General features: G+C 67.7%; 40 protein-coding genes (2 of these 40 cut by a window edge). 16 read left to right on the top strand and 24 right to left on the bottom strand.

What is annotated here, in order from left to right; genetic code table 11:
* Window positions 1-64, bottom strand: partial view of an alpha-E domain-containing protein gene (locus tag MKCMC460_RS19575; RefSeq protein WP_236982122.1) — the beginning only. Its footprint begins 923 nt before the window's first position; the window shows 64 of its 987 coding nt (coding positions 1-64); it begins with the start codon at window positions 62-64; its stop codon lies off the left edge, out of view.
* A complete protein-coding gene (locus MKCMC460_RS19580) occupies window positions 64-1,743 on the bottom strand; it encodes a circularly permuted type 2 ATP-grasp protein (RefSeq protein ID WP_236982120.1) in 1,680 nt (559 codons plus the stop codon). Before MKCMC460_RS19580 ends, MKCMC460_RS19575 begins: the two co-directional genes overlap by 1 nt.
* A 144-nt stretch (window positions 1,744-1,887) precedes the next feature.
* Between MKCMC460_RS19580 and rpsT the strand changes: the two genes are divergently transcribed.
* Complete coding sequence (rpsT, locus tag MKCMC460_RS19585; protein ID WP_236982118.1) at window positions 1,888-2,151, top strand: 30S ribosomal protein S20; 264 nt, start codon at window positions 1,888-1,890, stop codon at window positions 2,149-2,151.
* Window positions 2,152-2,199: 48 nt separating this feature from the next.
* Here the strand turns inward: rpsT and holA are convergent, their stop codons facing one another.
* The 3 genes from holA to MKCMC460_RS19600 are packed head-to-tail and all read right to left on the bottom strand — an operon-like array spanning window position 2,200 to window position 5,643.
* The gene (gene holA, locus MKCMC460_RS19590) at window positions 2,200-3,183 is read right to left on the bottom strand and encodes a DNA polymerase III subunit delta (RefSeq protein ID WP_255731158.1); all 984 of its coding nucleotides are present in this window, start codon (window positions 3,181-3,183) and stop codon (window positions 2,200-2,202) included.
* A gap of 49 nt (window positions 3,184-3,232) precedes the next feature.
* Window positions 3,233-4,747: a ComEC/Rec2 family competence protein gene (locus MKCMC460_RS19595; protein ID WP_236983977.1), complete on the bottom strand. Its 1,515-nt coding sequence runs from the start codon at window positions 4,745-4,747 to the stop codon at window positions 3,233-3,235.
* A 44-nt stretch (window positions 4,748-4,791) separates the two neighbouring features.
* A complete protein-coding gene (locus MKCMC460_RS19600; RefSeq protein WP_238304718.1) occupies window positions 4,792-5,643 on the bottom strand; it encodes a ComEA family DNA-binding protein in 852 nt (283 codons plus the stop codon).
* Between the two features lie 146 nt (window positions 5,644-5,789).
* Here MKCMC460_RS19600 and MKCMC460_RS19605 point away from each other — a divergent pair, with 146 nt between their 5' ends.
* Genes MKCMC460_RS19605 through MKCMC460_RS19615 form a run of 3 tightly spaced genes read left to right on the top strand, consistent with a single transcriptional unit; the run spans window position 5,790 to window position 8,493 of the window.
* Window positions 5,790-6,947: an acyl-CoA dehydrogenase family protein gene (locus tag MKCMC460_RS19605; RefSeq protein WP_236982116.1), complete on the top strand. Its 1,158-nt coding sequence runs from the start codon at window positions 5,790-5,792 to the stop codon at window positions 6,945-6,947.
* A 7-nt stretch (window positions 6,948-6,954) separates the two neighbouring features.
* Window positions 6,955-8,064, top strand: a complete 1,110-nt coding sequence (locus MKCMC460_RS19610) for an acyl-CoA dehydrogenase family protein (protein ID WP_236982114.1) — start codon at window positions 6,955-6,957, stop codon at window positions 8,062-8,064.
* A gap of 6 nt (window positions 8,065-8,070) precedes the next feature.
* The gene (locus MKCMC460_RS19615; protein WP_236982112.1) at window positions 8,071-8,493 is read left to right on the top strand and encodes a PPOX class F420-dependent oxidoreductase; all 423 of its coding nucleotides are present in this window, start codon (window positions 8,071-8,073) and stop codon (window positions 8,491-8,493) included.
* Between the two features lie 12 nt (window positions 8,494-8,505).
* Here MKCMC460_RS19615 and MKCMC460_RS19620 read toward each other — a convergent pair whose 3' ends face one another.
* Window positions 8,506-19,656: a type I polyketide synthase gene (locus MKCMC460_RS19620; RefSeq protein WP_238304719.1), complete on the bottom strand. Its 11,151-nt coding sequence runs from the start codon at window positions 19,654-19,656 to the stop codon at window positions 8,506-8,508.
* Between the two features lie 242 nt (window positions 19,657-19,898).
* On the opposite strand from MKCMC460_RS19620, the gene MKCMC460_RS19625 reads away from it, so the two are divergent.
* The 8 genes from MKCMC460_RS19625 to MKCMC460_RS19660 all read left to right on the top strand — a co-directional run bounded on the left by MKCMC460_RS19625 (window position 19,899) and on the right by MKCMC460_RS19660 (window position 33,456).
* Complete coding sequence (locus MKCMC460_RS19625) at window positions 19,899-21,317, top strand: condensation domain-containing protein (protein WP_236983975.1); 1,419 nt, start codon at window positions 19,899-19,901, stop codon at window positions 21,315-21,317.
* A 139-nt stretch (window positions 21,318-21,456) separates the two neighbouring features.
* On the top strand, window positions 21,457-24,444 hold the full coding sequence (locus tag MKCMC460_RS19630; RefSeq protein WP_255731156.1) for an RND family transporter: 2,988 nt from the start codon (window positions 21,457-21,459) through the stop codon (window positions 24,442-24,444).
* Window positions 24,445-24,495: 51 nt separating this feature from the next.
* On the top strand, window positions 24,496-25,602 hold the full coding sequence (gene pe / locus MKCMC460_RS19635; protein WP_236982110.1) for an acyltransferase PE: 1,107 nt from the start codon (window positions 24,496-24,498) through the stop codon (window positions 25,600-25,602).
* 36 nt (window positions 25,603-25,638) lie between these two features.
* The gene (locus tag MKCMC460_RS19640; protein WP_236982108.1) at window positions 25,639-26,697 is read left to right on the top strand and encodes a dihydrodipicolinate reductase; all 1,059 of its coding nucleotides are present in this window, start codon (window positions 25,639-25,641) and stop codon (window positions 26,695-26,697) included.
* A 175-nt stretch (window positions 26,698-26,872) separates the two neighbouring features.
* Window positions 26,873-27,334, top strand: a complete 462-nt coding sequence (locus MKCMC460_RS19645; RefSeq protein WP_236982106.1) for an MmpS family transport accessory protein — start codon at window positions 26,873-26,875, stop codon at window positions 27,332-27,334.
* The gene (locus MKCMC460_RS19650) at window positions 27,331-30,237 is read left to right on the top strand and encodes an RND family transporter (protein WP_236982104.1); all 2,907 of its coding nucleotides are present in this window, start codon (window positions 27,331-27,333) and stop codon (window positions 30,235-30,237) included. Before MKCMC460_RS19645 ends, MKCMC460_RS19650 begins: the two co-directional genes overlap by 4 nt.
* Window positions 30,238-30,314: 77 nt before the next feature.
* Window positions 30,315-31,790, top strand: coding sequence for an FAD-dependent oxidoreductase (locus MKCMC460_RS19655; protein ID WP_236982102.1), 1,476 nt, complete (start codon window positions 30,315-30,317; stop codon window positions 31,788-31,790).
* A gap of 142 nt (window positions 31,791-31,932) precedes the next feature.
* Entirely contained in the window at window positions 31,933-33,456 is a 1,524-nt protein-coding gene (locus MKCMC460_RS19660) for a PecA family PE domain-processing aspartic protease (protein ID WP_236982100.1), read from the top strand.
* An 8-nt stretch (window positions 33,457-33,464) separates the two neighbouring features.
* Here the strand turns inward: MKCMC460_RS19660 and MKCMC460_RS19665 are convergent, their stop codons facing one another.
* Genes MKCMC460_RS19665 through nadD form a run of 5 tightly spaced genes read right to left on the bottom strand, consistent with a single transcriptional unit; the run spans window position 33,465 to window position 36,729 of the window.
* Window positions 33,465-34,295 (bottom strand): DegV family protein, encoded by an 831-nt coding sequence (locus MKCMC460_RS19665; protein ID WP_236982092.1) that lies wholly within the window; start codon window positions 34,293-34,295, stop codon window positions 33,465-33,467.
* Window positions 34,292-35,023 (bottom strand): diglucosylglycerate octanoyltransferase, encoded by a 732-nt coding sequence (gene octT / locus MKCMC460_RS19670; RefSeq protein WP_236982090.1) that lies wholly within the window; start codon window positions 35,021-35,023, stop codon window positions 34,292-34,294. The genes MKCMC460_RS19665 and octT overlap by 4 nt, the downstream gene beginning before the upstream one ends.
* Window positions 35,010-35,681 (bottom strand): glucosyl-3-phosphoglycerate phosphatase, encoded by a 672-nt coding sequence (gene gpgP, locus MKCMC460_RS19675; protein WP_236982089.1) that lies wholly within the window; start codon window positions 35,679-35,681, stop codon window positions 35,010-35,012. Before gpgP ends, octT begins: the two co-directional genes overlap by 14 nt.
* Complete coding sequence (gene rsfS / locus MKCMC460_RS19680; protein WP_236982087.1) at window positions 35,678-36,067, bottom strand: ribosome silencing factor; 390 nt, start codon at window positions 36,065-36,067, stop codon at window positions 35,678-35,680. The genes gpgP and rsfS overlap by 4 nt, the downstream gene beginning before the upstream one ends.
* Window positions 36,064-36,729 (bottom strand): nicotinate-nucleotide adenylyltransferase, encoded by a 666-nt coding sequence (nadD, locus tag MKCMC460_RS19685; RefSeq protein WP_255731155.1) that lies wholly within the window; start codon window positions 36,727-36,729, stop codon window positions 36,064-36,066. The genes rsfS and nadD overlap by 4 nt, the downstream gene beginning before the upstream one ends.
* A 267-nt stretch (window positions 36,730-36,996) precedes the next feature.
* Here nadD and MKCMC460_RS19690 point away from each other — a divergent pair, with 267 nt between their 5' ends.
* Entirely contained in the window at window positions 36,997-37,989 is a 993-nt protein-coding gene (locus MKCMC460_RS19690) for a bifunctional 2-polyprenyl-6-hydroxyphenol methylase/3-demethylubiquinol 3-O-methyltransferase UbiG (protein ID WP_236983969.1), read from the top strand.
* A gap of 219 nt (window positions 37,990-38,208) precedes the next feature.
* Here MKCMC460_RS19690 and MKCMC460_RS19695 read toward each other — a convergent pair whose 3' ends face one another.
* From MKCMC460_RS19695 to MKCMC460_RS19715, 5 genes are all read right to left on the bottom strand, one after another.
* The gene (locus tag MKCMC460_RS19695) at window positions 38,209-39,654 is read right to left on the bottom strand and encodes a VWA domain-containing protein (RefSeq protein ID WP_236982085.1); all 1,446 of its coding nucleotides are present in this window, start codon (window positions 39,652-39,654) and stop codon (window positions 38,209-38,211) included.
* On the bottom strand, window positions 39,654-40,529 hold the full coding sequence (locus MKCMC460_RS19700; RefSeq protein WP_236982083.1) for a MoxR family ATPase: 876 nt from the start codon (window positions 40,527-40,529) through the stop codon (window positions 39,654-39,656). The genes MKCMC460_RS19695 and MKCMC460_RS19700 overlap by 1 nt, the downstream gene beginning before the upstream one ends.
* A gap of 26 nt (window positions 40,530-40,555) precedes the next feature.
* Window positions 40,556-41,803: a glutamate-5-semialdehyde dehydrogenase gene (locus tag MKCMC460_RS19705; RefSeq protein WP_238304720.1), complete on the bottom strand. Its 1,248-nt coding sequence runs from the start codon at window positions 41,801-41,803 to the stop codon at window positions 40,556-40,558.
* 70 nt (window positions 41,804-41,873) lie between these two features.
* Window positions 41,874-43,277 carry a mechanosensitive ion channel family protein gene (locus tag MKCMC460_RS19710; protein ID WP_236982079.1) on the bottom strand — a complete coding sequence of 468 codons (1,404 nt, stop codon included), beginning with the start codon at window positions 43,275-43,277 and terminating at the stop codon, window positions 41,874-41,876.
* The gene (locus MKCMC460_RS19715) at window positions 43,277-45,460 is read right to left on the bottom strand and encodes an adenylate/guanylate cyclase domain-containing protein (protein ID WP_370652903.1); all 2,184 of its coding nucleotides are present in this window, start codon (window positions 45,458-45,460) and stop codon (window positions 43,277-43,279) included. Before MKCMC460_RS19715 ends, MKCMC460_RS19710 begins: the two co-directional genes overlap by 1 nt.
* 163 nt (window positions 45,461-45,623) lie before the next feature.
* On the opposite strand from MKCMC460_RS19715, the gene MKCMC460_RS19720 reads away from it, so the two are divergent.
* Window positions 45,624-46,481 (top strand): ribokinase, encoded by an 858-nt coding sequence (locus tag MKCMC460_RS19720; protein WP_236982077.1) that lies wholly within the window; start codon window positions 45,624-45,626, stop codon window positions 46,479-46,481.
* A gap of 14 nt (window positions 46,482-46,495) precedes the next feature.
* On the opposite strand, the gene MKCMC460_RS19725 is transcribed toward MKCMC460_RS19720, so the two are convergent.
* On the bottom strand, window positions 46,496-48,538 hold the full coding sequence (locus MKCMC460_RS19725; RefSeq protein WP_238304721.1) for an NAD(+) synthase: 2,043 nt from the start codon (window positions 48,536-48,538) through the stop codon (window positions 46,496-46,498).
* 72 nt (window positions 48,539-48,610) lie between these two features.
* On the opposite strand from MKCMC460_RS19725, the gene MKCMC460_RS19730 reads away from it, so the two are divergent.
* Window positions 48,611-49,444 (top strand): NAD-dependent protein deacetylase, encoded by an 834-nt coding sequence (locus tag MKCMC460_RS19730; RefSeq protein ID WP_236982073.1) that lies wholly within the window; start codon window positions 48,611-48,613, stop codon window positions 49,442-49,444.
* Here the strand turns inward: MKCMC460_RS19730 and MKCMC460_RS19735 are convergent.
* Entirely contained in the window at window positions 49,428-49,592 is a 165-nt protein-coding gene (locus MKCMC460_RS19735) for a hypothetical protein (protein ID WP_236982071.1), read from the bottom strand. The genes MKCMC460_RS19730 and MKCMC460_RS19735 overlap by 17 nt on opposite strands.
* A gap of 176 nt (window positions 49,593-49,768) precedes the next feature.
* Entirely contained in the window at window positions 49,769-51,049 is a 1,281-nt protein-coding gene (locus MKCMC460_RS19740; RefSeq protein WP_236982063.1) for a cytochrome P450, read from the bottom strand.
* 110 nt (window positions 51,050-51,159) lie between these two features.
* Here MKCMC460_RS19740 and MKCMC460_RS19745 point away from each other — a divergent pair, with 110 nt between their 5' ends.
* Window positions 51,160-51,804 carry a TetR/AcrR family transcriptional regulator gene (locus MKCMC460_RS19745; protein ID WP_236982053.1) on the top strand — a complete coding sequence of 215 codons (645 nt, stop codon included), beginning with the start codon at window positions 51,160-51,162 and terminating at the stop codon, window positions 51,802-51,804.
* A gap of 16 nt (window positions 51,805-51,820) precedes the next feature.
* Here the strand turns inward: MKCMC460_RS19745 and proB are convergent, their stop codons facing one another.
* The 5 genes from proB to MKCMC460_RS19770 form a co-directional block, all read right to left on the bottom strand.
* Window positions 51,821-52,927: a glutamate 5-kinase gene (gene proB, locus MKCMC460_RS19750; protein ID WP_236982051.1), complete on the bottom strand. Its 1,107-nt coding sequence runs from the start codon at window positions 52,925-52,927 to the stop codon at window positions 51,821-51,823.
* The gene (obgE, locus tag MKCMC460_RS19755) at window positions 52,924-54,378 is read right to left on the bottom strand and encodes a GTPase ObgE (protein WP_236982049.1); all 1,455 of its coding nucleotides are present in this window, start codon (window positions 54,376-54,378) and stop codon (window positions 52,924-52,926) included. The genes proB and obgE overlap by 4 nt, the downstream gene beginning before the upstream one ends.
* 52 nt (window positions 54,379-54,430) lie before the next feature.
* Window positions 54,431-54,691, bottom strand: coding sequence for a 50S ribosomal protein L27 (gene rpmA / locus MKCMC460_RS19760; protein ID WP_236982047.1), 261 nt, complete (start codon window positions 54,689-54,691; stop codon window positions 54,431-54,433).
* An 18-nt stretch (window positions 54,692-54,709) separates the two neighbouring features.
* Entirely contained in the window at window positions 54,710-55,021 is a 312-nt protein-coding gene (gene rplU / locus MKCMC460_RS19765) for a 50S ribosomal protein L21 (RefSeq protein ID WP_180914469.1), read from the bottom strand.
* Between the two features lie 215 nt (window positions 55,022-55,236).
* A protein-coding gene (locus MKCMC460_RS19770; protein WP_236982045.1) for an Rne/Rng family ribonuclease crosses the window boundary here: on the bottom strand, window positions 55,237-57,671 show its 3' portion. Its footprint extends 517 nt past the window's final position; the window shows 2,435 of its 2,952 coding nt (coding positions 518-2,952); the start codon falls outside the window, past its right edge; its stop codon occupies window positions 55,237-55,239.

Genomic DNA, 57,671 nt, shown 5'->3' on the forward strand with positions numbered 1-57,671 from the left:
TGTCGTCGGCACGCTCGACGTAACGGCCGATCCAGAACAGCGCCTCGGCGTTACGGGCCAGCATCAGTCGCTCGCTTTCTGCTGTTGTTGCTGCTGCGGCTGTTCGTCCTGGGGCGGGTTGATCGGCTGAGCGTGGGTGGTAGCCGGACGAACAGCCTCGGGAGCCTGCTCGGGCACGGCCCGCGGCAGCGACCGCACCACCTGGGCGCGACCCAGCTCACGACCGGCCCCCGAGGCCCGCGACGCCAGCACCCAGGTGTCCTTGGAGCCGCCGCCCTGGCTGGAGTTCACCACCCGCGAGCCCTCGACCAGCGCGGTTCGGGTCAATCCGCCGGGCAGCACCCACACCTCGTTGCCGTCGTTGACCGCGAACGGCCGCAGGTCCACGTAACGCGGCGCCAGCGAGTCGCCGATCCGGGTCGGCACCGTCGAGAGCTCCATGACCGGTTGGGCGATCCACGATCGCGGATCTTCGCGGATCTTCTTGGCCAGCGCGGTCAATTCCTTCTCCGAGGCCTCCGGGCCGAACACGATGCCGTACCCGCCGGAGCCTTCCACCGGCTTGATCACCAATTCGTGGATCCGGTCGAGCACCTCCTCGCGCTCGTCGTCCAGCCAACAGCGGTACGTTTCCACATTGGCCAGCAGCGGCTTTTCGCCCAGGTAGTACTCGATGATGGTGGGCACGTAGGTGTAGACCAGCTTGTCGTCGCCCACGCCGTTGCCGATCGAGCTGGAGATCACCACGTTGCCGGCGCGGGCGGCGTTGACCAGCCCGGCCACCCCCAGCACCGAGTCGGCGCGGAACTGCAGCGGATCCAGGAACGTGTCGTCGATGCGCCGGTAGATGACGTCGACCTGCCGCTCCCCCGCGGTGGTGCGCATGTAGACCTGGTTGTCCCGGCAGAACAGGTCGCGGCCCTCGACCAGCTCCACACCCATCTGCCGGGCCAGCAGCGAGTGCTCGAAATACGCCGAGTTGTAGACGCCGGGAGTCAGCACCACCACGGTCGGGTCGGCTTCGTTGGTGGCCGCCGAGTTGCGCAGCGCCCGCAGCAGGTGGGCGGCGTAGTCGTCGACGGTGCGCACCCGGTGGGTGGCGAACAGGTTCGGGAAGACCCGGGCCATGGTGCGCCGGTTCTCCATGACGTAGGACACACCCGACGGCGACCGCAGGTTGTCTTCCAGGACCCGGAAGTCGCCTTTCTCGTCGCGGATCAGGTCGATGCCGGCGACGTGGATGCGTACTCCGTTGGGCGGGACGATCCCGACAGCCTCGCGGTGGAAGTGCTCGCACGAGGTGATCAGCCGGCGCGGGATGACGCCGTCGCGCAGGATCTCCTGGTCACCGTAGATGTCGTCGAGGTACATCTCGAGGGCCTTGACCCGCTGGGTGATGCCGCGCTCCAGACGCGTCCATTCGGCGGCCGAGATCACCCGCGGCACCAGATCCAGCGGGAACGGCCGCTCCTGGCCCGACAGCGAGAACGTGATGCCCTGGTCGATGAACGCCCGGCCCAGTGCGTCGGCCCGGGCCTTCAGCTCCGAGGCGTCGGTGGGCGCCAGCTCGGCGTAGATGCCCTTGTAGGGGCCGCGCACGTTGCCCTGGGCGTCGAACATCTCGTCGAAAGCCAACGAATAGACCGGATCACAGGTGTTATAGCCCTCGAAAATGCGCTCGGAACGGGCGCGTGACCGGTGCGGGGTTGCTTCGATCTGATTCGAAAGGCTCACCTGTGTCACTCTGCCTCAAATCCCCTATTCCAGCAGGCCCAGAGTTCGTCTTTTGGGCGAAAACGTAACCGACTGCTAACCTGAGCAGTCGCTGTCGGGTTGCAGGCATACCCCGGGCAAAGCCAAATCGAAACGGACTAAGGAACTACACGCGTGGCCAACATCAAGTCGCAGCAGAAGCGCAACCGGACTAACGAGCGCGCCCGGCTGCGCAACAAGTCGGTGAAGTCTTCGCTCCGTACCGCCATTCGCGCGTTCCGGGAAGCCACCCACGCCGGTGAGAAGGACAAGGCCGCTGAGCTGCTGGTGTCGACCAGCCGCAAGCTGGACAAGGCCGCGAGCAAGGGCGTGATCCATAAGAACCAGGCCGCCAACAAGAAGTCGGCGCTGGCGCAGGCGTTCAACAAGCTCGGCTGAGCTTTCCGCCCCTTTTTAGACCATTCGTTCCCAAAGCCGATCCGACGGTCAATCCGAGACCAGTTCGGCCACCTGTCGCACCGCCGCTTCCAGCGCGTAGTCGGCGTCCGCCACGGCACCTTTGACGTTGGCGTTGAGTGTTGCGACCACTCGCATCGCGGTCGCCAGCCGCTCCCGTGACCAGCGACGGGCCTGCCGCTGCGCCTTCTGCACCCGCCAGGGCGGCAACTTGAGCTGACCGGCCAGCCGGTACGGGTCACCCGACTGCGCCTGCACCAGGCCGATGGTGTGGATGGCTTCGGCGAGGGCATCGGCCAGCACCACCAACGGTTCGCCGCGCATCATCGCCCAGCGCAGTGCTTCGGCCGCGCCCGAGACGTCCCCGGCCACCGCCTTGTCGGCGATGTCGAAGCCCTTCACCTCGGCTTTGCCGCTGTGGTAGCGCCGGACCGCCGGTTCGTCGACGTCGCCGCCGGTGTCGGCGACCAGCTGCGAGCAGGCCGACGCCAGCTCCCGGATGTCGGAGCCGACGGCGTCGAGCAAGGCCGTCACGGTGTCGTCGTCGACCCTGACCTTCAACGAGCGAAACTCGGCCCGGACGAAGTCGGCGCGCTCGCCGGCTTTGGTGATCCGGGCGCACGGATGCACTTGGGCGCCCAGCGACTTCAGCTCCGCCGCCAGCGCCTTGGCGCGTCCACCCCCGGAGTGCACGACGACCAGCACAGTGCCCGGCGGCAGATCCGCGGCGGCCGCGGCGATCAACGTGGCCGCGTCTTTACCGGCTTCGGCGGCGGCTTCGAGTACCACGATCCGCTCCTCGGCGAACAGCGAGGGGCTCAGCAACTCGGTCAGCTCGTAGGTGCTGACGTCGCCGGCGCGCATCCGGTTGACCGGGATGTCCGCTATTCCCGATTCGGCACCCAATGCCGTGCCCGTGCGCTGGCGGGCCGACCGCAGAATCTGCGCGACGGCCCGCTCGATCAGCAGGTCCTCTTCCCCCAGGACCAGGTGCAAAGACGAAACCTCGCTCACGACACGATGGTGTCACGGCGCCACGACGGCCCGGCTCCGGAGGTGACGCTCACCGCCCCGCCAATCCGGACAGCGACCACGCCGCCAGGCAGATCACGCCGGTGACCGCCGCCGAGCCCAAGGCGACGCGGAACCAGTGCCATCGCCACATCGCCGCGGCCAGCACGGTGGTGCAGCCGACTGTGAGCAGGCCGGCGACCCCGGAGGGCACCGGCACACTGGCCGCGGGCACCCCGGCTGCCCACCGTGCGATCCGCAAGACCCACCACACCTCCGGCCCGGTGAATCGGATCAGTAGCTGCGCGCCGGCCGGCCAGCACCCGGCCAACACCGCCGCCGCGGTGCCCAGCACGGTGATCGGGGCGATGGCCGGCGCCGCCAGTAGGTTGGCGGCGACGGCCACCAGACTGAACCGTCCCGAGATGGCGGCGACCAGCGGCGCCGTCACCAGCTGGGCGGCCCCGGCGACCGCGACCGCGTCCGCGAGTGGCTTGGGCCAGCCCCGATCGGCCAGGCGGCGCGACCATCCGGGCGCGACGACCACCAGCGCGGCCGTCGCGACCACCGACAGGGCGAAACCCAGGTCGACCGCCAGCTGCGGCGCCGCGACCAGCAGCACCAACACCGTTGCCGCCAGTGCCGGTATCGCCTGACGGCGCCGCGAGGTCAGCATCGCCAGCAGCGTGATCGCGGCCATCACCGCCGCCCGCAACACGCTGGCCGTCGGCTGCACCACGATCACGAACCCCACCAGCGCCAAGCCGGCCAGCGCTACGGCGGCCCGCGGTCCGACCAGCCGCGCCGAGAACAGCACCGCCGCGCACACGATCGTCACGTTGGCGCCCGAGACCGCGGTCAGGTGCGTCATCCCGGCGGTGCGGAACTCGGCGCTGGTCCCCGCGGGGACCAGCGTGCTGTCGCCGAGTACCAGCGCGGGCAGCATCGCCGCCTGGTCGGCCGGCAGCACCGTACGAACCGCCGCGGCGAATCGGCTACGCACGGCGTGCGCGGCACGCTGTACCGACCCGGCCTCACCCAGGGCCGGCGGACCTGTCGCGGTCAGCACCGCGACGGTGAGGTCGTGGCGGGTCGGGCGGGTGATGCGTGCGGTGAAGCGGACCGGCCGGCCCACGGCGAGCTCCCCGTATCCCTGCTCAGCGGCGCGGGCGAAAACCACGACCCGGCCCGATATTTCGTCGTCACGCAGCCGCAGCAACGTCGCCCGGAACATCAGCCGGCCGCTGCCCAGCGTCAGCGGGCTTTCGCTGGGCATGACCGTCACCGGAGCGACGGTGCCGAAAGTCGCGGTGATCGGGTGGTGCGCGACCGCATCCGCCCGCAATGCGACCGCCAGGCCGTAGCCCGCACCCACCACGCCGATCGCCAGCAGACCGGCGCCGACCGCGGCCAGCCGAGCGCCCGGACGGCCCCGCGCCCGCCACCACAGCAGGCCCGACCCGACGGCCAGCACCGCGCAGCACCCGGCCAATACGGCGCCGATCGGCCAGACGATCCCCGCCGCGGTGACCGCCCAGCAGGCCAGCGCGGCCGGGACCAGGCGCACGTCCAGGTCCACCACCGGACTGGTCTCCGGGCCGGCCACCGGGGTCAGACACGGACCAGGGCGCGCAGCTTGTCCAGCCGCGCCGGGCCGATACCCTCGACCTCCCCCAGCTGGTCGACGGTGGTGAATCGGCCGTTGGCCTGTCGCCACGCCACGATCGCGGCCGCGGTGACCGGGCCCACGCCGGGCAGGGCGTCGAGCTGCTCGACGGTCGCGGTGTTCAGGTCCAGCGGCTCCTTGGGCGCCGGCCTCGGCCTACCCGAAGTGGGCGCCGCGGTCGCCGGCGCGGTGGGCGCGCCGGTGCCCACCGAACTGCCCAACACCGGCGGTTTGCCCGACGGCGACGCCAGACCGACCACGATCTGCTCACCATCACCGACCGGGCGGGCCATATTCAGCCCCACCATGTCCGCACCGTCGACCGCCCCACCGGCCGCCTGCACCGCATCGGCGACGCGTGCGCCCGGCGCCAGCGTCACCACCCCGGGTTTGTGCACCAGACCCACCACGCTGACCACCACCGGACCGGCCGGCGGGGCGACAGTCGTGGACGATCTGGCGGACGAAACCCGTTCTACCGGTGGCAGTTTGGCCGAGCTGACCGGGGCCGGGCGGTCGCGCACCAGGGTGAACACGGTGATCAGCACCGCCAGCGCGGCGATCACCGCCAGTGCGAAGGCCCCGGCCCGGCCCGGATCGGCGCGCACCCGGTCGACCAGACCGCGCCCGCGTGAGCTCTCGGGCAGCCAGCGCGGCAGCAGGGAGTTCGGGTCGTCCTGCTCCTCGTCCCGGCCGTCGCCCGCGACCGGGTCGTCGGGCCCGGAGTCCGGGCCGTCGCTGTCTGGTTCGGCACCCAACCGGCGGTGCAGTCTCTCGGCAGGAAGTTCCGTTCGCATGAGCCGACGGTAGGCGCGCGGACCGTCGCAGCGACCCGCCGAAGGCGCCGCTCACCGCCCCGCTGTGGATTAACCCGAGGCTGTGCACGAGCGCTCGGTCGGATCAGTCAAGATGGAACCGGCGCGCACGACCACAGGAGGCTGCAATGAAGCTGGCGCTCACCCCCGACGAAGCCGCGTTCCGCGACGAACTTCGTACCTTTTTCACCACCAAGGTCCCCGCCGACGTCCGCGAGCGGGTACGCAACGGCCAATCGCTGACCCGCGAGCAGATCGTCGACAATCACAAGTTGCTGCACGAGAACGGGCTGGCCGTACCCGGTTGGCCCGTCGAATGGGGCGGCAAGGATTGGACACCCACCCAGTCGCAGATCTACAACGACGAGATGCAGCTGGCCAGTGTGCCCGAGCCGCTGAACTTCAACACCAAGATGGTCGGGCCGGTGATCGCCGAGTTCGGGTCGCAGGAGATCAAGGAGCGGTTCCTACCGCCGACCGCCGCCCTGGACATCTGGTGGTGCCAGGGCTTCTCCGAGCCCGAAGCCGGCTCGGACCTGGCCTCGTTGCGCACCACCGCGGTCCGCGACGGCGACAGCTATGTGGTCAACGGGCAGAAGACGTGGACGACGCTGGGCCAGTACGCGGACTGGATCTTCTGCCTGGTGCGCACCGACCCGCAGGCGCCCAAGCGTCAGGCCGGCATCTCGTTCCTGCTGATGGAGATGGACACCCCGGGCATCACGTGGCGACCGATCAAGCTGATCGACGGCGGCGTCGAGGTCAACGAAGTCTTCTTCTCCGACGTCCGAGTGCCCGCCAATCAGCTTGTCGGAGAAGAGAATCAGGGCTGGACGTATGCGAAGTTCCTGTTGGGCAACGAACGCACCGGCATCGCGCAGGTCGGCCGCACCAAGGTGCGGCTGGCCGAGGTGAAGCGGCACGCGAAAGCGAACGGGCTGATCGACGACCCGCTTTTCGCCGCCCGGCTGGCTGAGGCCGAGAACGAGATCCTGGCACTGGAACTCACTCAGGCCCGGGTGGTTTCGGGGTCCTCGGGCGGTAAACCGAACCCGGCGTCCTCAGTGCTCAAACTGCGCGGCAGCCAGCTGCAGCAGCTTTCCACCGAGTTGATGGTCGAGGTCGCCGGCGCCGACGCGCTACCGGTCAACGGTGACGGGATCGCCTCACCGGCCTGGGCGCAAAGCAGTGCCCCGCACTACCTCAACTACCGCAAAACCTCAATCTACGGCGGCAGCAACGAGGTTCAGCGCAACATCATCGCGTCCACCATTCTCGGATTGTGAGGCAGTCATGGACTTTCAGTTGAGCGAAGAGCAGACGCTGCTGCGCGACACCACCCGCGAATTGCTGTCGCGCAGCTACGACCCGGAGAGCCGCAATAAGGTGATCGACACCGAACTCGGCTGGAGCCGCGAGGTGTGGAATCAGTTGGCCGAGACCGGGATTCTGGGCCTCGGCTTCGACCCCGACGAGGCCGGGCAGATCGAGATCATGGTGGTGCTCACCGAATTCGGCCGCCGGCTGGCGCCCGAGCCCATCGTGCATGCTGCGTTGGCGCCCGGCGCGCTGATCGCCGAGCTGGGCAACGACCGGCAGCGGGAAATCCTCGACGAGGTGTCCGCGGGGCAACGGTTGCTGGCGTTCGCCCACCTAGAGCCCGGCCAGCGTGGCGCCGCCGCTGAGATCACCACTAAAGCTGTGCAACAAGGCGATTCGTGGGCCATCAGCGGACGCAAGAACCCGGTACCGGCGGGCGACAGCGCCCAGACGCTGGTGGTCAGCGCGGCGCTGCCCGACGGCGGCACCGGCCTGTTCCTGGTCGACGCGGGCGCGGCGACGCGCAAATCCTATGCCACCTTCGACGGTCAGCGCGGCGCCCAAATCGACTTCGACGCAACCGCCGCCGAGCCGCTCGGGTCGGCGGGACAGGACGCTTCCGAAGCCGTCCGCAACGCCGTCATCCGCATCCAGTCGGCGCTGTGCGCCGAGGCGCTGGGTGCAATGGAGGAAGCGCTGCGGCTGACCACCGAATACCTCAAGACCCGCAAGCAGTTCGGGGTGACTCTCAACAAATTCCAGGCGCTGACCCAACGCGCCGCTGACATGTACGTGTCGCTGGAACTGGCGCGCAGCATGACCCTCTACGCCGCCATGTCGATCGCCGACGGCAACTACGATCCGCTGATCGCCGCGCGCGCCAAGCTGCAGATCGGCCGCTCCGGCCGGCACATCGGCCAGGAGGCCATCCAACTACACGGCGGCATCGGCATGACCGCGGAGTACCCGGTGGGCCATTACACCGCGCGTCTCACCGCGATCGACAACACGCTCGGTACCGCCGGAGATCAGCTGCGGGTGCTCATCGACCACGTCGGCGATTACGACCTGGCCAAGCTGTAGGCGGCCGTGGCCGAGCTGTCCGACCGAGTGGTCGCCTTCCTGTCGGAGGGCACCCGCACCGGGATGCTGGGCTTCGCAGCCTCGGACGGACGCCCGCTGGTGGCGCCGGTGTGGTTCGTCGTCGACGACGGGGCCCTGGTGTTCACCACCGACAGCCGGACCGCGAAAGGCCGTGCACTGCAACGTGATCCGCGGACCACGATCTGCGTCGACGACCCGCACCCGCCCTACTCGTTCGTGCAGGTGCAGGGCCTGGCCTCGCTGAGCGAGGACCCCGGGCAGCTGTTGGACATCGCGACCCGGACCGGCGCCCGGTACATGGGCGCCGACCGGGCCGAGGAGTTCGGCCGCCGCAATGCCGTGCCCGGCGAGCTGGTGGTGCGGCTGCGGCCCACCAAGGTGATCGCCGGTTTCGACATCAGCGACTGACGCGCGCCCGCCTCAGTCAACCGGCGCCGGTTCGGGCTCCGGTTCGGCCGCACCGACGGGTTCGGCCTGGCCGGCGGCTTCCGGTGCCCCGTCCTGCTGAACAGGAACGGCCTCGCCGTCGGCCTCCGGCAACTGCTCGGCCAGATACTCCGCCAGCGACCTGATCGTCGGGTAGTCGAAGACCGCGGTGGCGCTGATCGTGAACGCGCCACCGAACTGGGCGTGCAGCCGGTTGCGCAGCTCCACCGCCATCAGCGAGTCGGTGCCCAGGTCCAGGAACCGGCTGGTGGCTGCGGGCGGCTGAGCCAGTCGCAGGAACTGTTGCACCTCCTGCTGCAGATACTCGGTGATGAAGTCGGCGCGCTGGGCCTCGGGCACCTCGTAGAGCTGCCGCAGCAGCTCGCTGTCGCCCGTCGTCACGGTGGCGTCGCTGGGCAGCAGGTGGTCCAGAATCGGTGGGCGTGAACCCCCGAGCATCTTCGCCGCCCGCTGCCAGTTGGCCTTGATGACGGTGACCTGCCCGGTCCCGTGCGCGACGATTTCGCCGAGCGCGCTGAGCGCTGCCGAGGGTTCCAGCGGAAGCAGGCCCTGCGCACCGAGATTGGCGCGCGCGGCCTGCGAGGCCGCCATCCCGCCCTTGCCCCAGGGACCCCAGTTGACCGCGGCCACCGGCAGCCCGCGCGCCTTGCGGTAGGCGGCGAGCCCGTCGAGCACGGCGTTGGCGGCCGCGTAGTTGGCCTGGCCAGGTGAACCCAGCACGCTGGACGCCGAGGAATACAGCAGGAAGAAGTCCAGCTCGTCGGCCGCGGTCAACCGGTGTAAATGCCACGCCGCCAAAGCTTTCGGCTGCAACGTCGTCTGGAAGTGTGCCCAGTCCTGCGTAGTCAGCAGCGCGTCGTCGAGCACGCCCGCCAAATGCGCCACCCCCGCCAGCGGAGGCAATTCCGCCCGGATCCGCTCCAGCAGTTCCGCGGCCGCCGACTCCTCGCCGACATCGGCGGCGAAGATGTGGACCCGGCACCGGTAGCGCTCACTGATGTCGGCGATGGCCCGCTGCGCGTCGGCATCGGGTGCGCGCCGACTGGTCAGCACGATGTCACCGGCCCCGAGTTGGGCGAAGTGGGCGGCCGTGTGCAGACCGAGGGCACCCAGACCACCGGTGATCAGGTAGGTCCGATCACCGTGCAGCTGCAGCGGTTTGGGCATCTGCAACACGATCTTGCCGATGTGCCGTGCCTGCTGCATGCGGCGGAACGCGGTCTTGGCCTCGGTCAGCGGGTAGATCTCCACCGGCAGCGGTGACCACTCGCCGCGGGCCAGCCCGTCGGACACCTCGACCAGCAGCCGCTGGATGTGCGCGGGGTCGGACATGATGGTGCCGTCCAGCGCGACGATCTCGTAGCCGATGTCGGGACGTTCGGCCGCCATCTGCTCCGGCGACCAGATGTCGCGCTTGGCGATCTCGGCGAACCGGCCGTTGCGGGCGGTGGCCCGCACGGTCGCCGCGACGAAGCCCTCATTCGTCAAGCTGTTGAGCACCACGTCGACACCGGCGCCGTCGGTATCGGCCAGGATCTGATCGGCGAAATCCGTACTGCGCGAATCGTAGACGTACTTCACACCCAACTTGCGCAGCATCGCGCGCTTGTAGGTGCTGGCGGTGGCGAAGACCGTGGCGCCGTGCTGCTGTGCCAACTGGACCGCGGCCAGTCCCACGCCACCGCTGGCCGCGTGCACCAGCACCCGGTCACCGGGACGCAGCTGGGCCCAGTCGAACGCCAGCCGCGCGGTCAGGGCGGCGGCCGGGATACTGGCCGCGTCGACCGCGCTCAGCCCGTCGGGCACCGGCGCCAGCAACTGCGCCGGCACGTTCACCCGGCTGGCGAACGCGCCCTGCATGAAGCCCATGACGCGCTGCCCGACCTCGAATCCTGTTACCCCGCTGCCCAACTCGGTGACGATGCCGGAGAAGTCGCCGCCGATCAGCCCCGGGTCGCCTGGATAGAGGCCGAGCACGTTGAGCACATCGCGGAAGTTCAGGCCGGCGGCCTCCACCCGGATCTGCACCTGACCCCCGCTGGGCGGCGAGACCTCAGACTCGACCAGGCGCAAGTTGTCGATCGCGCCGCGTTCGGTCGGCGCCAGCACGTAGTCGGTCGCGCGCGGCACCGCGAGTTGGCCGCTGCGGGCCCACGGCATCAGTCGCGACACCAGGTATTTGCCCTGCCGCAGCGCAAGTTCGGGCTCCTCGACCGGTGCGCCGAGCAGCCCCGCCAGCGCGCGCACGGCCTCGTCGGATCCGTCGTGGTCGACGAGCCGGCAGCGCAGGATCGGTTGTTCGGCGATGATGGTGCGGCCCAGCCCCCACAGCGCCGACTGCACCGGATCGACGGGTTCGCCGGGTTCGGCGGCCACGGCCCGTTCGGTGACGATCCACAGTCCGTTGACCAGCTTGACCGTGTCGTCGGCGAGTAAGGGTTGCACGACGTCGAGCACGTTGCCGATCTGGGTCTGCAGCCGGGCGGCGAACTCGGCGCTGGACTCCTCGGTGGCCGGACTTCCGCTGGCGCGCAGCACGATACCGGTGATCGGCATGCCACGCTCCTGCGCCTGGGCGATCAGCTCACTCCACTGCTGGGCGTCGGCATCCCGGTCGACGCGCAGACAGCCCGGCAGCTCGGCCGCCAGCTCGTCGAACCCGGCGACAACCCAAGTGCCGCTTGTGCTCTGGGCACCGTCGGCGGCCGGCGGGGGGATCTCGTGCCAGCCGAGGGTGTAGAGCAGCCGGGTCGCGTCGCCACCCAGCCCGCGCAACAGCGCCTCGCGCGGCGCGCGCTTGACCGTGAAGTCGCGGATGCCGCCCAACAGTCGACCGTCCCGGTCGACGAAATCGAGGTCGAACACCTGCGTTTCGCTGTCGAGTGCGCCCGGGGCCTGAGCGTCGCCGTGCCACTTCGCGCGGCAGAAGAACCGCCGTGGCATCCGCTCGCGCAGCATCACCCGGCCGTACCGCAACGGCAGGAACAGGTCGGCCACTCCGTGTTCGGCGGCCAGCAGCGCCGGGAACGCAGGGAAGGCGACCCCGGTGCACAGGTCCAGCAACACCGGGTGGATCGGCTCGATGCCGAGTTGCTCGGAGAGCTCGTCGCCCACCACGACGTCGCCGATCGCTTCGCCCTCACCGACCCACAGTGATTTCAACGACGTCGACCAGGTGGGCCCCCAGGCCAGTTCCATGTCGGCGAAGGTCTCGAACAGCTGTTGCGGTCGAGTGCGGTTCAACCGCTCGGTTGCCGCGTCGACGGAATCCTCGGGATCCAGCGCCGTCTCGTCGTCCAGGCCGGTGACCACGGTGCCGTCGGCGTTGAGCGACCAGTCGGCATCGCGCACCCCGTAGGGGCGACTGTGCACCCGGAAGGTGAACCCGCTGCCATCCTCGGTCGGACTCAGCGTCAGCTGTACCTCTCGAGAACTCTTCTCCGGCAGGATGATCGGTTCATAGAAGAAAACGTCTTGCACCCGAGCCGGCGGTCCGACGGCGGCAAGCGCCATGGCCGCGTACGTCGCGCCCGGCACGACCACGGTGCCGTAGATGACGTGATCGGACAGCCAGGGCTGGGACTTGACCGACAGCTTGCTGGTGTAGACGGCATCTCCGGAAGCGAGATCCTTTGCGCTACCGAGGATTCCGGAAACCGCCCCACCGTCGCCGCCGCCGATGATGCCCGATGCCTTGGGCCAGAAGTGACGGCGCTGGAACGGATAGGTCGGCAGTTCGAGCCGGTTGCGGGCACCGTGATGCAGCTTGCCGAAATCGGGACGATGCCCCGAAACATATGCGGCGGCAACTGCTTCGGCGATCTGGCGGCGCGCGTCGGCGCCTTTGCGCAGGGAGACGATCGCACGCGGAGCCGGCGAGTGCTCGGGCCAGACCTGCACCGCAGCCGCGGTCAGGATGGGTTGCGGACCGAGTTCCATCAGCACCGTGCAGCCCAGCTGCGCGACGGTGCGCACACTTTCGGCGAACTGCACCGGCTGCCGGGAATGGCGCCGCCAGTATTGGGCGTTGAGCGGCGTCTCCGCGGTGAGCACCGCGCCGGTGCGGTTGCAGACCAGCGGCCGGGTGGGGATCCCGAACTGGAACCCTGCGGCGTACGACTCGAATTCGTCCAGCGCCGGTTCCAGCAGCTCGGAGTGGAAAGCGTGACTGGTTTCCAGCCAGTTGCAGCGGATCCCTTCGTCGCTGAAGGCGGCGACGACCTGCTCGAGATCCTCGCCCGGACCCGAGAGCACCGTGTTGGGCCCGTTGTAGGCGGCGACCGAGACCCGCGGGTACTTGTCGGCGACGGACTCCACGTGCCCGGGGTCGGCGAAGACGGCGACCATCCGGCCGCCCGCGGGCAGCTCGCCGAACAGCCGGCCGCGTTCGGCGATCAGCCGGGCACCGTCCTCGAGGCTGAACACCTCGGCCACGCACGCGGCCGCGTACTGGCCCACGCTGTGCCCGAGCACCACGTCGGGCTCGATCCCCCAGGACTGCCACAACCGCGCCAGGCCCATCTCCACGGCGAACAGCGCCGGCTGCGCAAAAGAGGTGTGCCGCAAGGTTTCTGCGCTGTCCCGATCGGTGGCGAACACGGTCTCCAGCAACGGACGCGGCAGCAGCCCGTCGACCGCCGCCGCGCAGCGCCGCAGCACGTCGGCGAAGACCGGTTCGGCGTCGAACAATTCGCGCGCCATCCCCGGGTACTGGCTGCCCTGGCCGGTGAACAACCATGCCGTGGTCGGCGGATCGCCGCACTCACCGCGCAGCACGCCCGGCCGCAGCCGGTTCTCGGTCAGCTCGACCAGCAGGTCGCGGGCGTTCTGCACCGTTGCGGCACCCGGTTCGAAGACCAGGGCGGCCCGGTGCTCGAACTGCGAGCGGCCGACCCCGGCGGTGAAGCAGACGTCGGCGACGTCGACGTCGGGGTGGGCGTCCAGCCATTCCAGGTACCGGTGCGCCAGCGCTGTGAGCGCCTGCGGCGAACGCGCCGACAGCGGCAGAATGTTGACCGTCTCGACGACGTCCTGGGGCGCTGCGAGATCGGCTGACTCGCCGGCCGAGATGTCCGACTCGACCTCCTCGGTGACCGGCGCCGGCGCCTCCTCGATCAGCACGTGCGCATTCGTCCCGGTGAACCCGAAGGAACTCACTCCGGCGCGGCGCGGCCTGCCGTTGGTGTGCCACGGGGTGGGCGTGTCCACCACCCGCACCGGCAACGAGTTCCACGGAATGTGCGGCGACGGCTTCTCGAAATGCAGTATCTGCGGCAGCATTTCGTGCTGCAACGACAGCACGACCTTGATCAGCCCGGCGATCCCCGCGGCGGATTCCAGGTGGCCGATGTTGGTCTTGACCGATCCCAGCAGCAGCGGGCGATCCGGGTCGCGGCCGTCACCGTAGACCGCGGCGGCGGCCTGCACTTCGATCGGGTCGCCCAGCGCGGTGCCGGTGCCGTGCGCCTCGAGGTAGTCGACGTCGCCGCCGACGAATCCGGCACGTGCCAGCGCCGCGGCGATCAGGCGTTGCTGCGCGCCACCGTTGGGCACCGTCAGACCGCTGGAGGCACCGTCCTGGTTGACCGCGCTGCCCCGGATGACGGCACAGACCCGGTCGCCGTCACGCTGGGCATCGCTGAGCCTCTTGAGCACCAGGATGCCGCAGCCTTCGCTGCGCACGTAGCCGTCGGCTGCGGCGTCGAAGGTCTTGCAGCGCCCGTCCGGCGAGAGCATGCGCGCCCGGGAAGCCGCCACGATGGAGGCCGGACTCAGCAGGACGTTGACCCCACCGGCGAGCGCCAGATCGCAGTCGTTGGAGTGCAGCGCCTGACAGGCCTGGTGCACGGCCACCAACGACGAACTGCAGGCGGTGTCCACCGCGACCGCCGGCCCCTCCAGACCGAGCGCGAAAGCGACCCGACCGGCGATGGCGTTGAGCGCATTGCCGGTGATGAAGTGGGCTTCGATGCTCTCGACGGAGTCCCGGGACAGCAGGTGTGAGTACTCGTTGGCGGCTACGCCCACGAAGATGCCGCTGCGGCTGCCGCGCAGTGCCGCCGGCGAATATCCGGCGCGTTCCAGGCCCTCCCAGACGATCTCCAGCATCAACCGCTGCTGGGGATCTATCCATACGGCTTCGCGCGGTGAGATGCCGAAGAACTCGGGGTCGAATCCGTCGATGCCTTCCAGGTATCCGCCGTTGCGGCTGTAGATCTTGCCCGGTGCCTCCGGATCCGGGTCGTAGAACTCGTCGATGTCGAAGCGGTCGTCGGGGATCTCGCGGATCGCGTCGACGGCGCCGGACAGCAGATCCCAATAAGCGTCGGGGTCCGGTGATCCCGGGAATCGGCAGGCCACCGCGACGATCGCGATCGGCTCGTCGGTGGCGCCGGGCCGCACCGAGGCCGGCCGGGCCGGGGCCGCGGTGGCCGACGCCTGAACGCCCAGCTTCAACACGTCACCGAGCAGGTAGTCGGCCACGTCGACGAGGCGCGGATGATCCATCGCCAGGGTGGCGGGCAGTTCGCGGCCGACGGCCTGCTCGACGCGGCGCCGTAGCTCGACGGCCATCAGCGAGTCCATGCCGAGGTCGAAGAACCCGGCCTCTTCCCGGATCTCCGCCCCGTCGGTGCGGGTCACCTCTGCGACGACGTCGCGCAGGAACTCCACCAGGATCTTCTTGCGCTGCTGCACCGGGGCGGCGGTCAGCTGCTCCACCAATCGGGTAGTCCCCGACGACCCGAACGTCGCCGGCGCCACCGCCGACTCGGGCACCTCGCGCTCCAGGTCGGCGAGGAACGAACGTTTGCCGCCCAGCTGGTACAGCGGCAGGAAGCGGGCCCAATCGATGCGGGCCACCACGCCGTTGGCGCCGTTGGCGCCGTTGCCGCCGGATGCCGCCATGACCTCGGCCATCCCGGCCAATGCGTCCGCGGGCGAGAGGGCCTTGACCCCGCGCTGCTCCAGCCGGGTCCGGGCGTCCTCGTCCGCCATCCCGGTCGTGCCGGCCAGCCAAGGACCGAAGTTCACACTGATCGCGGGCACGCCCTGCTCGCGCAGCCGGTACACCAGCCCGTCGAGGAAGGCGTTGGCCGCGCTGTAGGCGGTCTGCCCGAAACTTCCCCAGACCGCGGCGATCGAGGAGGTGCACAGGAAGAAGTCCAGCTGCAAATCAGCGGTGGCTTCGCTCAAATGCCATGCGCCCCAGACCTTTCCAGCGAACACCCGTTCCACTTCGGCGTCGTCGAGGGTTTGCAGCGGGGTGGTGCCCATCTCGCCTGCGGCATGCACGATGCCGGCCAGCGGCGGCAACTCGGCCGCCACCGTGGCCAGCAGCCGGGCCACGTCGTGCGGATTGGCGACATCGGCTGCGACGACCCGGGTTTGGCAGCCGTGCTGCTGCAGAATCGCGTCGATGCGCGCGCGGGCCGCTTCGCTCGGTGCGCGCCGGCTGGTCAGCACCAGCTGTCGCGCACCTTGGGCAGCCAGGTAGCCGGCGATCTCCAGTCCGACCGCGCCCAGCCCGCCGGTCACCAGATACGTTGCCTCCGAACGCAATTGAAGCGGAATCGCGGTGGGCAGACCGGGCCGGCGCTGCAATCGGGGAACGTAGACGGCCTGCCCCCGCAGCGCGATCTGGTCTTCGCGGGCGCCCGAGTCACGCGGCGCTGCAACGAGTTGGCCGATCAGCCGGGACCATTCGTCGGCACCGCAGTCGGACAGGTCCACCAGTCCGCCCCACACTTGCGGATGCTCCAGTGCGGCGGCGCGACCGAAACCCCACAGGCAGCTCTGCACCGGCGAGACCGCGTCGGTGTCGGTGACCCGTTGTGCGCCACGGGTTATCAGCCAGATGGGGGCACGCAACTCGGCGGCGGCGGCCGCGCGGAACAGGTGCTTGGCGCCGCTCATGACCCGGTGCTGCATGTGCAGCAGCGAGCGCATCGACGGTGCGGTGGACGGCGGCGATGCGGCGCCACCGCCACGTTCGAGAGCCGCGAGGCACAGGATGCGCAGCGACGGCTCCTCGGCGACCGCGGCGCGCAGGGCCACCTCGAGCCGCTCGCAGTCCGCGTCGGACGTGGGCAGACCGAGGACCCGGTAGCGGTGGCCGCGCGCGGTCAGCGCGTCGGTCAGCGGCTGGGACAGATCGGCGTCGTCACCGATCAGCAGCCACGCCGAGCCCTCGCCGGAGTCGGCGCCGGAAACCGCGGACTTCTCCCATCGAATCTCGTACCGGGCATCGGCGATGGACTGCACCGAGCGTTGCCGGTTATGTTGCGCGGCAAGCTTTTTCAAGACATCGGCGGTCTGCTGGTTGGCGGTGTCTCCGTCGAGCAGCGCGACGAGTTCGTCGATCCGGCCGTCTTCGAGCAACCGGACGGCCTCGGTGCGCGCGGCGAGGTCGGCCTGATCACCGTGGTGGCCGGCCGGAGCCCGGTTGTCCCGGAACCAGTAGGAGCGGTGCTGGAACGGATAGGTGGGCAGGTCGAGTTTGTCGGCGGGCCGGTGCTGCAGCGCACCGAAGTCGGGCAGATGCCCGACGGTGTACGCGGTGGCGAGGGCTTCGGTGATCTGGCGGTGATCGGCACCGTTGCGGCGCAACGACGCGATCGCGCGCGGCGCGGTCGCCGGGTCCGGCCAGGCCCGCAGGGCTGCCGCGGTCAACACCGGTTGCGGCCCGACCTCCAGCAGTGCCGCGCAGCCGAGACCGGCAAGCGTGGCAACGCTCTTGGCGAACTCGATCGGCTGGCGGGCATGGCGCCGCCAGTAGCGGGCGTCCAGCTTCACCGTTCTGCCCAGGGCGGCACCGGTGCGGTTGCACACCAAAATCCGTTGCGGCGACCGATATTCGAACCGGCCCGCGTACGACTCGAATTCGTCGAGGGCCGGATCCAGCAGCGCCGAATGGAACGCGTGGCTGGTGTCCAGCCACTCACACCGGACCGCGTCGGCGGTCAACGCGGCCACCGCCCGGTCCAGATCCTCCGCCGGCCCCGACAGCACGGTGTTGGCCCCGTTGTAGGCAGCCACCGACAGCCGCGGGAACTCGTCGGTGAAGCTCTCCACCCGCTCGGCGGCGGCGAAGACGGCGACCATCCGGCCACCGGCCGGCAGGTTGCCGAACAGGCGGCCACGTTCGGCGAGCAGCAACGCGCCGTCCTCGAGGCCGAAGACTCCGGCGACGCAGGCCGCCGAGTACTGGCCGACGCTGTGCCCGAGCACCACGTCGGGTTGCAGTCCCCACGACTGCCAGAGCCGCGCCAGGCCCATCTCGACGGCGAACAGGGCGGGCTGGGCGAAACTGGTCTGCCGCAGCGTCTCGTCGCCGTCGGCGTCGAAGATGACGTCGAGCATCGGCTTGCCGAGCACGTCGTCGACCACCGCCGCGCAACGGGTCATCGTCTCGGCGAACACCGGTTCGGTGTCGAACAACTCGCGGGCCATCCCGGCGAACTGGCTGCCCTGGCCGGGGAACAGCCACGCCGTTTTCGGGACGTCGGCGGACTCGCCGCGCACCAGCCCGGGCGCCGGGCGGTCGTCGGCGAGCGCGGCGAGCAGCTCACTGGCGGACTCGGTGGAATTGACCACCAGCGCCGCACGGTGCTCGAAGTGGGTTCGACCGACGCCGGCGGTGAAACACAGGTCCGCCAAATCGGTTTCGGGATGCGCGCCCAACCACTCGCGGTACCGCTGCGCGAGCTGCACCAACGCCGCCGGCGTGCGCGCTGACAGCGGCAGCAAGCTGTACCGCCGGTCCTCGCGCACCTCGGCCCGAGCAGTGCCGGCCCGGGCCGGTGCCACGGGGGCTTCCTCGATGATCACGTGGGCGTTGGTCCCGGAGAACCCGAACGAGCTGACCCCGGCGATGCGGGGTCTGCCGTTGCGCTCCCACGCGGTGGGTTCCTGCACCACCTTCACCGCGAAGCGGTCCCAGGGAATGTGCGGTGAGGGGGTCCGGAAATTCAGGTGCTGGGGCAGCGCCTCGTGTTCCAGGGCGAGGATGACCTTCATCACGCCCGCGATTCCCGCGGCGGCCTCCAAGTGTCCGATGTTCGTCTTCACCGAACCGATCAGCAGCGGCCGGCCCGGGTCGCGGCCCTGGCCGAGAACGGCCCCGGCGGCCTGCACTTCGATCGGGTCTCCCAGCGAGGTCCCGGTGCCGTGCGCCTCGAGGTAGCCGACATCGCCGGCCGCGACGCCGGCCCGCTGCAGCGCCTCGGTGATCACCCGCTGCTGGGCCACCCCGTTGGGCACCGTCAAACCGCCGGACGCGCCGTCCTGGTTGATCGCGCTGCCACGGATCACCGCCCGAATCCGGTCGCCGTCGCGGATGGCGTCGTCGAGTCGCTTGATGACGATGACGCCGCAGCCCTCGCCGCGCACGTAGCCGTCCGCGGCGGCGTCGAACGTCTTGCACCGGCCGTCCGGCGCGAGCATGTGCGCGTGCGAGAACGTGATCATGGTCGCGGGACTGAGCAGCGCGTTCGCGCCGCCGGCCAGCGCCAGGTCGCACTCGCCGAACCGCAACGCCTGGCATGCCTGGTGGATGGCCACCAGTGAGGAACTGCACGCGGTGTCGACGGTGACCGCCGGGCCCTGCAATCCGAGCCGGTAACTGATCCGGCCGGCCGCCGCGGCGGCCGCCGTCCCGATCGCCATGTACGCCTCGATCTCGGCGTAGTCCAGCTCGTCCGAGGCCATGCCCAGGTAGTCGTGTGTCGACAGGCCGACGAACACACCGGTATTGGAGTTCGCCAGGGTCATCGGCGCGATGCCGGAATGCTCCACCGCCTGCCAGGCCGTCTCCAACAGGAGGCGGTGCTGGGGATCCATCAACCTGACCTCGCGGGCAGACATCCCGAAGAACGGCGCGTCGAACCCCGTCACGTCGTCGACGAAGCCGGCCCGGCGGGCGACCATCTTGCCGGGCGCGTCCGGGTCCGGGTCGAAGAACTCCTCGACGTCCCACCGGTCGCGGGGAATGTCCGACACCGCGTCGCGGCCCTGCCGCAGCATGTCCCAGAACTCGTTCGCGTCGGCAGCGCCCGGGAATCGTGCGGCGTAACCGACGATCGCGAATCCCGATGTCGGAGCCGTCAGATCCTCGACGTCTGCCATGCATTGCCCTCCCTGGTCGGCCGGCCCGGTTGCGCCGCAGTGTGAATCTCCCCCGGCACAGTATGGCAAGCGACACCGACGGCGACAGGGACGCCAAGGATTGTCACAGGATGCCGGTACCGTTCCGGGCGACCGGGACCGGCGGCTGCCTCGCCCACGACAACGGCCACAGCCGGAGCGGTTATCTTGATCTGGGTCGCAGCGCGGCCGCACCGCGGCAGCGCGAACCCCGGGAGGAAATATTGCGCATCGGGAAGATCACGATCGGCACAATCGACCAATGGACCCTTCGGCCGGGCACGGTTATCTCCTGGCATCCGACCGATGCGTCCCGGGAGAAGGCGCGGCAGGCTCCCGTCAGCTCCGTGCCGGTCAGCTACATGCAGGCACAACATCTTCGGAATTATCACGAACGAACGGCTTCAGGTCTCGATTTTTCGCGTCTTATTCTCGCGGGCTGCGAAGTGGCCGGTCACTGCGATATCGACGTGATGGATCGCGCACTCAACGCATACCTGCGCCGCCACGACACTTACCGCAGCTGGTTTGCCCACCACGACGGCGAGTTCGTTCGGCACACCTTGCTCGATCCCGCCGATATCGAATTCATGCCGATAAACCACGGCGAGATGAGCGCCGAGGAAATTCGCGACCACGTAATCGGGACACCCAATCCGCTGGAATGGGGTTGCTTCAGCTTCGGCATCATTCAAAGCCAGGACCACTTCACGTTCTACGCCAGCATCGACCACGTTCACGGCGACGCGACGTTGATCGGCATCACGATGCTGGAATCCCACGCCATGTATCAGTCGCTGACGGCCGGGCACGGCCCGCTCGCCCTGCCCGACACCGGCAGCTATGACGAGTACTGCGTCCAGCAACGCGAGCTCACCTCGCAGTTGACCGTCGACTCGCCGCAGGTGCGGGCCTGGATCGAATTCGCCGAGAACAACGGGGGCAGCTTCCCGGAGTTCCCGCTGCCGCTCGGCAACCCGCTCAAGCCGTCCGGCAGCGACATGCTGACCGAGGTCCTGATGAATCCGGACCAGACGGCCCGGTTCGAAGCGGCCTGCGAGGGTGCCGGCGCCCGCTTCATCGGCGGCCTGTTCGCCTGTATGGCGCTGGTGGAACACGAATTCACCGGTGCCCTGACGTACTACGGCTTGACGCCCCGCGACACCCGCCGCACCTCGGAGAATTTCATGACCCAGGGCTGGTTCACCGGCCTGGTTCCGATCACCGTTCCTATCGTCGCAGCGTCATTCGGTGACGCCGCGTGGGCAGCGCAGAATTCTTTCGACACGGGACTCGAGCTGGCCAAAGTGCCGTACTACCGCGTCCTGGAATTGGCGCCGTGGCTGAACTGGCCCCGACCGAACTTTCCGGTGTCGAATTTCTTGCACGGCGACGCCGCCCCACTCAACGCGGTCCTCGGGGCCGCCGAGATGGGTTATGCGGACAACATCGGCATCTATTCCGACGGCCGGTTCTCATATCAGTTGACTATCTATATCTTCCGGTACGGCGAAGGCACCTCGATGGCGGTGATGTACCCCGACAACCCGGTTGCGCAGAAATCTGTCACTCGTTACGTGGAGGCGATGAAGTCCGTGTGCACCCGCGTCGCGGAGAGCGGCGACTGGGGGCGCGTTGCGTAGTGTGGGGTAGTTCGATGGCTGCTGTACCGACATGCTCGACTTCCGATCAGGCCTCGGCTTTGGCACGGACCGGATCTCCGCGCCACGCAGCACACGGTGTCGCCGGGGGGCGCACGCTGGGACCGGAGGTGGGGACGCTGTGCGACGCCTAGCCGATTTCGTGGTGCGGTGGCCGTGGGTGGTGATCGGGTTCTGGGTCGCGATCGCGGTCGCCCTGCCGCTGACGATGCCGTCGCTGAACGAGATGTCGCAGCAGCACCCGCTTTCCATCCTGCCCAGCGACGCACCGTCGGCCGTCACCGCCCGCAAGATGACCGAGGCGTTTCACGAGTCGAGTTCGGAAAATCTGCTGCTGGTGGTCCTGACCAACGACAAGGGGCTGGGACCGGCCGACGAGGGCGTCTACCGCAAGCTGGCGACTGCGCTGCACGACGACACCCGCGACGTGGTGATGGTGCAGGACTTCATCGCCACGCCGCCCCTTCGACCGGTGTTGACCAGCAAGGACAACAGGTCCTGGGTGCTGCCGGTCGGATTGACCGGTGAGCTGGGGACCCCTCGGTCCTACGCCGCGTTCGGCCGGGTCTCCGAAATTGTCAAACACCACGTCGCCGGAACACCGTTGACCGCCAACCTGACCGGCCCCGCGGCCACCGTCGCCGATCTCACCGCCGCCGGGGAGCACGACCGGATGCCGATCGAGATCGCAATCGCAGTCCTGGTGCTTGCCGTGCTGCTGATGGTCTACCGCAATCCGATCACCATGTTGTTGCCGCTGACCGCGATCGGGATGTCGCTGCTGGTCGCGCAGGCGTTGGTGGCCGGCTTCTCAAAATTGACCGGCTTCGGGGTCTCGAATCAGTCGATTGTGTTCCTCAGCGCCATGATCGCCGGCGCCGGGACGGACTATGCCGTGTTCCTGATCAGCAGATATCACGACTATCTGCGCGACGGAACCGATTTCGACGACGCGGTGCGGCGCGCTTTGATCTCGATCGGAAAAGTGATCGCCGCTTCCGCCGCCACGGTGGGCGTCACTTTCCTGGGCATCAGTTTCGCCCGGATGGGTGTGTTCTCGACGGTCGGCGCGTCGTCGGCGATCGGAATCGGTGTCGCGTTCCTGGCCGCGGTGACGCTGCTGCCGGCCATCCTGGTGATCGCCGGGCCCCGCGGGTGGGTTAAGCCACGGCGCGAACTCACCGCCCGGTTCTGGCGGCGGTCGGGAATCCGGATCGTGCGCCGCCCGAAATCTCATCTGGTGGCCAGCGTGCTGGTGTTGGCCGCGCTGGCCAGCTGCGCGGGACTGGTGCGGTACAACTACGACGACCGCAAGGTGGTGCCGCCGTCGGCGCCGAGCTCGATCGGTTACGCCGCCCTCGAGCGGCATTTCCCGGTCAACCAGTCCGTTCCCGAGTACATCCTTATCCAGTCTCCGCACGACCTGCGCACACCGAAGGCGCTGGCCGCCCTGGAACAGATGGCAGAACGGGTCAGCCAGTTGCCGGATATCGCCAGGGTCAGTGGCATCACCCGGCCCACCGGCGTGGTCCCGCAGGAGTTCCGTGCCACCTATCAGGCGGGTGCTGTCGGCGCCCGCCTCGGCGGGGCGTCCGACGTTATCAACGATCACAACGACGACCTCAGCAAATTGGTCGGCGGCGCCAATACGCTTGCCACCAACCTGAGCGACGTGCGCGGGCAGGTCAACCAGATCGTCGCCAGCATGCAGGGCCTGACCGACGCGTTCGCCTCGATGCGGACCCAATACGGCGGCGACAAGCTGGTCCGGGAGGTGGTGACCGCGGCCAAGCTGGTGAACAGCATCAACGCCCTGGGCAATTCCATGGGCGTGAACTTCGCAGCGGTCAAGGACATGTTCGGCTGGATCGGGCCGGTGCTGGCGGCGTTGCAGGCCAACCCGATCTGTGACGCCGACCTGTCGTGCAGCGACACCCGCGCCCAGTTTCAGCGGCTGGTCGCCGCCCGCGGTGACGGCAGCCTCGACCAGATCAACGAGTTGGCCGGGCAGTTGGAGACATTTCAGGACCGGCAGACCCTGAACGCGTCGGTGGATCGGCTGCGGGCGGTGCTCACCGGGTTCACCAGAGCAATGCACTCGCTGGGGCTCGACGGCCCCGGCGGCCTGCAGTCCGGCCTGAACAAACTGCAGAGCGGAGCCGACCGCTTCGCCGGCGGCAGCCGCCAAGTGGCCGACGGCGTGGAACAACTGGTCGAACAGGTCAGAGCGCTGGGCGCGGGACTCGGCGACGCGTCGGCGTTCCTGCTGGAGATGAAGAACGAAGCGGCCGACCCCTCGATGGCGGGCTTCAACATCCCCGCCCAACTGCTGCATCTGGAGGAGTTCAAGAAGGCCGCCAAGATGTTCATCTCGCCGGACGGACGCTCGGTGCGTTACCTCGTGCAGACCAAGTTGAATCCATTCAGCGCCGAGGCGATGGATCAGGTCAACGCGATCACCGATGCCGCCCGAAGCGCACAACCGAACACCTCGTTGGCGGACGCCACCATTTCGATGGCCGGATATCCGGTCACCCTGCGCGACACGCGCAACTACTACCAGCGCGACATCCGCTACATCATCTTCGTGACCGTCGTCGTCGTGTTGCTGACCTTGATGGCACTGCTGCGTGCAGTGGTCGCGCCGCTGTATCTGGTCGGATCGGTCGTCGTCTCCTATCTGTCCGCGGTCGGCATCGGGGTGCTGGTGTTCCAATTCCTGCTCGGGCAGCATTTGCATTGGAGCGTGCCACCGTTGGCGTTCGTGGTGCTGGTCGCCGTGGGCGCCGACTACAACATGCTGTTCGTCTCCCGCATGCGTGACGAGTCGCCGCACGGCATGCGTTACGGCGTCATCCGCACCCTGACCTCCACCGGCGGGGTGATCACCGCAGCGGGATTGATCTTTGCCGCGTCGATGTTCGGGCTGCTGTTCTCCAGCATCGGCACCGTCATCCAGGCCGGGTTGGTGATCGGCGTCGGCATCCTGCTGGACACCTTCCTGGTGCGCACCATCACGGTGCCCGCGATCGCTACGCTGGTCGGCAAGGCGAGTTGGTGGCCGTCCCGCCCGAGACCGCAAGCACTACCGGCCCAACCGGCCGACTAGGACCGGCACATGCAACACCACCCAACCGAGCCGAACGAGCGGGGAAGAGCCATGAAGAAAGTACTCGCCGGAGTCACGGCAGCGGTAACTCTCGGCGCCACCGGGTATTTCGGTGCCGGGCTGGCGAAAGCCGACGACCCGCCGCCGGTCGACCCGACCGCACCCGGCGCCAACGCCTACGCGTTGGGTGGCGCACACGTGCTGGGCATCCCCTACGACGAGTACATCCGCAGGGAAGGCGACGAGTGGTTCCCGGGGCTGCGGCGCCAGATCGTCGACTACCCGGCCGGCCAGGTTCAGGGCCACGTGCTGGGACGGCTCTTCCCGGGCGTCCGGCAACTGGACGAAGCATTCCCCGGCATCGGCGCCGACGGTCCCAGCATCGGCGAGTCGGTCGAGGTCGGGCAGGAGAACTTGTACTCGGCGATCCGTGCGGGCGGCCCGGGGACCGCGATCGGTTTGTCCGAGGGCGCTCTGGTGCTCGAGGCGCTGCAGGCCCGGCTGGCCACCGACCCAACCGCTCCCCCGCCGGATCAGTTGACGTTCGCCACCTTTGGCGATCCGGTTGCACGGCACGCTTTCGGTCAGAGTTTCCTCACCGCGGTGTTCCCGGTCGGCGCCACCGTCCCCGCCCTTGACTACGTCGTCCCGCCTCCGGTGGAAAGTCAGTACAACACAAAGCAATTCATCTCCGCGTACGACTCGATCGCCGACTTTCCCGACCGGCCGGACAACTGGATGTCGCTGGCCAACACCCTGGCCGGACTGCTGACCGGCCACACGGCGGTGGCCTTCACCAACCCGAGCATGGTGCCGCCGCAGAACATCCGGACGACCGTCAACTCGCGCGGAGCGACGACCACGACGTACCTGATCCCCGAACGGCACCTGCCGCTGGTACTGCCGTTCCAATACGCCGGGGTACCCGAAGATCAGCTGAACCAGCTCGATGCGGAACTGACGCCGATGGTCAACGCGGGCTACTCGCGCAATGACGATCCGGCGACCGCACCGATCCAGGTGGATCCGGTACACGGCTATGACCCGGCGGCGGTGACCGCACCGGCGACGCAGGCCACCTTCGGCGGCGGCGCGGACCCGCTCTCGCAGATTCTGTCCGGGGCGATGTACGCGCTGAATAACCAGGGCCACCACTGACCCCAGCCCGCTCGACAGCGGCGCAAAGGAGCACCGATGAACACGACGAGCACTGAGCGTCCCCTGCGCGTAATCCAGTGGACCACCGGCAACATCGGGCGGCGCTCGTTGCACGCCATCATCGGCAGGCCCGACCTGGAGCTGGTCGGGGTGTACGCGCACGGCGCCGACAAGGTCGGCGTCGACGCCGCCGAGCTGTCGGGCTGGCCCGAGCCGACCGGCGTGCAGGCCACCAACGACATCGACGCACTGTTGGCTCTGGGAGCCGACGCGTGTTGCTATAACCCGTTGTGGCCCAACATCGATGAGCTGGTGCGGCTGCTGGAGTCGGGGGTCAACGTGTGCACCAGCGCGGCCTGGATCACCGGCGGCAAGCAGACCCCACCGGATCGCGAGCGGATTCTGCACGCCTGCGAACGCGGCAACTCGACGATCTTCGGCAGCGGTGCGCATCCCGGTATGACGAACATGGTCGGCATGGTGCTGTCCGCCTCCTGCGAGCGGGTCGACGAGATCCGCATCACTGAGTCGGTGGACTGCTCGACCTACGAATCGGCCGGAACGCAGACGGCGATGGGGTTCTCCCAGGACCCCGAGACGCCCGGGTTGGCCGAGAGCGTGCGGCGGGAAAGCGAGGTGTTCGCCGAGTCGGCCGCGATGATGGCCGACGCGATCGGCGCCCGTCTGGACCGGATGACCTTCGACGTCACCTTCACCGCGGCGACCGGCGACACCGATCTGGGCTTCATGAAAATTCCCGCCGGGACGGTCGGCGGTGTCTACGGCTACCACCGCGGCTGGGAAGGTGACCGCAACGTCGTCAGCGTCGGATTCAACTGGACCATGGGCGACCACGTGGACCCACCCAAGCCGCTGGAGCACGGCCACGTCATCCAGGTGTTCGGCCTGCCCAACATGCGTACGGTGCTGCACTGCCTGCCGCCCAAGGATTGGAAAGAGCCCGGGTTCATGGGCCTGGGGATGATCTACACGGCGATGCCGGTCACCAACGCGGTGCCCGCGGTGGTCGCCGCCAAACCCGGCATCGTGACCCTGGCCGACCTGCCGCCGGTCACCGGACGCGTGGCTCGCTAGCCGCGGCTGTGCCGTCCGGCACACTCTGGCCACCCCGAGGAACGCTGGCGTCCACTAAGAGTTAGCATACTTAGCCGAGCAAAGGTTCTCCCTTCGACGGCTGTCTGGACGGGGAAGCCGGCGCTGCGGCGGGGCGTTGCAACGCAGGTTGGTGCGCGAAAGGCGGTGGCAGGCGGTGGCGGTGCAGACTGGTTCACTCGCGGGGCGCGGAGGCCGCCTCCTGAAAAAGGCGTGGATACCTCTGGTCCTGATTGTCGTGCTCGCCGTGTCCGCCCTCGTCGTGTCGAGGCTGCACAAGATCTTCGGCTCCCAGGACCTCAACGCCAGTGCCGGCCAAGGCATTGAGATCGTGCAGTTCAACCCCAAAGTGGTGGTCTATGAGATCTCCGGCTCACCCGGGGCCACTGCCAACATCAACTACTGGGACGCCGAGGCCAACACTCACCAGGTCGATGCGGCGCCGCTGCCGTGGTCGTTCACGATCTCAACGACGCTTCCCGCGGTGAGCGCCAACATCATGGCCCAAACCGACGGCAGCCAGATCCACTGCCGCATCACGGTCGACGGTGTCGTGCGGGAAGAGAAGACATCCGAAGGAGTGAATCCGCAGACATTCTGTCTGGTGAAGTCGGCATGAGCGACCACCACGACGCGGCGACCGGCCCGATCCGGGTCCACGAGCCGCCCCGCCCCGCCGACCATCCACCGGGCACCGAGCGCCCGCACCGGCCCGCCATCCCACACGCCATCCGGATCTTCGCGATACCGATCATCCTGGCCTGGGTGTTCATCGCGGCGCTGGTGAACGTCGTCGTCCCGTCGCTGGAGGTGGTGGGCGAAGCACACTCGGCGCCGATGGCCCCGCTGGATGCGCCGTCGATGAAGGCGATGATGCTGCTGGGCCATAACTTCAAGGAGTTCGACTCCAACGCCACGGTCATGATCGTGCTGGAGAGCGATCAGCCATTGGGCGAGCCGGCGCACCACTACTACGACAACCTGATCCGCCAGCTGCGTCAGCAACCGGACCACATCCAGCACATTCAGGACTTCTGGGGCGACCGGCTGACGGCCGCCGGGGCCCAGAGCGCCGACGGCAAGGCTGCGTACGTCATGTTGAACCTGGCCGGAAACCAGGGCACCACCACGGCCAACAACTCGGTCGAGGCGGTCCGCAAGACGATCGACAAGAACCCACCGCCGGCCGGGCTGAAGGTTTACGTCACCGGACCTGCCGCACTCAGTGACGACATGCATGTCATCGGCAATGCCAGCCTGGCCAAGATCACCCTGTTCACCCTCGGTGCGATCGCCATCATGCTGCTGCTGGTCTATCGATCGATCGTGACCACGCTGGTGCAGTTGTTCATGACGTTCATCGCGTTGTTGTCGGCGCGTGGTGTCGTCGCGATTCTGGCCTACAACAACGCCTTCGGGCTCACCACGTTCGCCGCGAACATCTTGACCATGCTGGCCATCGCGGCCGGTACCGACTACGGCATCTTCCTGGTCGGCCGATATCAAGAGGCGTTGCGAGCGGGCGAAGACCGGGAAACGGCCTACTACACCACTTTTCGCGGCGTCACCCCGGTGATTTTGGGATCCGGCTTGACGATCGCGGGCGCGACCTACTGCTTGAGCTTTGCCCGGCTGCCCTGGTTCAGCACCATGGGCCCGCCGGTGGCGATCGGCATGGTGGTCGTGGTGCTGGCCGGGGTCACCCTGGGCCCCGCGGTCGTATTCGCGGGCAGCAAGTTGCACCTGTTCGAATCCAAGCGGGCGGCCAAGCAGGGCCGGCTGTGGCGCCGGGTCGGCACCGCCGTAGTGCGTTGGCCCGCACCAATTCTCGCGGTGAGTACGGCAGTGGTGCTGATCGGCATGGTCGCCCTACCGAGCTTCAAGACCAGTTACAACGACCGCTACTACCTGCCCACCTCGGCGCAGTCCAACCTCGGGCAGGCGGCCGCAGATCGGCACTTCTCCCAGGCCCGGATGAACCCGGACATGCTGATGATCGAGGCCGACCACGACATGCGAAACCCGGCCGACATGCTGGTGCTCGACCGGGTGGCCAAGAACGTGATGCGCACCGTCGGCATCGCCATGGTGCAGGACATCACCCGGCCGCTGGGCATCCCAATTCAGCACAGTTCCATACCTTTTCAGAACAGCATGCAGAGTCAGACCACCATGCAGAACATGGCTTTCCTGCAGGACCGGATGGCCGACATCACCAAGATGGCCGACGAGATGCAGTTCATGATCGAGAACATGGAGCGCATGTACACGGTGACCCAGCATCTTTCCCACGCCGCCGACGACAGCGCCAAGACCACCGCGGAGACCGCCGAGATCACCAATCGGCTGCGCGACCACATCGCCGACTTCGACGATTTCTGGCGGCCGATCCGTTCCTACTTCTACTGGGAGAAGCACTGCTTCGACATCCCGATCTGCTGGTCGCTGCGTTCGCTGTTCGAGTCACTGGACGGCTTCGACCAGTTGGCCGGCCAATTCGACGAACTCACCAAGGACATCCAGGCCACCGCGGCGGCCACCCACGAGATGCTGGTTCTGATTCCGCCGATGATCACCACGATGAAGACCACCAAGGCGTTGACGCTGACGATGCAGTCGACCTTCAAGGCGATGCTCGACCAGATGAAAGCGCTCAGCGACACCGCGATCGTGATGGGGCAGAGCTTCGACGCCTCCAAGAACGACGACATGTTCTACCTGCCGCCCGAGGCCTTCGACAACCCGGACTTCCAGACCGGCCTGAAGATGTTCCTCTCCCCGGACGGGAAGTCGGCCCGCTTCTTCATCACCCATCAGGGCGATCCGATGACGCCGGAAGGGATTTCGCGTGTCGATTCGGAGCGCACCGCCGCGCAGGAGGGCCTCAAGCAGTCGTCACTGGCCGACGCGAAGGTGTATCTCGGCGGCACCGCGGCGACGTTCAAGGACATGCACGACGGCGCCAAGTTCGACCTGATGATCGCGGTGGTGTCCGCGCTGACGCTGATCTTCATGATCATGCTGTTGCTGACCCGCAGCGTGGTGGCCGCCCTGGTGATCGTGGGCACCGCGGCCAGTTCGATCGCGGCGTCGTTCGGGTTGTCGGTGCTGATCTGGCAGGACCTGTTCGGCATCAAGGTGCACTGGATCGTGTTGGCGCTGTCGGTGATCATCCTGTTGGCCGTGGGGTCCGACTACAACCTGCTGCTGGTGTCCCGCTTCAAGGAAGAGATCCACGCCGGGCTCAAGACCGGCATCATCCGGTCGATGGCCGGCACGGGTGGCGTGGTGACCGCCGCGGGCCTGGTGTTCGCGTTCACCATGGCATCCATGCTGGGCAGTGATCTGCGGGTGCTGGGCCAGTTCGGGTCGACGGTGTGTATCGGTCTGCTGCTCGACACGCTGATCGTGCGCACGTTGCTGATGCCGTCCGTGGCGACGCTGCTCGGCCGCTGGTTCTGGTGGCCGAAAGTGGTGCATCCGCGCGGCGACAACGCCCGACGGACCTTCGCGCGGACGTAGCCGGGCGGGGTAACTCCGGAAAAAGCAAGTAATCGAATACGCTGTGCCCCCCCGAAACAGGGTGGGACACTCGCCGCATGGCGATCGATTGCGATGTCTGCATTGTCGGAGCCGGCATTGCCGGGCTCAACGCACTGTTCAGCGCAAGCCGGTACTTATCGCCGGACCAAAAGGTCGTCCTGGTCGACCGCCGGGCACGCGTGGGCGGCATGTGGGTCGACACCTACCCGTACGTACGGCTGCACCAACCACACCCGATGTTCACCGCCGGAAACATCAAGTGGACCCTCGGCAAGGACCCCTCGTATCTCGCGACCAAGGGTGAGGTGCTCGACCACCTCCGATACTGCCTCGACGTCATCAAACAGCGAGTGCAGGTAGCGGAATACTTCGGCTGGGATTTCGAGTCCGGCGCAGAGACCGACGGACTCGTCCGGGTCACCTGCCGAAACGCGAACGGTGACGTTGCGGTCATCAACGCGAAGCGACTGATCAAGGCATACGGTTTGGCAGCCACACCGAACGCCCCGTTGGCGATTTCCAGTTCCCGGTTGAATTCGGTGTCCCCGGACTACTGCGATATCCGATCGGGCGCCCTGCGCGACAGCGACGCCCCGGTGTGGATCATCGGCGGCGGCAAGACGGCGATGGACACCGCGTACACACTGATTACCGAATACCCCGGTCGGGAGGTGAATCTCGTCGCCGGCCGAGGAACATTCTTCGGGACGCGTGAGCAAATCTTTCCGGTCGGTGCACGGCGGTGGTGGGATGGCGTGTTGCTGGCCAAGGTGGCCTCGGAGATGGGCCGCCGATTCGACGGCACCAACGAAACCGAGGTCCAATCGTGGTACCGCGGCGCCTACACGAATTCCGTTACTCCCGACGCGAACAATTACGTGCTGGGCGTGCTGTCGCAGGCGGAGAACAAGACGATCGCCGCGGGCTTGAACGAGGTGGTGATGGACTACTTTGCCGACGCCGTCGACCGCAACGGTACGACGGAGCTGGTATTCCGCAGTGGTGCGACGACGACAATTGAGCCGGGTAGCTGGGTCATCAACTGCACCGGATACGTTGGCCTCAACGATTACCCCTACGAGCCTTACGTTTCCGGCAGCGGAGCGGTGGTTTCGATGAATTTGCGTTCAGCGGTACTGCACCTTCCGGCATTCATGGGTTACTTCCTGACCCACCTGATGTTCTCGGACAAGATCCGCGACCTGCCACTGTACGAATTGGACTGGAAGGGTCTGCGGGATAAGTCGCCAATCGCTTTCCCGTACACCGTCTTTGCGCTTGTGCAGCACAACCTCAGCCTCATCTACGAATCGCTGCCGAGCCGGGTTTTCAATGACAACGGGCTCGACTTCGACAGGTGGTACCCGCTGCCACGCCGCTTACCGGCCATGGCCCGCTTCATGTTCACGCACCGCCGGGAGCGCGAACGCCAACGCCGCGTATTGGACACCGTGCGGGAACGCTTCGACGTTCGCTGTGGGCCGCTGAGGGCTTGCGGACCATCCGACCTCCAGCCGCAGGGCGCGTCATAACGTGGATCGCCACACTCCGACATGACGCGCGTCCGCCGCCTTTGGCTACCATCCTGCGTCCGCCTCTCGGTACTCTCTGAGCACACGGTCCGGGGCAATAGCGGTATCACGACCGTGCTAGTGATCGCAAAAGGAGGCCGGCGTGCCAGCTCTGCTCGTCTCGCCTGACTTGTTGGTCTCGGCGACAACGGATTTGGAGATGATCGGCACCTCGCTGGTCTCGGCCAACACCGCGGCCGCCGTTGGCACCACTGGCCTCGTCGCCGCCAGCGCCGACGAGATCTCGGTGGCGTTGGCCACGCTGTTCACCGACTACGGCCGCCAGTATCAAGCACTGGCGCAACAGGTCGCCACGTCCTACCAACAATTCCTACCCCGACTGCTGGAAGCCGCGCAGGCGTATGCGACCGCCGAAGCCGCCATCGCCAACCACCTGGCCTCGACCGCGTCGCACCTCGTCAACGATCCCGTGCTGCAGGTGACGGGGCGTCCGCTCTACGGCGACGGTGCCAATGGCTATACCAACGCGCAAGGCGTGGGTACCGCCGGCGGGGCCGGAGGCTGGTTGTTCGGCAACGGCGGGACCGGCGGCGTCAGCGTCCAATACGGAGTGGCCGGGGGCGCCGGCGGCGCGGGTGGCGTGTTGTTGGGCAACGGCGGCACCGGCGGTCGCAGCCTTTACGGCGGCATGCCCGGCGGTCCCGGCGGCTCGGCGGGCCTGATCGGCATCGGCGGTAGCGGCGGGGCCAGCGGTCCCGGCGGCGTGGGCGGCGCCGGCGGGAGTGGCGGTCTGCTGGGACTGCCCGGCACCGCCGGATTGAGTACGCCGCTGGGCGCCAACCAGACGCTGATCCATCCGGGCCAGTACGGCAGCCCGATCCTTAATATCTCGGTCGGCGGCGGGCCGAGCTTGCCCGTCACCGTCGACTCCGGCGCCTCCGGCCTGGTGGTGCCGCCGCAGTACGTTAACCTGGCGACACTCGGCACATCCACCGGGTCGGGCAGCGTCAGCTACGGCGGCACCGTCATCGTCAACTACAACACCTATCTGACGACGTTGAACTTCGGAAACGGAATCGTCAGCCAGCCAACGACGGTCGGCGTCGCCACCTCGGCTCAGTACACCACCGGGCAGTCCATCCCACTGTTGTCGCTGACGGCCTATCTTGGCGTGGGACCGAACAACGACTATCCGTTCCCCAATCCGGTGACCGCCGCGCTGCCGGGCACCATGAACCAGGGTGTGCTGATCAATCTGCCGCGCGGCCTGCTGGAGTTCGGCCCCAATCCGCTGCCACCGATCCTGGAAATGGATGGCTCGCCGAGAACCGTTGTGCAAGTGCAGATCAACAACCAGTTGCCGCAGACCGTCGGGACCTTCTTCGACTCCGGTGGTGAATTGGGTGCCGTCCCACAGTCGTTGGTGCCGGGGCTTGCGATCGGTAACCACCTGCCGGCGGGCACGGTCATTACCGTGACCACGATCAACGGAGTGCCGCTCTACACGCAGACGGTGACCGCGGCCAGCACCCCCTACGTGGTGGCGTCGGCGACGCCGACCAATTACTACGTGTTCAACACCGGGTCGTTCCCCTTCTCGCAGTTGCCCGTCTACATCTGGAACAACGACGCGGTCGGCACCACGGTCATCGACCGGCAGATCTGATCCGAGGTCTACCCGGTCAGCTGCAGGCAGACCGCCAGGGCTCCGGCGCCGACATGCACTGCCAGCACCGGCCCCAGCGGCGTGACGATCGCGGGCTCGGCCGCCGGTAGCCGGTCGGCCAGCATCGCGGCCACCTCGGCCGCACCGTCCGGGTTGGCGACGTGGTGCACCGCAAGCGCGGCGGGACGCTCCCCGGCCACCTCGCAGACCTGGTCGACCATCGCGGCGACAGCGCCCTTGGCGGTCCGTATGCGTTGGGCCAGAACAAGTTTGCCGTCGTCGATGTGCAGCAGCGGTTTGAGGGCCAGGGCGGTGCCCAACCACGCCTTGGCGCCGCCGATCCGTCCGCTGCGGCGCAGGTTGTCCAACCGCTGCACAACCATGTAGGCGTGCGTGCGGTGCACGGCGGCTTCAGCAGCTGCTGCCACGGCATCGAGATCACCCCCGGCCGCCGCAACTCGTGCCGCGGCCAGCGTGACGAAACCGGACCCCATTGCGGTGGACTTGGAATCGACAACCCTTACCGCCGAACCCAATTCAGCGGCGGTCAATTCTGCGGCGCGGCAGGTGCCCGACAGCTCGGAGGAAATGTGCACCGCCAGCACGCCCTCGCCGTCGCTGTCCGCCAACGCCTGTCGATAGGACGTGCACAACTCGGCGGGAGTGGCCGCCGCGGTGGTGGCGTGGCGCTTGTGGATGTCGTCGGGAATCTCATCGATACCGTCGCGTAGATCGGTACCGTCCAGCAGGATGTGCAGCGGCACTTCACGGATGGCCCACTTGGTGCGCAACTCGGCGGGCAGTCGCGCGGCGCTGTCGGTGACCACGCGGACCGTCATCGACCCCGCACCCCGGCTTCGTCCAGCGCCTTGAGCATCAACTCGGCGACCGCCCGGTGCGCCTCGAAGTTCCAGTGGATCCCGTCGGGATTGCCACGGCCGCTGAAGATCTCGTCGGCGACCGCGGCTTTGAGGTCGACCAGCGGAATATCGTGCTGCTGCGCCCATTCGGTGATCGCCGCGACCGTCCCGGCCCGGCCGTGGTGGGCGTTGCCGTAGGTCTCGGCGACATGCACCGACGGCAGCGACGCCACCATCGGGATCCCCGGCCGATTGAAATCGATTGCGCCGCGGGTCTGTTCGAGATAATCCGCGGTCAGGTGCGGCGGCAGCGCGGGCCGGGCGACCGGCGACAGCCGGGGCTGCAGCCAACCGTAGCCGTCGCGCACCCACCGCCGCAGCCACGGCGGCCGCACGTAACGGATGAGTTCGCGCAGCGCGGTCGGCAGCACCGACGGCAGCGAGTCCATGCCGCTGGTGGCGAAGATCACCGCGCCGGCCTTGGGCAGCGCCGCCCAGGCTCGCGGGTCCTGGGTCGCCGCCCACCACACGTCGCGGCATGTCCAGCCGATCCGGCCGATCAGCTCGACATTCCAACCCAGTTGGGCACCAACGATGTTGGGCCAGATGCGGGGATCATCGGCGGGTAGGCCGCCGGTGGGCCCGTAGTAGGACAGCGAGTCGGCGAAGATCAGCAGCGTGGGCGTGGCGCCTTCAGAGGACGTCATTGGACACCTGCGCCGAAGCGTTCCACACGTCCAGCCGCCACCGGATCGCCTCGAAGTCGGCGGTGTCCTCGGCATGTCCGCTCAACTGCACCCAACTGCAGTTGCCCATGCCACCCAACACCGGCCAGTTGGCGACCGGCAATCCCAGCAGCGCGGCCGACAAGGCGGCGATCAGCCCACCGTGGGCGACCAGTACGACCGGCCGTTCCGGCTGACCGGGCCCGCCCCAGTCGGGTTCACCGGCGACCAACTCGGATACCACCGGCAGACTGCGGTGCGCCACGTCGACCCTGCTCTCGCCGCCGTGCGGAGCCCAGGCAGCGTCCTCGCGCCAGGCCAGCCGCGCACCCGGGACCTCGGCGTCGATCTGCGTGTGAGTCATCCCCTGCCAGTCGCCCAGATGCGTCTCGCGCAGCCGGGAATCCACCCGGACCGGTAGGCCGGTGCGCTCACCCAGCGTGACCGCGGTGTCGAAGGCCCGCCGTAGATCCGACGACACGATCAGCAGCGGCTGCAGCTTGCCCAGTACCTCGGCGGCGGCCACCGCTTGGGCCCGGCCCAACTCGCTCAGATCGGTCTCCAGCTGACCCTGCATCCGGCTGCCCAGGTTGTAATCGGTCTGCCCGTGCCGCAGCATCACCAGCCGGCGCACACTCATTCGGCGTCCGTTTCGGCCTCAGGCGCTGAGTCCAAGTCCACCGGAATCACTGGGCAGTCGCTCCACAACCGGTCCAGCGCATAGAAATTGCGGTCGTCCTGATGCTGGATGTGCACCACGATGTCGCGGTAGTCCAGCAGCGTCCAGCGACCTTCGCGGGCCCCCTCCCGGCGGGCCGGCTTGTAACCGGCCCGGCGCATCTTCTCCTCGACCTCGTCGACGATCGCGTTGACCTGTCGTTCGTTGGACGCCGAGGCGATCACGAAGCAGTCGGTGATGACCAGCTGCCCGGAGACGTCGATGACGAGGACGTCGTCGGCCAGTTTTGCGGCCGCCGCGGTGGCGGCCACCGTGGCCATGTCGATCGCTTCCTGGTTTGCGCTCATGCGCTGCTCCCGGTGACCAGGCCGGAGGGCGACGGGATCGGCTCGCCCTCCGGCTTTCGGTAGAGCCGGCGCTTGGAGACGTACTGGACCACGCCGTCGGGCATCAGGTACCACAGCGGCCGGCGCTCCGCGGCGCGTCGCCGGCAGTCGGTCGAGGAGATCGCCAGTGCGGGGATTTCGAACAGCGTCAAGGTGTCCTTGGCCAGTTCGCCGACCGCCTCGGTGATGTGGTCGTGGTGCAGTTCGTAACCGGGCCGACTCACCCCGACGAAGCGCGCCAGCTCGAACAGTTCCTCCCAGCCGTGCCAGGACAGGATGGAGGCCAGCGCGTCGGCACCGGTGATGAAGTACAACTGCGCATCCGGGTTCAGCGCATGGAGGTCATGCAGGGTGTCGCGGGTGTACGTCGGCCCGGCGCGGTCGATGTCGACTCGGCTGACCGAGAACCGCGGATTGGATGCGGTGGCGATCACCGTCATCAGGTACCGGTCCTCCGCGGCCGACACGTGACGCTCCTTCTGCCACGGCTGACCGCTGGGCACGAAGACGACCTCGTCGAGTTCGAAGTTATGGGCTACTTCGCTGGCGGCTACCAGGTGGCCGTAATGGATGGGATCGAACGTCCCGCCCATCACCCCCAGCCTGCGCTGCCGCTTTTGCATGGTTTGCCAGCTTACTGGAGGGCCTGCCGACCAGCGAAAACAGTAGCGTGTGGGCGGCGCCACACGCAGCGCCCAGACGTCCGCAGAATCGGCGGGCGGGGCTGCGCCACAGCTGGGATGCCCGCGCCGTGCGCTTGTCCGCCTCGGTAAGCAGATCTGATGGCGTTGCGCCAATCCGCAGCAACAAGCGGGGCGATCGTGTAGAAGAAGTCTGTGGAAAACTCGACGACCGCCCCGGTCAATCAGGCGCAAGAGTGGAAAGACGCCATGACCCGGCGCTTCCTCAGTCGATCGGTGGTCACCGGCGAGATCTCCCTGCCGGCCGTGCCCAGCCTGCTCGACACGTACGTCGAGATGTGCAGCAACATTTTCGCCAGCGTCGGCCGACGGTTCAACGACGAGGAGCTGGACCAGCTGCGCAACATCCTCAAGGAGCAGCTGGCCGAGGCCTACTCCATCTCCCAGCGGTCCAACATCGTCATCTCCTACAACGCCCCCATCGGCCCGACCCTGCACTACCAGGTCAACGCGCGCTGGTTCACCGTGGCCGAGTCCTATGAGAACTGGGTCGCCACCCGCGAACCACCGCTGTTCGGCACCGAACCCGACGCCCGGGTATGGGCCCTGGCGAACGAGGCCGCCGAGCCCACGACGTACCGGGTGCTCGACATCGGCGCCGGCACCGGACGCAACGCCCTTCCGCTGGCACGACGCGGGCACCCCGTCGACGTGGTGGAGCTGACCCCGAAGTTCGCCGAGATCATCCGGTCGGAGGCACAGCGCGACGGCTTGGACGTGCGGGTGATCGTGCGCAACGTCTTCGAGACCACCGAGGACCTGCGTCAGGACTATCAGCTGATCGTGCTCTCGGAGGTGGTGCCCGATTTCCGCACCACCCAGCAGTTGCGTGGGCTGTTCGAGCTGGCCGCCCATTGCCTGGCCCCCGGCGGCCGGCTGGTGTTCAACACGTTCCTGCCCCGGTTCGGCTACGAGATCGACGACGCCGCACGCGAATTCGGGCAGCAGGCCTACACGGGCATGTTCTCGCGCGAGGAGCTCTCGGACGCTTCGGCGGGACTGCCGCTGGAGCTGATCTCCGATGAGTCGGTGTTCGACTACGAGCAGACCCATCTGCCGCCGGGCGCGTGGCCGCAGACCAGTTGGTACGCGGCGTGGGTCAGTGGTTTGGACGTGTTTCCGGTCGAGCGGGAGCAGAGCCCGATCGAGATGCGCTGGCTGGTGTTCCGCAAGACCCGCTGACGGTCGCGCATCGCTTGCCCTTGCCCGCTCGTCACTGCCCGTTCGTCCCCGCCACATCCCCTCGGCGCCGAACGTCACGCCAGCGCAACCATCAACGTCGAGCGTCACGCCAGCGCAACGCTCGACGCCAAGACTCGAGGCGCGGCAAGACTCGAGGCGCGGCAAGACTCGAGGCGTGGCAAGACTCGAGGCGCGGCAGGACTGAGGCGCCTAGGAAGCTCAGACCGGCAGCAACTGGTCGATCACGCCAGCCAGCTGCTTGGCTGACCGGCATTCGTGCATGGTGATGACTTCCTCGTACCGGGGCACCGCCGAATCGCCGCTGCCCCAGAGGTGTCTGGGCTCCGGGTTGAGCCAGTGCGCGTGCCGCGCGGCCTTCACCATGTCCTCCAGCACGTCCACGGCCGGGTTGCGGTAGTTGGTGCGCCCGTCGCCCAGGATCAGCAGCGAGCTGCGCGGCGACAGCACATTGGGGTTGGCCTGCTGGAACGTGACGAAGGCGTTGCCGTAGTCGGAGTGGCCGTCACGGGCATACACGCCCGCTTCGCGGGTGATCCGCTGAATCGCCACGGCCAGGTCGGCCTCGGGGCCGAACATGTGCGTCACCTCGTCGGTGGTGTCGATGAAGGCGAACACCCGGACCCGGGAGAACTGTTGGCGCAGAGCGTGAACCAGCAGCAGGGTGAAGTGGCTGAAGCCGGCGACCGAACCGGACACGTCGCACAACACCACCAGCTCCGGGCGCGCGGGACGCGGCTTCTTGAGCACCACGTCGATCGGCACACCCCCGGTGGACATCGACTTGCGCAGGGTCTTGCGCAAGTCGATGGTTCCGGCTCGGGCGCGGCGGCGGCGCGCGGCCAGCCGAGTCGCCAGGGTGCGCGCCAGCGGCGCCACCACGCGGCGCATCTGCCGGAGCTGATCGCCCGAGGCGCGCAGGAATTCGACGTTCTCCGAAAGCTGTGGGATACCGTACATCTGGACGTGCTCGCGGCCCAGCTGTTCGGCGGTGCGCCGCTTGGTCTCGGCGTCGACCATCTTGCGAAGTTGTGTTATTCGTTGCGCGGCAAGGGCTTTGGCGATCTGCTCCTGGCTGGGCGTGGGCTCGTCGCCATACGGCGCGAGTAGGCCGGCCAGCAGTTTGCCTTCCAGCTCGTCCAGCGCCATCGCCTTGAGCGCCTGGTACGAGGAGAACGACGGGCCGCGGCTGGAGTTGTATTTGCCGTAGGCCTCCACGATCCGCGCGATCATCTGCACCAGTCGCTCGTCCATGTCGGCCAGATCGGGGTTGTCATTGAGCAGATCGAGCAACATCTGCCGCATTGCCTCGACGTCGTCGGGCGGCAACGAACCGTCGGGGTCACCGCCGTCTTCCTCGTCGAGGACCACGGCGCGGGCCCCCAGGGCGGCGGGGAACCACAGGTCGAACATCGCGTCGTAGGTCTCGCGATGATCGGGCCGGCGCAGCACCGCACACGCCAGGCCGGCCCGCAGCACCTCCCGGTCACCCAGGCCCAACGTGGCCATCACCCGCCCGGCGTCCACCGTCTCCGAGGGGCCCACCGAAATGCCGCTCGCCCGAAGCGCTTCCACGAATCCGACCAGGTGCCCGGGCAGCCCGTGCGGGGCGAGCGGGCGGCTGGGGCGCAGGCGTCGGGCGGCCATCAGTTCAGCCGTAACTCGCCGGTGGCGCGTTGCTGATCGGACTGATGCTTGAGCACGACACCCAGTGTGGCGGCGACGACGGAGTCGTCGATGGTGTCCATCCCCAGGGCCAGCAGGGTGCGGCCCCAGTCGATGGTTTCGGCGATGGACGGCACCTTCTTCAGCTGCATCCCGCGCAGCACACCGATGATGCGCACCAGTTCCTCGGCAAGGTGCTGGGGCAGTTCGGGAACCCGCGACAACAGGATGCGCCGCTCCAGCTCCGGTGTGGGGAAGTCGATGTGCAGGAACAGGCAACGACGTTTGAGCGCCTCGGACAGCTCTCGGGTGGCATTTGATGTCAGCACCACCAGCGGGGTGCGGGTGGCGGTGATGGTGCCGAGTTCGGGAACGGTCACCGCGAAGTCGGACAACACCTCCAGCAGCAGGCCCTCGATCTCGATGTCGGCCTTGTCGGTTTCGTCGATCAGCAGCACGGTCGGGTCGGTGCGCCGGATCGCGGTCAGCAGCGGACGCTGCAGCAGGAACTCCTCGCTGAACACGTCGTCCTTGGTGGCCTGCCAGTCGCCGGAGCCGGCCTGGATGCGCAGAATCTGCTTGGCGTGGTTCCACTCGTAGAGGGCGCGGGCCTCGTCGACGCCCTCGTAGCACTGCAAACGCACCAACTCCGAGCCGGTGGCCTGGGCGATCGCGCGGGCCAGTTCGGTCTTGCCGACGCCGGCCGGACCCTCCACCAGCAGCGGCTTACCGAGCCGGTCGGCCAGGAAAACCGCTGTCGCGGTGGGGGTGTCGGGCAGGTAGCCGGTTTCGGCCAGGCGTCGCGAGACGTCGGCGATGTCGGCGAACAGCGGCACGGGCCGCGCGGGCACGCTCATAGCGGGATTCTCCTAGGGAGGGCGGGTCAGGCCGGTCGGGTGTGGCCGTCCCCCCAGACGATCCACTTGGTCGAGGTCAGTTCCGGCAAGCCCATCGGACCGCGGGCGTGCAGCTTCTGGGTGGAGATGCCGATCTCGGCGCCGAAGCCGAACTGCTCGCCGTCGGTGAACGCGGTGGACGCGTTGACCATCACCGCGGCGGCGTCGACTTGCTCGGTGAACCGTTGGGCCGCAGCAAGATTGGTGGTGACGATGGCTTCGGTGTGGCCGGTGCCGTACTCGTTGATGTGTGCGATAGCGCCGTCCACGCCGTCGACCACCGCCACCGCGATGTCCATCGCCAGGTATTCGCGGCGCAGGTCGTCCTCTCCCGCGTCGAGATGCACTGTGACACCAGCGTTCTGCAACGCATCGAGCAGCCTGGGCATCGCCTCGGCGGCGATCGCGGAGTCGACCAGCAGGGTTTCGGCGGCATTGCAGACACTGGGCCGGCGGGTCTTGGAGTTCAGCAGGATGCGTTCGGCGATATCGAGGTCGGCGGCTTCGTGCACATAGACATGGCAGTTGCCGACCCCGGTCTCGATAGTCGGTATCTGCGCGTCGCGCACCACCGCCTCGATCAGACCGGCTCCCCCGCGCGGAATCGCGACGTCCACCAAGCCGCGAGCCTGGATGAGGTGGGTGACGGTGGCCCGGTCGGCCGCCGAGAGCAGCTGCACGGCGTCGGCGGGTAACTCCTGGGCGACCAGGGCTCTGCGCAGCACCGTGACCAGTGCCTCGTTGGACTTGGCGGCGGAGGAACTGCCGCGCAGCAGGGCCGCGTTGCCGGACTTGAGGGTCAGGCCGAAGGCGTCGACGGTGACGTTGGGGCGGCCCTCGTAGATCATTCCGACCACGCCGAGCGGAACCCGCTGCTGACGCAGTTGCAGCCCGTTGGGCAGGGTGGAGCCGCGCAGCACCTGGCCGACCGGGTCGGGCAGTCCGGCGACCTGGCGCAGTCCGGCGGCGATGCCGTCGACGCGCTGCGGGTTGAGCGCCAGCCGGTCGAGCAGCGCGGCCGGGGTGTCGGCCGCCCGCGCAGCCTCCAGGTCTTCGGCATTGGCGGCCAAGATCGCCGGGGCACTGGCCAGGATCTCGTCGGCGGCGGCGTGCAGCGCACGGTCTTTGACGGCGGTGGGTGTGGTGGCCAGAATCCGGGCGGCCACCCGGGCGCGCCGGGCGGCGTCGTGCACCTCTTGACGCAGGTCGGGCAGCGCCGGCGCTTGCAGACTCATTACCACAGGGTATCCGGCCTGCTCCGATGGGGCGCGGCCGCCCGTTGCCGCGGCGGCACCCTGCCGCGACTCAGCCGACTCGCTCGCGGCGCGTCACCCGCCGGGCCGTGCTCTGCCGCTCGTCGATGATCCGGCCCAGGTCCTGCAGCAACATCGGTTTGTTCATAACGATCTTCTCCAGGTGCTCACGTTCAATCTCGACCGCGGTCACCTCGTCGAGAGCGTAGGCGCCGGCGAGATTGGGCTGGCGGGTCAGCGCGGTGATCCCGAGGAACGAGCCCTGGTGCAGCGTGGTGACGGGTACGACGTCGCCGACCTCGTCGATCACGGTCAGCCGGACGCTGCCGGCGACCAGAAACGTCATCACCGCGGGAACCTCCCCGGCGTACTGGACGATCTCGTCGGCGCCGTACCGCACAACCCTGGCGTACGGGGCCAGCAACTGTTGATCGGCGAGGGTCAGCCGCAGTTCCGGGGCGACCACCGTGCGCAGCGCCTTGCTGACCCGTTCGGGCGTCGAGAAGTCGTCGTCGTCGCCGTCCAGATGCAGTTCTTCGCGGCGCGCTGCGTACCAGACCCAGCGCGCGAAGGTCGACTGCGTCGCCCCCTCGTCGGCGGGCGAGTTGACCCTGATGGTGGTCTTGTACTCACCGCCGCCCAAAGCCACCGAACTCGGCGCGGTACCCGGCTTGATCAAGGGCAGCCCACCGGCTACCAGGTTCAGCATCGCGCAGACCTTGTCGGGCGGGTCAGAGGTGGCGAACCTGGTGGTGATCGAGCACTTGTGCGGCCCGGCGGGGCGGCTCAGATTGGTGAACGCGGTGGTGGCCAGCATCGAGTTCGGCATGATCCGCAGCCCACTGCCGGTCTGGATGTGCACGGCGCGCCAGTTCACCTCGACGACCCGCCCGCGCGCCGTCTGCGTATCCAGCCAGTCGTTGATCCGGAAAGGCTGCTCGAACAGCATGAACAGGCCGGAGACGATCTGACCGACGGAGTTCTGCAGCATCAGCCCGATGACCACCGAGGTGATTCCCAATGCGGTGAACACCCCGCCAACCCGAACGCCCCAGACGAAGGACAGGATCACCGCCAGACCGACGCCGATCAACGCGATGCGGCCGACGTCGAGGAAGATCGCCGGGAATCGTTTGCGCCAACTGTCCTCCGGGGCTCCCTCGAACACCGTGGTGCTCAGCCCGGACAGCAACAGCACCAGCACCAGGAAGCCGAACAGGGTGGTCAGAATGCGCACCGGGACATCGCTGGCCGAGATCTCCGACGCCTTGACCAACAGCAGCAACAACGCGCCGAGCGGCAGCAGCCAGTTTCGCAATACACCGACCTGGCGGGCCAACCGGTTGTTTCTGCGGAGCAGGGCGTGCTGCAACTCGGTCAGTAGGAGTAGGCCGACCGGAAATCCGGTCGCGATGCCGACGGCCCAGTGAAACCACGACATGTGGAATGCGCTCATCACCGCTCCGACAACCGGTAGATGGCCTGCTCTTCGCCGCCAACCGAAATCGTCCCGGCGGGCGTGAACTGCCGCGAATCCCGCATCGCCTCGTATACCTGCGCCGACACATAGATTCCGGCTTGCGGTGTGCCGCTGTGCATTTGGTAGGCCAAGCTGACCGCGGCACCCCACATGTCGAAGACCAGCCCGGATTGGCCCACCAGGCCGCTGGTCACGTTGCCGGTGTTGATACCCACCCGAAGACCCAGGTCGTGTGGACTGCGGCTGTTGAAGCGTTCGATGATGCGACGCATCTCCAGGGCGAACTCCAGGCTGCGATGGATGCTGTCCAGTCGTGGTGTGATGACTCCGCAACTGGCCAGATATCCGTTGTGGAACGTGCGGATGTTCTCCACGCCAAGGGCTTCCGCTGCCGAGTCGAACTGGCCGAACAACTCGTCGACAATCCCGACCAGCTCGTTGCCGGGCAGATCGTTGGAGATCTCGTCCAGCCCGATGATGTCGGCGAAGATGATCGCGACGTCTTGATGCTTCTGCGCAATGGTGGGCTCGCCTTCGCGGTAACGCTGGACGACCGACTCGGGCATCAGCGCCAGCAGCATTCGGTCGTTCTCCCTGCGCTGCTCATTGAGGAGTTCTTCCTTGATCGCCAGATTTCGGCTCATTTCGTTGAAAGCGACTGTGAGATCGCCGATTTCGTCGCGTGAGGTGACCGGTATGTTGACCTCGTAGTCACCGGAGCTGATCTGCTGGGTGCCCTTTTCCAGACGCCGGACCGGGCGCACCGCCGCCTGCGCGACAAGCATCGAGACCACGCAGACGGCAAAGATCATCCCCGTGACCGCGATCGCCAGGGTCTTGCTGAATCTGCCTAGCCTGGCGAACGCGTCGGAGTCATCCCGAGTCGCCAGGATCGACCAGTGCAGGTCCGAGTTGGGGATATTCAGCGGGGCATAGGCTTCCAGTTCCCGGTTACCCGTGTAGTCGGTGCCGGCGACGACGCCGGTCTCCCCGCGTTGCGCCGCGCGCAGACCCGCGCTGCGCACCGGTTGCACCAGTGTGGTGCCACCCAACCGGATAGCCCGGTCCGCGACGCTGGGCGCGGTGCCGGCCGCAATAGCCTGGCGCCGATATTCCTGCGGATCTTCCAGGAAAAGCCTTGAATCAGAGCGCATCAGATCGTCTGGACCGGCCAGAAAGGTCTCGGTCGCCGCACCCATTCCGGCGCCCTTCCAGTTCTTGTCGGCGGTCATGATGCTGTTGATCTTGGCGATCGGCACCGGCAGGGCCATCACCCCGTCGATTTTGTTCACGCCGATCGGCGACACCACCCAGGCCGTGGGGGCGGCGAGGTGGGGCTGGTAGGGCTCGAAATCGGTGATCCAGATGAAATCGATATCGTTGGAGCGCAACGCTTTTTGGTAAGCCTCGCGCAGATTCGACTCTCGGTACGGTCCGGTGAGGATATTGGTGCCGAGGTCCGGCCCTTTCTTCACCGAGTAGACGACATTGCCGTCCAGATCGAACAGCAGCGCGTCCTGGTAGTCGAAGCGGGTGACGATGTCACGCATGTAGAAGTCGTACCGGGCGTTGGCGGCCGACCATGCGCTGCCGTCGCCGGCGTCGGTGACCGGTAATGCATCGGTCTTTGTCGAGGCCGTGTAGTACGCCTGCAGGTACTTCTGGGCGTTGGAGTTCGGCAGCACCGCATTGAGATCGATGTCGTCGCCGGTCGCCTGTTTGATGGGCTTGATCATCTGGTTCTTGTAGTAGTCGACGATCGCCTGCTGCTGGGCGCCGCTGATGTTGGCGTTGGCCAACTCGCTCATCCCGGCGGCCATTGCGGTCACCGCTTGGTCGACGCTGAACCCTCCGCTGTAAACGTCCAGCGAATTGGTCACCTCCCGGAACAGCGCCTCGATCTGTCGCTTCTGGGACTGGCGCAGCTCGATCAGCCGCTCGGACTCGACTTCGCGCATCGCGCTGCGCCCCGAAAGCGCTCCGATCAGGCCGACGACGGCGACCGACAAGATGCTCGAAAGCAGCAGTGCCACCAGGATCTTGGATTGGATGCTGACCCGGAAGCGTATCCCCGGAAACCGGCGCCGGGCGCGCTGTGCGACCGGAGACGTACTGTTGTCGCTCTCCGGCGCCGGCTTTGTTGGCTCACCCGATGTCAATCGGCTTCCCTTCTGCCACCGGTTTGTAACGGGTCCCCGATCACGCTGCACATTAGCCCGCTCAGTACGGCTTGTCGGGCTTTGCCGGAAAGTGACACCTGGCTGTGTCCTCGCTTTCACCGAAAGGTGATGCCCGCCCGCCGGTGTCGTTAGCCTCGACGCTATGGCGAAGCGAGTGACGGTCGTCGGCAGCGTGAATCTCGACCTGACGTTACAGGTCACCTCGCTGCCGGCGCCGGGCCAGACGGTGCTGGCATCGTCGCTGTCGTATGCGCCCGGAGGCAAGGGCGCCAATCAGGCGATCGCAGCGGCGCGTGCGGGTGCGCGCGTACAGTTCGTCGGCGCCGTCGGAGACGACCCGGCGGCCGAGCAGTTGCGGGAGCACCTGCGCGGCAACGGTGTCGGGTTGGATCACCTGGTCGCAGTGTCCGGCCCCAGTGGAACGGCGATCGTCGTCGTCGATGCCGGCGCCGAGAATCTGATCGTGGTCGTACCGGGCGCCAACGCACAGGTGTCGCTTGGCCCCGCCGTCACCTTCGACTGCGATGTGTTGTTGACCCAGTTAGAGATTCCGGTGCCGACGGTGGTGTCCGCGGCGCGACGGGCGCAATCTGCGGGGGCGGTCGTGATGGTCAACGCCGCACCGGCGCATCGGGAATCACTGGCCGCATTGGCATCCGTCACCGACGTGGTGATCGCCAATGAGGGTGAGGCCGCCCAATGGCATTGGCCGACCGCGCACTTCGTGACGACTCTGGGAGCACGCGGCGCGCGCTACGCCGGCGTCGACGGCGAGTTCGAGGTGGCCGCGCCGACGGTTACGGCGGTCGACACCACCGGCGCCGGTGACGTGTTCGCCGGGGTGCTCGCCGCGAACTGGCCGCGCGCACCGGGCTCTGCCGCCCAGCGGCGAAGTGCGATTCGGCGTGCCTGCGCGGCCGGCGCCCTGGCCACGTTGACTCCCGGAGCGGGTGACTGTGCGCCCACCGCGGCGGCGATCTACGCGGCCATGCTCGACTGAGCTCGACGAAGAATTCAGTCCTCGGGCACGTGACGTTCGATCTCGTCCAGCCAGATCCGCGCGGACATGTCCGAGGGGGCCCGCCAATCCCCGCGCGGCGACAGCGCACCGCCATGGGAAACCTTGGGACCGTTGGGCAGTGCCGAACGTTTGAACTGGCTGAACGAGTAGAACCGCTGCGCGAAGACCTTCAGCCAGTGCCGGATCTCGGCCAGCGAGTAGACCGGTCGCTTGTCTTCGGGGAAACCGGGCGGCCAGCTGCCGCGCTCGGCATCGCTCCAGGCATGCCGGGCCAGAAAGGCGATCTTGGACGGGCGGAAGCCGTAGCGCAGCACGTAGAACAGTGAAAAGTCCTGCAGGGCATAGGGTCCGACCTTGGCCTCGCTGCTCTGCAATTCCTCCTCTTCGCCGGAGGGAACCAGCTCGGGGGTGATCTCGGTGTCCAGCACCGACTGCAGGATCTCGCCGACCTGCTCGTCGAACTCGTCGGCGGAGATGACCCAGCGAATCAGGTGCTGGATCAACGTTTTCGGCACGCCGCCGTTGACGTTGTAGTGCGACATCTGGTCGCCGACACCGTAGGTCGACCAGCCCAGCCCCAGTTCGGAGAGGTCGCCGGTGCCCAGCACGATGCCGCCGCGCTGGTTGGCCAACCGGAAGAGGTAGTCGGTGCGCAGGCCGGCCTGCACATTCTCGAACGTGACGTCGTAGACCTTCTCGCCCCGCGCGAACGGATGGCCCATCTCGGCGAGCATCCCCTTGGCCGTGTCCCGGATGTCGATTTCCTCGAAGTTGACTCCCAGCGCACGGGACAACTTGACCGCGTTGGCCTTGGTGCGATCGCCGGTGGCGAACCCCGGCAGTGTGAAGGCCAGGATGTCGCTGCGCGGCCGGCCTTCCCGGTCCATCGCCCGAGCGGCGACGATCAACGCGTGCGTCGAATCCAGCCCGCCGGAAACACCGATGACCACCTTCGGGTAGTCCAATGCCCGCAACCGCTGCTCGAGACCCGACACCTGGATGTTGTACGCCTCATAGCAATCCTGCTGCAGCCGTTGCGGATCGGCGGGCACGAAGGGGAAGCGCTCCACAGTGCGCAGCAGACCGATGTCGCCGTCGGGCGGGTCGAGCCGAAACTCGATGCGCCGGAACGCGTCCGTCACGGCGGCGTGGTGACGCCGGTTGTCGTCGAAGGTGCCCATCCGCAACCGTTCCGAGCGCAGCAGCTCGGTGTCGACGTCGGCCACCGAGCGGCGCCCGCCTTTCGGGAAGCGTTCGGATTGTGCCAGCAGCGCACCGTTCTCCCAGATCATCGTCTGGCCGTCCCAGGCCAGATCGGTCGTCGACTCGCCCTCCCCCGCAGCCGCGTATATGTACGCGGCCAGGCAGCGCGCCGACGCCGACCGCGCCAGCAGTGACCGGTCCTCGGCGCGGCCCACCGTGATCGGGCTGCCGGACAGGTTGGCCAGCACCGTCGCACCAGCCAGGGCGGCCTCGGCGCTGGGCGGCACCGGAACGAACATGTCCTCGCAGATCTCCACGTGCAGCACGAAACCGGGCAGGTCGGCCGCGGCGAACAACAGGTCCGGCCCGAACGGCGCGTCCCGGCCCGCCACCCGAATGGTGCCGCGCTCGTCGTCCCCGGCGGCCATTTGGCGTCGCTCGTAGAACTCCCGATAGTTCGGCAGGTAGGACTTGGGGATCACCCCGAGCACCGCACCACGGTGCACCACCAGCGCGGTGTTGTAGACGCGGTGCCGATGCCGCAGCGGCGCACCCACCACCAGGACCGGCAGCAGGCCGGCCGATTCGGCGACCAGGTCAGCCAGCGCATCCTCGACCGCGTCGAGCAGGGCGTCGGCGAGCAGAATGTCCTCGATCGAGTAGCCGGACAGTGTCAGTTCGGGGAACACCGCCAATCCGACACCCTCGTCGTGACATTCGCGGGCCACCTGCAGCACCGACGCGGCGTTGGCCGCCGGGTCGGCGATGGTGGTGTGGTGCGTGCATGCGGCGACGCGCAGGAACCCGTGCTGGTAGGCCGAATAGAAGTTCATCGCCCACCATTGTGGCGTGCGGCGCCCGTGACGCCCGAAGCCCGTCCCGCAAAGGTGCCTACTCTCGAATGCATGGAATCTCCCGAGCTCGTCGCGATGCTGTCCGGCCGGCGAATTGCGGTGCTCACCGGTGCAGGCATTTCCACGGACTCCGGCATACCCGATTATCGGGGACCCGACTCGCCGCCCAGCAATCCGATGACGATCCGCCAGTTCACCTCAGATCCGGTGTTCCGGCAGCGGTACTGGGCCCGCAATCATCTCGGCTGGCGGCACATGGACGACACCCGGCCCAATGCGGGCCATTACGCGCTGGCTGCCCTGGAACAGGCGGGAGTGGTCTGCGGGGTGATCACGCAGAACGTCGACCTGCTGCACACCAAGGCCGGCAGCGCCAACGTGGTGAATCTGCACGGCACCTACGCGCAGGTCGCCTGCCTGGGCTGTGGTCACGCCATGAGCCGCGCCGCCCTCGCCGAGCAACTGGAGGCGCTCAACCCCGGGTTCGTCGAGCGCGCCGAGTCCGTCGGCGGGCTGGCGGTGGCGCCGGATGCGGACGCCGTCGTCGCCGAAACCGAGTCGTTCCGCTATCTCGACTGCCCGCACTGCGGGGGCATGCTCAAACCCGACATCGTCTACTTCGGCGAGAGTGTCCCCAAAGGGGTTGTAGCCGAAGCATATTCATTGGTGGACCAGGCGGAGGCGCTGCTGGTCGCCGGCTCGTCGCTGACGGTGTTCTCCGGCTACCGGTTCGTCCGACACGCAGCGGCCCACGGTATCCCGGTAGCGATCGTCAACCGGGGCGCGACCCGCGGCGACGACCTGTCCACCGTCAAGGTCGACGGCGGTTGTTCGGAAATTCTGACGCTGCTGACCGCGGAACTGGTTGTCAGCGCGCCTTTCTGACCTCGGCGACGAACTGCCGTCCCTGGTTGTCCACGACCTGCCAGGAGTACGGGCCGATGGCTCGCGGGTAACCCAGGTTGTGCACGGCCATTCTGGCGTCGCGCTCGAACCGGATGTTGTCGACCCGCAGTCCGTTGGAAGTTGTCAAAGCCCACATGATCTCTCCGAATCTCTGTCGTAGCGACCCGGCCGGGTTCGCTGATACGACGAGTTTTTCGGAGACGACTAGGTGGATCCTCAACGATTTCTTGACGATTTCTTGAAGCGACCGCGCACGCGGTCACTTCAAGACAGTCGCGCGGTCGCGACAGTACCGCCGAAATCTCAGAAGGTGCAGGGCATGCTGCGGATCGCGTGGATGAAGTTGCCGACGACGTACGACGGTTCGCCGGCCTGGATTTCGGGAACCTGGCGGAGCAACTCGCCGAACAGGGCCCGCAGTTGCGCCCTGGCCACGTGCGCGCCCAGGCAGAAGTGCACGCCGCCGCCACCGAATCCCAGGTGCGGGTTGGGATTTCGGGCCAGGTCCAGGCGTTCTGGATGGTCGAACGCATCGCGGTCCCAGTTGCCGGAGGCGTAGAACATCGCCACCTTCTCACCGGCGCGGATCTGCTGGCCGCCCAGCTCGCAATCCGTTGCGGCGGTGCGGCGGAACGTCATCACCGGAGTGGCGTATCGGATGAACTCCTCGACGGCCGTGCCGATCCGGTTGTCGAAATCCTCTTGCAACCAAGCCTTCTGGTCGGGAAAGTCGGTCAGCGCTTTCAGCGCGTGGCTCGCGGTCTGGCGAGTGGTGTCGTTACCGGCCACCGCGAGCAGCACGAAGAAGGCGGCCACATCGGCGTCGGTGAGCCGGTCGCCGTCCACCTCGGCGTTCACCAACTCGCTGAACAGGTCGTCGCCGGGCTCCTCGCGGCGCTGTGCGGCCAGCACCCCGGCCACCTGGTGCAGATACATCTGATTCTGGACCAGCAGCTCGAGCGGGTTACGCCCGGCGAGGTATTCGGGGTCCGCCCAGGACACCACCGCATCGGCGGCGCTGGCCACCTGGTGCTCCTCGGACGCCGGAATGCCGGCGATTTCGGACAGGGTGCGGATGGGCAGTTCTTTGGCACACAGGTCGACGAAGTCGGCGCCGCTGCCGGCCGCCCGCAACTCCTCGACGATGGTGCGGGCGTTGCGCTGGATGGATTCCTCGATGCGGCGGACCTGACGCGGGGTGAACGCGGCGCTGACCAGCTTGCGCAACTTGGTGTGTCGCGGCGGATCCATGGCGAGGAAGGACTGCGAGGCTTCCAGGAGTTCTTCGGGGATGTCGGCGAACATCACCCCCTTGCCGGACAGGAACACCTCGTTGTTGCGGCTGACGGTGACGATGTCGGCGCGCCGGGTGACGGCCCAGTAACCGGGGTCGGCGGGGTTCTCGATCAGGTCGCCTTCGACGGGCGGCTGCCAGCTCACCGGGCGTTCGGCACGCAGCGCAGCGAACGATCGCTCTCGTTCGGCGGCCGTCGAGGTCCAGAACGCTTTCGACGAGAGGTCGATCGCGTCGTAGGGACGGGTGGTGGCATCGGTCGGGGACGAAGTGCTCGCAGAGCTGGTCATCGGGGCGATCCTCACGTCGACTATGGCGTCGGTCACAACGGGCTTTTCCTGACGATATGCCTAGACATAACGTCTAGTCAACACGTCAGAGCATCCGTTATGCTCGGACGATGCCGACCGTGACCCGCAAATCCCCGGGCAATCGCGAACAGGGCCGCCGGCAACGACAAGAGCAGATGGAAGCCCGGCTGCTGGAAGCCACCGAACGGCTGATGCGCGACGGCACCAGCTTCACCGAGCTCAGCGTCGACCGGTTGGCGACCGAGGCAGGCATCTCCCGCGCCAGCTTCTACATCTATTTCGAGGACAAGGGCCACCTGCTGCGCCGGCTGGCCGGTCAGGTGTTCCACGATCTGGCCAGCAACGGGCGCCGCTGGTGGGATGTGGCCTCGCGGCGCAATCCCGACGACGTCCGCGCCGCGATCTCCGGCATTATCGCCAGCTACCGTCGCCACCAGCCGGTGCTGATCGCCCTCAACGAGGTTTCCGGCTACGACCCCACCACCGCCCACGCCTACCGGGAACTGTTGGGCGCCGTCATCGAGCAGGTAACCCAGGTCATCGAGGAAGGCCAGGCCGACGGCTCCATCCGCAGTACGCTGCCCGCGGTCACCACCGCTTCGGCCCTGACCTGGATGGTGGAACGGGCCTGCCAGCAGAACCTTCCTGCCCAGCCCCGCGAATATGACATCGAACTCGCCGCGACGTTGGTCGAAATCATCTGGGGTGCACTGTATCTGGAGCCGGCCAAGTAGGTCCGCACCCGCCAGCTCAGACGGCCACCAGGTCGTCGGCGTGCACGGCGGGCCGCCGCAGTTCATCGGGTAGCGCCGAGGTGGACCGGCCCATCATGGTGGCCAGTTCGGCAGCGTCGTAGGCCACCACGCCGCGCGCCACCACCGTTCCGTCGGGCCCGCACAATTCGACGACGTCGCCGCCGAAGAACTTGCCCGACACCGCGGTGATGCCCGCGGGCAACAGCGAGCGACGCTGGGAGACGACGGCGCGCACCGCGCCGGCGTCCAGCGCTAGCGACCCGGCCGACTCGGCCGCATAACGCACCCAGAACCGGCGCGCCGACATCCGCTCGGCCCGCGGCGCGAACACGGTGCCCACCGAGGCATCGGTGAGTGCGGACGCGGCATCGTTCGCCGGGGCCAGCAGCACCGGCACCCCGGCGTCGGCGGCCAGCAGCGCCGAGGACATCTTCGACGCCATCCCGCCGGTGCCCAGGTGGCTGCCCTGGCCGGCGATCACCCCGTCCAAGTCCTGCGGGCCGGTCACCTCGGGAATGAACTTGGCGCCCTTGACTTTTCGCGGATCCGCATCGTAGAGGCCGTCGATGTCGGAGAGCAGCACCAGCGCCTCGGCGCCCACCAGGTGCGCGACCAGCGCGGAGAGCCGGTCGTTGTCGCCGAACCGGATCTCGTTGGTAGCCACCGTGTCGTTCTCGTTGACGATCGCCACCGCGTGCAGCGCGCGCAGCCGGTCCAGGGTGCGCTGGGCGTTGGTGTGCTGGACCCGCATGGAGATGTCGTGCGCGGTCAGCAGTACCTGCCCCACGGTTCGGCCGTACCGGGCGAACGCCGCACTCCACGAGTTCACCAACGCGACCTGCCCAACGCTGGCCGCCGCCTGCTTGGTCGCCAAATCCTTTGGCCGACGCGCCAACCCGAGTGGCTCGATACCGGCGGCGATGGCCCCCGAGGACACGATGACGACGTCGGTGCCCGCTTTCATCCGCGCCTCGATGGCATCGGCCAGATCGGCCAGCCGACCGGCGTCGAACATGCCCGACTCGGTGGTCAGCGCCGTGGTGCCGACTTTGACGACCAGACTGCGCGCGGTACGGATGGCGTCGCGATGCGGGCTTCTCATCCGGGTTCGCCAGGTTGCGCATCGCGTTCGCGGCGCTGCCGCCGGGCCGCCTTGCGCTCCGAAGCACCCATCCGGTCGGTGCGCTCCAACCGCGCGTCGGTGCCCCGCCCGGTCAACGGAACATCAATTCCCGCAGGGGTTTGCGGCTCCCAGTCGAAAGTCATGTCACCGATGGTCACCGCGCAACCGGGTTGCGCGCCCAGGCGCAGCAGTTCATCCTCCACGCCGAGACGGGCCAACCGGTCGGCCAGGTATCCGACGGCCTCGTCGTTGTCGAAGTTGGTCTGGCCGATCCAGCGCTCGGGCCGGGCGCCGGTCACCACGAAACCGCCCTGCCCATCCGGTTCCACGGTGAAACCACTGTCGTCCACCGGAACCGGGCGGATCACCGGTCGCCGCGGCACCACCGCAGGACGCGCCGCGTGGTACTCCGATACCATCTGCCACAGCCCGAAGATCAACGGCTGCAACCCTTCTCGGGTCACCGTCGACACCAGGAACACCGGCCAGCCGCGCTGCGCGATCTCGTCGCGGACGAACTCGGCCAACTCACGGGCCTCGGGCACGTCGATCTTGTTGAGCACCACCGCCCGTGGCCGCTCGGCCAGGTCGCCCAGCACCGCGTCGCCCTGCAGTGTGGGCGTGTAGGCGGCGAGTTCGGCTTCCAGAGCATCGATATCGGAGATGGGGTCGCGACCGGGCTCGGCAGTGGCGCAGTCCACCACGTGCACCAGCACCGCGCACCGCTCGATGTGCCGCAGGAAATCCAGGCCCAGACCGCGGCCTTCCGACGCACCCGGAATCAGACCCGGCACGTCGGCCACCGTGAAGGAATTCTCGCCGGCCGAGACCACACCCAGGTTGGGAACCAGCGTGGTGAAGGGATAGTCGGCGATCTTGGGCTTGGCCGCCGAGATGACCGACACCAGCGAGGACTTGCCCGCCGACGGGAAGCCGACCAGCCCGACGTCGGCGACCGTCTTGAGCTCCAGGGTGAGGTCGCGGGCCTGCCCGGGCTCGCCCAGCAGTGCGAAACCCGGGGCCTTGCGGGCTCGGGAAGCCAGCGCGGCATTACCCAGGCCGCCGCGACCGCCGGCGGCCGCCTCGAATCGGGTGCCCGCGCCGACCAGGTCGGCCAGCAGCCGGCCGTTCTCGTCCAGCACGACGGTGCCGTCGGGAACCTTGACCTCCAGGTCCGCGCCGGCCGCACCGTCACGGTTGTTGCCCATCCCCTGCTTGCCCGACGGCGCGGTCACGTGCGGGCGGAAATGGAAGTCCAGCAGCGTGTGGACCTGCGGGTCGACGACGAAGACGATGCTGCCGCCGCGGCCGCCGTTGCCCCCGTCGGGGCCGCCCAGCGGCTTGAACTTCTCGCGGTGAACCGATGCGCAGCCGTTGCCGCCGGAACCCGCCCGCGCATGTATGACGACCCGATCGACGAATCGAGGCATCGGGCTATCCCCTTAATTGGTCGCGGGCGCACCCGCGGCGCTCAGGCCCGGACTAGTCCGAGCTGGGCCCGACGATGCTCACGGTCTTGCGGCCGCCCTTGACGCCGAACTGGACCGCCCCGGCCGCCTTGGCGAACAGGGTGTCGTCGCCGCCGCGGCCCACGTTGACTCCGGGGTGGAACTTGGTGCCGCGCTGGCGGACCAGGATCTCACCGGCCTTGACTACCTGACCGCCGAACCGCTTGACGCCAAGTCGCTGAGCTGCCGAGTCCCGACCATTGCGTGAGCTGGAAGCGCCCTTCTTGTGTGCCATGTCTGTCGCCCCTAGTCGCTACTTGATGCCGGTGACCTTGAGCACCGTCAGCTGCTGACGGTGTCCCTGCCGCTTGTGGTAGCCGGTCTTGTTCTTGAACTTGTGGATGCGGATCTTGGGCCCCTTGGTGTGCTCGAGCACTTCACCGGTGACGGCGACCTTTTCCAGGGCCTTGGCGTCGGTGGTGACGTCGGCGCCGTCGACGACCAGGGCGACCGGCAGCGACACGCTGGCGCCCGGCTCCGACTCCAGCTTCTCGACCTTGACGACGTCGCCGACGGCGACCTTGTACTGCTTACCGCCGGTCTTGACGATTGCGTAGGTCGCCATCGGTTCTCCTGCCTCTTCGTCCTCGTGCTTCGCGCGCGTGCTAGCGACGGTGCGCGGTGGGTGGTCTTGTGCGGGTTCAGTGCGAGATCTGTGCCCCACTGTCACCGGCCAGCATCTGCCCGGCCTGACGACAACTGTCCAAGGGTACGTGACCAGCGGCTACAGGGTCAAACCGGGCATGCGGCCCAGCGTGTGCTGCTGTTATCCCTCTTCACCTAGTCAGCGTGGATCGGCGGCCCGGCCGGCCGGCCGGCCGCGCGCCGGCGGCGTGGGCCGATAACGGAGACCTGCTCGACCACCACGACAGATGCTCTGGTGTCGGTGGTGTCGTCCTCGTCGCCCTCGTCCTCGTCGTCGTCGGAGTCCTCGTCGTCCTCGTCCTCGTCGGAGTCGTCGTCCTCGTCGGAATCCTCGTCGTCCTCGTCCTCGTCCTCGGTGTCGGCGATCTCGTCGGACTCGTCGTCCTCGACGTCTTCGTCTTCGTCCTCGTCCTCGAGGTCGTCATCCGCCAGGTCCTCGTCGTCGAGGTCATCCTCGTCATCGGAGTCCTCCTCGTCATCGGAGTCCTCCTCGTCGGTGTCCTCGTCATCGGAGTCGTCGGAGTCCTCGAAGTCCGCATCGTCGGCGTCGTCCGCGGCAACCAGGTCGGCGGGCAGTAGCTCTTCGCCCGCACCTGCCGAATCCTCTTCCGACTCATCGGATTCGTCGTCGTCACGGGCGGACGCGGCCATCGCCTTGAACATCGGGTGCTCACCCGGGGCGTGCACCCGCACCTTGGCCACCACGGCCTTTTCACCGTTCTCGTCGGAGCGGTTCTTCTTGGACCGCCGATTGCGCCGGCTGGTGGACTCGGACTTGCGGCCGGTCGCCGGTGCCGAGTCGACCGGGTCGGCGTGCAGCAGAATCCCCCGGCCCGCGCACTGCGGACAGGAACTCGAAAACGCCTCGATCAGGCCGGTACCCAGCCGCTTGCGGGTCAACTGCACCAGGCCCAGCGACGTCACCTCCGACACCTGGTGACGGGTGCGGTCGCGGGCCAGCGCCTCGGTCAATCGGCGCAGCACCAGGTCCCGGTTGGACTCCAGCACCATGTCGATGAAGTCGATCACGATGATGCCGCCGATGTCGCGCAACCGCAGTTGGCGCACGATCTCCTCGGCGGCCTCGATGTTGTTCTTGGTGACGGTCTGTTCCAGGTTGCCCCCGGAGCCGGTGAACTTGCCGGTGTTGACGTCGATCACCGTCATGGCTTCGGTCCGATCGATCACCAGGGTGCCGCCGGACGGCAGCCACACCTTGCGGTCCATCGCCTTGGCCAGCTGCTCGTCGATGCGGTGCACCGCGAACACGTCCGGAGCGTTCTCACTGGCGGGCTCATACTTGGTGAGCTTTGAAACCAGGTCGGGAGCAACGGAATTCACGTAGTCGTTGATAGTCGTCCAGGCTTCGTCGCCGGACACGATCAGCCCGGAGAAGTCTTCGTTGAATAGGTCCCGGATGACCTTGACCAACACGTCGGGCTCTTCGTAGAGCGCCACCGCGGCGCCCGCGGCCTTCTGCTTGGTCTCGGCGGCCTTGGCATCGATCTGGTTCCAGCGTTCCTGCAACCGGGTGACATCGCCGCGGATGTCCTCCTCTTTGACGCCCTCGGATGCGGTGCGGATGATGACGCCCGCATTAGACGGAACGACCTCGCGCAGGATCTCCTTGAGCCGTTGCCGCTCGGTGTCGGGCAGCTTGCGGCTGATCCCGGTCGACGATGCGCCCGGCACGTACACCAGATAGCGCCCGGCCAGGGAAACCTGCGTGGTCAACCGCGCGCCCTTGTGACCGACCGGGTCCTTGCTGACCTGCACCACCACGTAGTCGCCCGGCTTGAGCGCCTGCTCGATCCTGCGGTCTGCCCCGCCCAGGCCGGCGGCCTCCCAGTTCACCTCACCCGCGTAGAGCACGCCGTTGCGGCCGCGGCCGATGTCGACGAACGCGGCCTCCATCGAGGGCAACACATTCTGCACAATGCCCAGGTAAATGTTGCCGACCAGCGATGCCGAGGCGGCCGACGTCACAAAGTGCTCCACGACGATGCCGTCTTCGAGCACCGCGATCTGGGTGTATCGGGCACCTGGGTGCGGAGGTTCGGTGCGCACCCGGTCCCGGACCACCATCACCCGTTCCACGGCTTCGCGGCGGGCCAGGAATTCCGCCTCGCTCAGTACCGGCGGCCGGCGCCGGCCGGCGTCGCGTCCGTCCCGGCGGCGCTGACGCTTGGCTTCCAGCCGCGTCGAACCGTCGATGCCCTTGATCTCACCGGAACCGGACGAGTCGCCGTTGTCCGAACCCGACTTCCCGCCGCGCGGTGCGCGCTCGTGTACGACGGTGTTGGGCGGGTCGTCCGGCGACGGGCTGTCGTCACCGTCTTCACTGGCACCCGACTTGCGCCGCCGGCGCCGCCGGCGACGGCGACTGGCGCCGTCACCCGAACCGTTGTCGTCGTCGCCGTTGTCGCTGCCGTCGGCGTCGTCGCCGTCGCCGTCGTCGGATTCTTGGTCCTGATCGGAATCGGTGCCGTCCTCGCCGGTTTGGCTCTGGTTCTCCCCGGGCCCGTCCGGACCGCCCTGTTCCCCGCGACCGCGGCCACGTCCCCGGCGAC

The organism is Mycobacterium sp. 20KCMC460 (assembly GCF_022179425.1).
GTDB lineage: Bacteria > Actinomycetota > Actinomycetes > Mycobacteriales > Mycobacteriaceae > Mycobacterium > Mycobacterium kiyosense.

Coding starts and splice junctions, on each gene's coding strand:
- MKCMC460_RS19600 (WP_238304718.1), bottom strand. CDS start 5,643: ATGCGAACGGAACTTCCTGCCGAGAGACTGCACCGCCGGTTGGGTGCC.
- MKCMC460_RS19605 (WP_236982116.1), top strand. CDS start 5,790: ATGAAGCTGGCGCTCACCCCCGACGAAGCCGCGTTCCGCGACGAACTT.
- MKCMC460_RS19610 (WP_236982114.1), top strand. CDS start 6,955: ATGGACTTTCAGTTGAGCGAAGAGCAGACGCTGCTGCGCGACACCACC.
- MKCMC460_RS19620 (WP_238304719.1), bottom strand. CDS start 19,656: ATGGCAGACGTCGAGGATCTGACGGCTCCGACATCGGGATTCGCGATC.
- pe (WP_236982110.1), top strand. CDS start 24,496: ATGAAGAAAGTACTCGCCGGAGTCACGGCAGCGGTAACTCTCGGCGCC.
- MKCMC460_RS19640 (WP_236982108.1), top strand. CDS start 25,639: ATGAACACGACGAGCACTGAGCGTCCCCTGCGCGTAATCCAGTGGACC.
- MKCMC460_RS19650 (WP_236982104.1), top strand. CDS start 27,331: ATGAGCGACCACCACGACGCGGCGACCGGCCCGATCCGGGTCCACGAG.
- MKCMC460_RS19655 (WP_236982102.1), top strand. CDS start 30,315: ATGGCGATCGATTGCGATGTCTGCATTGTCGGAGCCGGCATTGCCGGG.
- MKCMC460_RS19665 (WP_236982092.1), bottom strand. CDS start 34,295: ATGACGGTCCGCGTGGTCACCGACAGCGCCGCGCGACTGCCCGCCGAG.
- octT (WP_236982090.1), bottom strand. CDS start 35,023: ATGACGTCCTCTGAAGGCGCCACGCCCACGCTGCTGATCTTCGCCGAC.
- gpgP (WP_236982089.1), bottom strand. CDS start 35,681: ATGAGTGTGCGCCGGCTGGTGATGCTGCGGCACGGGCAGACCGATTAC.
- rsfS (WP_236982087.1), bottom strand. CDS start 36,067: ATGAGCGCAAACCAGGAAGCGATCGACATGGCCACGGTGGCCGCCACC.
- nadD (WP_255731155.1), bottom strand. CDS start 36,729: ATGCAAAAGCGGCAGCGCAGGCTGGGGGTGATGGGCGGGACGTTCGAT.
- MKCMC460_RS19690 (WP_236983969.1), top strand. CDS start 36,997: ATGACCCGGCGCTTCCTCAGTCGATCGGTGGTCACCGGCGAGATCTCC.
- MKCMC460_RS19695 (WP_236982085.1), bottom strand. CDS start 39,654: ATGGCCGCCCGACGCCTGCGCCCCAGCCGCCCGCTCGCCCCGCACGGG.
- MKCMC460_RS19700 (WP_236982083.1), bottom strand. CDS start 40,529: ATGAGCGTGCCCGCGCGGCCCGTGCCGCTGTTCGCCGACATCGCCGAC.
- MKCMC460_RS19705 (WP_238304720.1), bottom strand. CDS start 41,803: ATGAGTCTGCAAGCGCCGGCGCTGCCCGACCTGCGTCAAGAGGTGCAC.
- MKCMC460_RS19710 (WP_236982079.1), bottom strand. CDS start 43,277: ATGAGCGCATTCCACATGTCGTGGTTTCACTGGGCCGTCGGCATCGCG.
- MKCMC460_RS19720 (WP_236982077.1), top strand. CDS start 45,624: ATGGCGAAGCGAGTGACGGTCGTCGGCAGCGTGAATCTCGACCTGACG.
- MKCMC460_RS19725 (WP_238304721.1), bottom strand. CDS start 48,538: ATGAACTTCTATTCGGCCTACCAGCACGGGTTCCTGCGCGTCGCCGCA.
- MKCMC460_RS19730 (WP_236982073.1), top strand. CDS start 48,611: ATGGAATCTCCCGAGCTCGTCGCGATGCTGTCCGGCCGGCGAATTGCG.
- MKCMC460_RS19740 (WP_236982063.1), bottom strand. CDS start 51,049: ATGACCAGCTCTGCGAGCACTTCGTCCCCGACCGATGCCACCACCCGT.
- MKCMC460_RS19745 (WP_236982053.1), top strand. CDS start 51,160: ATGCCGACCGTGACCCGCAAATCCCCGGGCAATCGCGAACAGGGCCGC.
- proB (WP_236982051.1), bottom strand. CDS start 52,927: ATGAGAAGCCCGCATCGCGACGCCATCCGTACCGCGCGCAGTCTGGTC.
- obgE (WP_236982049.1), bottom strand. CDS start 54,378: ATGCCTCGATTCGTCGATCGGGTCGTCATACATGCGCGGGCGGGTTCC.
- rpmA (WP_236982047.1), bottom strand. CDS start 54,691: ATGGCACACAAGAAGGGCGCTTCCAGCTCACGCAATGGTCGGGACTCG.
- rplU (WP_180914469.1), bottom strand. CDS start 55,021: ATGGCGACCTACGCAATCGTCAAGACCGGCGGTAAGCAGTACAAGGTC.